Annotated in this window: 44 protein-coding genes, 1 tRNA gene and 1 riboswitch (2 of these 46 only partly in view); of the genes, 26 read left to right on the forward strand and 19 right to left on the reverse strand. The window is 48.1% G+C overall.

The features are described 5' to 3' along the window. The 4 genes from BUB37_RS03665 to BUB37_RS03680 all read left to right on the forward strand — a co-directional run. On the forward strand, positions 1-981 hold the 3' portion of the coding sequence (locus BUB37_RS03665) for a sugar ABC transporter ATP-binding protein (RefSeq protein WP_212635250.1). 537 nt of this gene lie to the left of the window's left edge; only the last 981 of its 1,518 coding nucleotides appear in the window; its start codon lies off the left edge, out of view; the stop codon is at positions 979-981. A 38-nt stretch (positions 982-1,019) separates the two neighbouring features. Further along, positions 1,020-1,988: an ABC transporter permease gene (locus BUB37_RS03670; protein ID WP_072988649.1), complete on the forward strand. Its 969-nt coding sequence runs from the start codon at positions 1,020-1,022 to the stop codon at positions 1,986-1,988. 33 nt (positions 1,989-2,021) lie between these two features. Beyond that, positions 2,022-3,530, forward strand: coding sequence for an FGGY family carbohydrate kinase (locus tag BUB37_RS03675; protein ID WP_094766511.1), 1,509 nt, complete (start codon positions 2,022-2,024; stop codon positions 3,528-3,530). A 502-nt stretch (positions 3,531-4,032) separates the two neighbouring features. Beyond that, a complete protein-coding gene (locus BUB37_RS03680) occupies positions 4,033-4,536 on the forward strand; it encodes a cupin domain-containing protein (protein WP_072988652.1) in 504 nt (167 codons plus the stop codon). 41 nt (positions 4,537-4,577) lie between these two features. Here the strand turns inward: BUB37_RS03680 and BUB37_RS03685 are convergent, their stop codons facing one another. After that, complete coding sequence (locus tag BUB37_RS03685; protein ID WP_072988655.1) at positions 4,578-5,990, reverse strand: glycoside hydrolase family 28 protein; 1,413 nt, start codon at positions 5,988-5,990, stop codon at positions 4,578-4,580. Positions 5,991-6,054: 64 nt separating this feature from the next. On the opposite strand from BUB37_RS03685, the gene BUB37_RS21575 reads away from it, so the two are divergent. Next, positions 6,055-6,231 carry a hypothetical protein gene (locus tag BUB37_RS21575; RefSeq protein ID WP_170863108.1) on the forward strand — a complete coding sequence of 59 codons (177 nt, stop codon included), beginning with the start codon at positions 6,055-6,057 and terminating at the stop codon, positions 6,229-6,231. A gap of 10 nt (positions 6,232-6,241) precedes the next feature. Then, on the forward strand, positions 6,242-7,012 hold the full coding sequence (locus BUB37_RS03690; protein WP_170863109.1) for a cupin domain-containing protein: 771 nt from the start codon (positions 6,242-6,244) through the stop codon (positions 7,010-7,012). A gap of 5 nt (positions 7,013-7,017) precedes the next feature. On the opposite strand, the gene BUB37_RS03695 is transcribed toward BUB37_RS03690, so the two are convergent. Beyond that, complete coding sequence (locus BUB37_RS03695; RefSeq protein WP_244526719.1) at positions 7,018-8,877, reverse strand: sialate O-acetylesterase; 1,860 nt, start codon at positions 8,875-8,877, stop codon at positions 7,018-7,020. Between the two features lie 178 nt (positions 8,878-9,055). Further along, the gene (locus BUB37_RS03700) at positions 9,056-11,230 is read right to left on the reverse strand and encodes an alpha-glucuronidase family glycosyl hydrolase (protein WP_072988661.1); all 2,175 of its coding nucleotides are present in this window, start codon (positions 11,228-11,230) and stop codon (positions 9,056-9,058) included. Positions 11,231-11,632: 402 nt separating this feature from the next. Between BUB37_RS03700 and BUB37_RS03705 the strand changes: the two genes are divergently transcribed. The 4 genes from BUB37_RS03705 to BUB37_RS03720 all read left to right on the forward strand — a co-directional run bounded on the left by BUB37_RS03705 (position 11,633) and on the right by BUB37_RS03720 (position 19,678). Next, positions 11,633-15,784, forward strand: a complete 4,152-nt coding sequence (locus tag BUB37_RS03705; RefSeq protein ID WP_072988664.1) for a two-component regulator propeller domain-containing protein — start codon at positions 11,633-11,635, stop codon at positions 15,782-15,784. Positions 15,785-16,088: 304 nt separating this feature from the next. Then, on the forward strand, positions 16,089-17,132 hold the full coding sequence (locus tag BUB37_RS03710; protein ID WP_244526720.1) for an endo-1,4-beta-xylanase: 1,044 nt from the start codon (positions 16,089-16,091) through the stop codon (positions 17,130-17,132). A 30-nt stretch (positions 17,133-17,162) separates the two neighbouring features. Further along, positions 17,163-18,608 carry an MFS transporter gene (locus BUB37_RS03715; RefSeq protein ID WP_072988668.1) on the forward strand — a complete coding sequence of 482 codons (1,446 nt, stop codon included), beginning with the start codon at positions 17,163-17,165 and terminating at the stop codon, positions 18,606-18,608. A gap of 29 nt (positions 18,609-18,637) precedes the next feature. After that, positions 18,638-19,678, forward strand: a complete 1,041-nt coding sequence (locus tag BUB37_RS03720; protein WP_072988671.1) for a glycoside hydrolase family 43 protein — start codon at positions 18,638-18,640, stop codon at positions 19,676-19,678. A gap of 3 nt (positions 19,679-19,681) precedes the next feature. Here the strand turns inward: BUB37_RS03720 and BUB37_RS03725 are convergent, their stop codons facing one another. From BUB37_RS03725 to BUB37_RS03735, 3 genes are all read right to left on the reverse strand, one after another. Then, entirely contained in the window at positions 19,682-23,047 is a 3,366-nt protein-coding gene (locus BUB37_RS03725) for a VCBS repeat-containing protein (RefSeq protein ID WP_072988674.1), read from the reverse strand. An 82-nt stretch (positions 23,048-23,129) separates the two neighbouring features. Further along, positions 23,130-24,659 (reverse strand): RagB/SusD family nutrient uptake outer membrane protein, encoded by a 1,530-nt coding sequence (locus BUB37_RS03730; protein WP_072988677.1) that lies wholly within the window; start codon positions 24,657-24,659, stop codon positions 23,130-23,132. A 23-nt stretch (positions 24,660-24,682) separates the two neighbouring features. Next, complete coding sequence (locus BUB37_RS03735; RefSeq protein WP_072988680.1) at positions 24,683-27,769, reverse strand: SusC/RagA family TonB-linked outer membrane protein; 3,087 nt, start codon at positions 27,767-27,769, stop codon at positions 24,683-24,685. Positions 27,770-28,249: 480 nt separating this feature from the next. Here BUB37_RS03735 and BUB37_RS03740 point away from each other — a divergent pair, with 480 nt between their 5' ends. From BUB37_RS03740 to BUB37_RS03755, 4 genes are all read left to right on the forward strand, one after another. After that, positions 28,250-29,017 carry a 3-hydroxyacyl-CoA dehydrogenase gene (locus BUB37_RS03740; protein ID WP_072988684.1) on the forward strand — a complete coding sequence of 256 codons (768 nt, stop codon included), beginning with the start codon at positions 28,250-28,252 and terminating at the stop codon, positions 29,015-29,017. Between the two features lie 11 nt (positions 29,018-29,028). Further along, positions 29,029-30,879 carry a feruloyl-CoA synthase gene (locus BUB37_RS03745; RefSeq protein WP_094766513.1) on the forward strand — a complete coding sequence of 617 codons (1,851 nt, stop codon included), beginning with the start codon at positions 29,029-29,031 and terminating at the stop codon, positions 30,877-30,879. A gap of 220 nt (positions 30,880-31,099) precedes the next feature. Next, positions 31,100-31,750 (forward strand): carbohydrate-binding family 9-like protein, encoded by a 651-nt coding sequence (locus BUB37_RS03750; protein ID WP_072989776.1) that lies wholly within the window; start codon positions 31,100-31,102, stop codon positions 31,748-31,750. A gap of 473 nt (positions 31,751-32,223) precedes the next feature. Beyond that, the gene (locus tag BUB37_RS03755) at positions 32,224-32,799 is read left to right on the forward strand and encodes a RidA family protein (protein ID WP_072988687.1); all 576 of its coding nucleotides are present in this window, start codon (positions 32,224-32,226) and stop codon (positions 32,797-32,799) included. A 203-nt stretch (positions 32,800-33,002) separates the two neighbouring features. Here the strand turns inward: BUB37_RS03755 and BUB37_RS03760 are convergent, their stop codons facing one another. Next, positions 33,003-33,188 carry a CsbD family protein gene (locus tag BUB37_RS03760; RefSeq protein WP_072988690.1) on the reverse strand — a complete coding sequence of 62 codons (186 nt, stop codon included), beginning with the start codon at positions 33,186-33,188 and terminating at the stop codon, positions 33,003-33,005. A gap of 781 nt (positions 33,189-33,969) precedes the next feature. Here BUB37_RS03760 and BUB37_RS03765 point away from each other — a divergent pair. Then, positions 33,970-35,307, forward strand: a complete 1,338-nt coding sequence (locus BUB37_RS03765; protein WP_072988693.1) for a Gfo/Idh/MocA family protein — start codon at positions 33,970-33,972, stop codon at positions 35,305-35,307. A 123-nt stretch (positions 35,308-35,430) separates the two neighbouring features. On the opposite strand, the gene BUB37_RS03770 is transcribed toward BUB37_RS03765, so the two are convergent. Together BUB37_RS03770 and BUB37_RS03775 are read right to left on the reverse strand one after the other, a co-directional pair. Then, the gene (locus BUB37_RS03770) at positions 35,431-36,399 is read right to left on the reverse strand and encodes a Gfo/Idh/MocA family protein (protein WP_072988696.1); all 969 of its coding nucleotides are present in this window, start codon (positions 36,397-36,399) and stop codon (positions 35,431-35,433) included. A gap of 30 nt (positions 36,400-36,429) precedes the next feature. Then, on the reverse strand, positions 36,430-37,767 hold the full coding sequence (locus BUB37_RS03775; RefSeq protein WP_072988700.1) for a Gfo/Idh/MocA family protein: 1,338 nt from the start codon (positions 37,765-37,767) through the stop codon (positions 36,430-36,432). Positions 37,768-37,877: 110 nt separating this feature from the next. Between BUB37_RS03775 and BUB37_RS03780 the strand changes: the two genes are divergently transcribed. The 3 genes from BUB37_RS03780 (at position 37,878) to BUB37_RS03790 (ending at position 40,664) form a co-directional block, all read left to right on the forward strand. Beyond that, positions 37,878-37,949 (forward strand) — tRNA-Arg (locus tag BUB37_RS03780). A 135-nt stretch (positions 37,950-38,084) separates the two neighbouring features. Beyond that, the gene (locus BUB37_RS03785) at positions 38,085-38,411 is read left to right on the forward strand and encodes a DUF6660 family protein (RefSeq protein ID WP_072988704.1); all 327 of its coding nucleotides are present in this window, start codon (positions 38,085-38,087) and stop codon (positions 38,409-38,411) included. Between the two features lie 75 nt (positions 38,412-38,486). Next, on the forward strand, positions 38,487-40,664 hold the full coding sequence (locus tag BUB37_RS03790) for a TonB-dependent receptor (protein ID WP_072988708.1): 2,178 nt from the start codon (positions 38,487-38,489) through the stop codon (positions 40,662-40,664). A gap of 147 nt (positions 40,665-40,811) precedes the next feature. On the opposite strand, the gene BUB37_RS21580 is transcribed toward BUB37_RS03790, so the two are convergent. From BUB37_RS21580 to BUB37_RS21945, 5 genes are all read right to left on the reverse strand, one after another. Further along, the gene (locus BUB37_RS21580; RefSeq protein WP_170863110.1) at positions 40,812-40,952 is read right to left on the reverse strand and encodes a hypothetical protein; all 141 of its coding nucleotides are present in this window, start codon (positions 40,950-40,952) and stop codon (positions 40,812-40,814) included. Positions 40,953-40,978: 26 nt separating this feature from the next. Further along, the gene (locus tag BUB37_RS03795; protein WP_072989779.1) at positions 40,979-41,362 is read right to left on the reverse strand and encodes an acyl-CoA thioesterase; all 384 of its coding nucleotides are present in this window, start codon (positions 41,360-41,362) and stop codon (positions 40,979-40,981) included. 133 nt (positions 41,363-41,495) lie between these two features. Next, positions 41,496-43,817 carry a 5-methyltetrahydropteroyltriglutamate--homocysteine S-methyltransferase gene (metE, locus tag BUB37_RS03800; protein ID WP_072988711.1) on the reverse strand — a complete coding sequence of 774 codons (2,322 nt, stop codon included), beginning with the start codon at positions 43,815-43,817 and terminating at the stop codon, positions 41,496-41,498. Between the two features lie 160 nt (positions 43,818-43,977). Further along, positions 43,978-44,184: riboswitch (cobalamin riboswitch) on the reverse strand. Between the two features lie 104 nt (positions 44,185-44,288). After that, positions 44,289-45,008 (reverse strand): hypothetical protein, encoded by a 720-nt coding sequence (locus tag BUB37_RS03805; RefSeq protein WP_072988715.1) that lies wholly within the window; start codon positions 45,006-45,008, stop codon positions 44,289-44,291. Positions 45,009-45,038: 30 nt separating this feature from the next. Beyond that, complete coding sequence (locus BUB37_RS21945) at positions 45,039-45,164, reverse strand: hypothetical protein (RefSeq protein WP_262987423.1); 126 nt, start codon at positions 45,162-45,164, stop codon at positions 45,039-45,041. Between the two features lie 137 nt (positions 45,165-45,301). Here BUB37_RS21945 and BUB37_RS03810 point away from each other — a divergent pair, with 137 nt between their 5' ends. The 7 genes from BUB37_RS03810 (at position 45,302) to BUB37_RS03840 (ending at position 53,097) form a co-directional block, all read left to right on the forward strand. Further along, positions 45,302-46,762 carry a type III PLP-dependent enzyme domain-containing protein gene (locus tag BUB37_RS03810; protein WP_072988719.1) on the forward strand — a complete coding sequence of 487 codons (1,461 nt, stop codon included), beginning with the start codon at positions 45,302-45,304 and terminating at the stop codon, positions 46,760-46,762. 58 nt (positions 46,763-46,820) lie between these two features. Continuing rightward, positions 46,821-47,762, forward strand: a complete 942-nt coding sequence (speB, locus tag BUB37_RS03815) for an agmatinase (RefSeq protein ID WP_072988723.1) — start codon at positions 46,821-46,823, stop codon at positions 47,760-47,762. Further along, positions 47,752-48,726, forward strand: coding sequence for a deoxyhypusine synthase family protein (locus tag BUB37_RS03820; protein WP_072988726.1), 975 nt, complete (start codon positions 47,752-47,754; stop codon positions 48,724-48,726). The genes speB and BUB37_RS03820 overlap by 11 nt, the downstream gene beginning before the upstream one ends. Next, entirely contained in the window at positions 48,723-49,055 is a 333-nt protein-coding gene (locus tag BUB37_RS03825; protein WP_072988729.1) for a hypothetical protein, read from the forward strand. Before BUB37_RS03820 ends, BUB37_RS03825 begins: the two co-directional genes overlap by 4 nt. Before the next feature lie 69 nt (positions 49,056-49,124). Further along, positions 49,125-50,654, forward strand: coding sequence for a carbon-nitrogen hydrolase family protein (locus BUB37_RS03830; RefSeq protein WP_170863111.1), 1,530 nt, complete (start codon positions 49,125-49,127; stop codon positions 50,652-50,654). Beyond that, entirely contained in the window at positions 50,655-52,025 is a 1,371-nt protein-coding gene (gene rimK / locus BUB37_RS03835; RefSeq protein ID WP_072988733.1) for a 30S ribosomal protein S6--L-glutamate ligase, read from the forward strand. Positions 52,026-52,230: 205 nt separating this feature from the next. Next, entirely contained in the window at positions 52,231-53,097 is an 867-nt protein-coding gene (locus BUB37_RS03840; RefSeq protein ID WP_170863112.1) for an SdiA-regulated domain-containing protein, read from the forward strand. Between the two features lie 19 nt (positions 53,098-53,116). Here BUB37_RS03840 and BUB37_RS03845 read toward each other — a convergent pair whose 3' ends face one another. Next, on the reverse strand, positions 53,117-54,067 hold the full coding sequence (locus BUB37_RS03845; protein ID WP_072988736.1) for an NAD-dependent epimerase/dehydratase family protein: 951 nt from the start codon (positions 54,065-54,067) through the stop codon (positions 53,117-53,119). 65 nt (positions 54,068-54,132) lie between these two features. On the opposite strand from BUB37_RS03845, the gene BUB37_RS03850 reads away from it, so the two are divergent. After that, positions 54,133-54,627: a hypothetical protein gene (locus BUB37_RS03850; RefSeq protein ID WP_139278063.1), complete on the forward strand. Its 495-nt coding sequence runs from the start codon at positions 54,133-54,135 to the stop codon at positions 54,625-54,627. 112 nt (positions 54,628-54,739) lie between these two features. Here the strand turns inward: BUB37_RS03850 and BUB37_RS03855 are convergent, their stop codons facing one another. The 4 genes from BUB37_RS03855 to BUB37_RS03870 form a co-directional block, all read right to left on the reverse strand. Next, complete coding sequence (locus BUB37_RS03855; protein ID WP_072988743.1) at positions 54,740-55,444, reverse strand: tetratricopeptide repeat protein; 705 nt, start codon at positions 55,442-55,444, stop codon at positions 54,740-54,742. A 158-nt stretch (positions 55,445-55,602) separates the two neighbouring features. Further along, positions 55,603-55,974 carry a hypothetical protein gene (locus tag BUB37_RS03860; RefSeq protein WP_072988746.1) on the reverse strand — a complete coding sequence of 124 codons (372 nt, stop codon included), beginning with the start codon at positions 55,972-55,974 and terminating at the stop codon, positions 55,603-55,605. A 117-nt stretch (positions 55,975-56,091) separates the two neighbouring features. Further along, positions 56,092-56,895, reverse strand: coding sequence for an SDR family oxidoreductase (locus BUB37_RS03865; RefSeq protein ID WP_072988748.1), 804 nt, complete (start codon positions 56,893-56,895; stop codon positions 56,092-56,094). Further along, positions 56,888-57,671: the final stretch of a M20/M25/M40 family metallo-hydrolase gene (locus BUB37_RS03870; RefSeq protein ID WP_072988751.1), read on the reverse strand. Its footprint extends 1,499 nt past the window's final position; only the last 784 of its 2,283 coding nucleotides appear in the window; the start codon falls outside the window, past its right edge — the gene reads right to left on this strand; it ends in the stop codon at positions 56,888-56,890. Before BUB37_RS03870 ends, BUB37_RS03865 begins: the two co-directional genes overlap by 8 nt.

Genomic DNA, 57,671 nt, shown 5'->3' on the forward strand with positions numbered 1-57,671 from the left:
GTGGAGAACTTATTCAAGGTCATTGCCACGCTTAAAAAACAGGGGGTTTCCATTTTGTACATATCACATAAGCTCGACGAACTCTTTAAAATCGCCGATCGCTTTATCGGTTTGAGGGACGGTAAAATGGTAGGGACGATTGAAGATGCGGACCGGGCGACAAAAGACGATCTTATCAGGCTGATGGTCGGTAGGGACCTTAAAAACCTATATGTAAAGGAAGAGTCGCCTATCGGTGAGGAAGTACTAAGGGTCGAGGGCATATCATTGCCAAAGGACCGGACCAAATCGGGGTTTTTGGTGAAAGATGTAAGTTTCTCCGTTCGAAAGGGAGAGGTGCTGGGTATTTTCGGCTTGATGGGAGCCGGGCGCACGGAACTTTTGGAAACCCTGTTCGGTTTGCACCCAAAACTGATGACGGGAAAAATTTATATTGATGGCGAAGAGGTGAAGATAAAATCGGTTATGGATGCCGTTAATCTGGGTATGGGGCTAGTGCCTGAAGACCGAAAGGAAGATGGCCTGGTGCTGCAAATGCAGGTCAGTAAGAACATCAGTATGGCCAGTATCGATCAGACCGTTAAAAATGGGTTCTTGAACGATCGGTTGGAAAGCAAGTTGGCCAAGAGTTACATGGCCGACCTTAAAATAAAGGCATCTTCCGAAAAACAGCGATCAGGGAACCTAAGTGGGGGCAACCAGCAAAAAGTAGTGCTCTCGAAATGGCTCGCTACAACCCCCAGGATACTGTTCTTGGACGAACCTACCCGCGGTATCGATGTGAACGCAAAAAATGAAATTTACCATTTGATCAACGATTTGGCGAAAAAGGGCCTCGGTGTGTTGGTGGTCTCTTCCGAATTGCCTGAGATCATGGCCATATCGGATAGGATCTTGGTGATGGGGGAATCTAGGATCACCGGTGTATTTAATCAAAAAGAGGCCAGTGAAGATGCAATAATGAATGCTGCCATCTCGTAGCTAACCAAATAATCAAGGCAAGACCATATAAACCAAAGATGTCGATAAAGAATACATTGTTGAAATTTCAGTCCATAATAGCCTTGCTTGTCATGTGCATTGTGTTGACGATCATGTCGGATAAGTTTTTGACCCCTGAAAACGGGTGGAACATCATGCGCCAAATATCGGTCAATGTCTGTATTTCCGTGGGGATGACCTTGGTAATACTGACCCGAGGAATAGACCTGTCGGTGGGTTCCATATTGGCATTTAGCGGTGCCGTGGCGGCTGGACTGCTGAAGTACGGCGTAGCGATGCCCTCGCTGAATATCTACGTGGGCTTTACGGTTCTTGGCGCCCTTCTCGCCGGGCTGGCGGTAGGCGGGGGGTTGGGACTGTTCAATGGATGGATGATTACCCGTTTTAAGGTACCGCCCTTTGTGGCTACCCTTGCCATGTTGACCATTGCCCGTGGAGCCACCATGCTATGGACCGGGGGCTTCCCCATTACGGGACTGGGGGAAGATTTTGCCTTTATCGGTACGGGGTGGTTTTTGGGTATTCCCATGCCCGTTTGGATTACGGCGATCGTCGTTGCCATAGCCGTTGTGGTAACCAAAAAGACCAAGTTCGGGCGGTATGTCTATGCCATCGGGGGCAACGAAAGTGCCGCTCGATTGTCGGGCCTGAACATCTCGAAAATAAAGGTTTGGGTCTATGCATTGGCGGGTATTCTTGCGGCCGTAGGCGGTATAATCCTTACCTCCCGTCTCGATTCTGCCCAACCCAATGCCGGCTTTAGTTATGAGCTCGATTCCATTGCCGCGGTGGTCATCGGCGGAACGTCTTTGTCCGGTGGGCGGGGTTCCATTATGGGAACGGTTCAAGGCGCATTGATAATAGGGGTCTTGAACAGTGGCTTGGTGCTGCTGAACGTGTCGCCCTTCTGGCAGCAGATCATTAAAGGTTTTGTAATTCTGGTCGCGGTAATCATGGATCGGGTCAATCACCCCAACGAAGACTAAAACGACAAAGGTTTCAAAAAACGGTAAGTACCAATGGCAAAGATAACGTCCAACTCCTATATTTTATCCATAGATCAGGGTACCAGCGGTACCAAGGCCATTTTGTTCCATACTTCAGGACGGCTGGTTGCCAAGGCAACGGAACCGTTGAAATCGTATTATCCGAAACCGGGTTTTGTAGAGCAAGACCCGGATGAAATCTATAATTCGGTCATTGGGGCCGTAAAAAAATGTTGCGATGTTTTTAAGGGCAAAAACCAGGGAGAGATGCCGAATATTGTTTCCTGCGGCATTTCGAACCAAAGGGAAACCTTTGTAATCTGGGATAAAAACGGCAATCCACTGCGCAATGCCGTCGTTTGGCAATGCAAGCGTTCCGTGGCCATCTGTGAAGAATTGGATCGTGAAGGCCTAGAGGAAAGCATTAACAAAAAGACGGGCCTTACAATAGATCCGTATTTCTCGGCTACCAAAGTAATATGGCTGTACAGAAACGAGGATCGGATCAAGAGGGCCATAGACCGTGGCGAAGCCTTTTTCGGAACGATCGATTCGTGGCTCTTGTTCAAATTAACCAAGGGCGAAAAATATCTAACGGACCATACCAATGCCTCGAGAACCTTACTCTACAATATCTTTGACTTGAAATGGGATGCCGGTTTAATCGGGGACTTTGGGGTAAGTGGACTTAGGCTGCCCGAAGTGTTGCCTTCCGCATCACATTACGGGGAGTCCGATTTTGATGGGGTTTTTGAACGAGCCGTTCCGATTACGGGAATGATCGGAGATTCCCATGCCGCTTTCTTTGGGGAAGGATGTTTCGAAACGGGTATGGCCAAGGCTACCCTGGGTACGGGTTCTTCCATTTTATGGAATGCCGAACAGGTCGGGGCAGAAAATAAAAGTGGAGTGCTGACCACGGTAGCTTATAGTTTGGACGCAAAGGTTAATTATGCCTTTGAAGGGGTTATCGTCAGTTGTGGATCTACTTTGGAATGGCTGAGGAGTCAACTTGGTGTTTTTTCCTCCAATGAGGAAATTGAGACGATGGCGACGTCGCTCACCGATAACGAAGGGGTATACCTTGTTCCGGCTTTTAGCGGTATGGGGGCGCCCTATTGGGAAAAAGGCTGGAAGGGCTCGATACATGGCTTGACTTTCGGGACGACCAAAAACCACTTGGTAAGGGCTGCCTTGGAGTCGATCGCTTTTCAAATTAAGGACGTGATCCAGGCCATAGAGCTTGAAACGGGACACCATTTGAAGGAATTGAATGTAGATGGCGGAATCACCGCCAATCGTTTCCTCATGCAGTTTATGGCCGATCTGCTACAAAAACCCGTAATCAATATTGGTATCTCGGACGTATCTGCCTTGGGTGCCGCATTTGTATCCGGAATGGGGGCGGGTATATGGAAGAAAACCGACGAGCTCCCCAGATTTGAAGAAGGTACCAACCTGCATTATTTTCCCCAAGAAAATCGATCTGCCCATCGGGCTTATGCCTATTGGCAGTTTCTATTGCAGTCGAAAAACTGCTAGTTTCACCTAAATGTGAGCGGCTAGGGCCTAGGGTGGTTCCCATATGGGGTATTTGTTGAACTCCTAAGCTAATGGCCCTTGGTTTTTCAATAGGACGAAATAGTACATTTTTGGGCCCTTGCCATTCGCATTGCTAATTTTCCTGTATTTTTATATAAGCAGATCAGGGATTTTGCCAAGGTTTGTGAAGTACATTTTACGTTTGACCCTCTGGACAATATAGGCGTCGGGAGGTATTTAAAAGAAGGTTTCATAAGGGAAGGATCTTGGCACAGGTATACTGGGTTTAAGATACGGGGGTTGTAGGTATGTACCCCGATAATGATCAAAATCTAGCGGCCGGTATCGACTCGATCTCGCCGTAGATCGTGTAAGCGTCATAACGCTATAAAGTAAGAAAACAAACAAAGAACCGAATTGGACCATCGTGAATCGCAGGACATTTTTAACGGCTTCGGGTTTGGTCGGACTCGCATTTTCATTTCCCAATTCTATTTTCGCAATGACCAAGGAACCACAAAAGCTCTTTTTTAAAGACGACGGTAAAATACCCAATAACAAATTACCCCTGATCCTTTATAAAAATGCCTTTTCCGAACGCGGAAGCAGTGGGGCCTCATGGTTGGAAGATCGTTTCTTGCGGAATAATTGGAGCAACTCATGGCGTAACGGTATCTATTCGTTTCACCATTACCACAGTACTTCACACGAAGTGCTGGGGGTTTATTCGGGCAAGGCGCTGGTACACCTCGGTGGCGAAAGCGGGGAAAAGGTCGAGATAGAAGCAGGTGATATCGTTATCATCCCTGCCGGCGTCGGCCACAAAAACTTGGGGAGTGAGAACCTTGGGGTAGTCGGGGCCTACCCCGACGGACGGTCTTGGGACCTGAACAAAGGCCTTCCCGGGGAAAGGCCCAAGGCCGATACGAATATTGCCGCTTTGCCCATTCCGGATGCGGACCCCTTGCTCGGCGCCGACGATGGGCTCAGAACGATTTGGATGTAAGCAGCCGGCCACCGAAATAAAGACACTCTATCGGTGGCAATTTAATACTTGTTACCGTTGATCGTGGTGTCTTCGAAGTTGATGGGTTCTGAATTTTCGACCAACATCGGGGTAGCCGCCCCTTTGATGTGTACGTTTTTAAGGGTAACGTTTTTTACCGGATTTTCTTCCCTTCCTTGTATCAAGATACCATATTTTCCACCGTTTTCGACTTCGATGTCTTCCAGGTATATGTTTTTAATGGAGGGTATGTGTTCGCCTTCCTGATTGTCATAGATACCGTAATAGGTGTTGATTTTGAGTACGGCTTCCTTAACTTGGCCGACCTGTATGTTCTTTACGTACACATTTTCAACAAAGCCGCCTCTTAGGGTGTTGGTCTTGATCCGTATGGCCCGATCCAGCTCCGGACTGTCCATTCTGCAATTTCGGACAAAAACATTGCGCACCCCGGCCGAAATCTCACTGCCCATGACCACGCCGCCATGCCCGTCTTTCATTTCACAATCTTCTACAACGATATTCTCACTGGGTATGTTGACCCTTCGGCCTTCATCGTTTCTTCCCGATTTTATGGCAATGCAATCATCACCTGTATCAAAAACACAATTCTTAATGTGTACGTTTTTGGAGTATTCGGGGTCGCAACCGTCATTATTGGGCCCATGGCTGCTCACGGTAACGCCGTCTACGGTTACATTGGTTGATTTAATGGGATGCATTACCCAAAAAGGGGCATTGGTAAAGGTTACGCCCTGGGCCAGCACATTTTCGCAGCCAAAAGGCTGGAAGAAGGCCGGACGTAACTGATGGCCCGCACCAAAAATACGTTCGGTATAGGGTACGGCATTTTCATTCATCTTGCGAAGGCGGGGCAGGTTGTGGTCATCGCGTTGCTGGGGCTCCCCTTCGATATGGCCGTATCTTTCAGCTCCGCACCAAGGCCACCAATTGGTTTTGTCGGCCTGTCCGTTAAAGGTGCCTTTACCCGTAATGGCAATGTTTTTTTGCTTGTAGGCATAGATCAAAGGCGAATAGTTCATGAGTTCCACCCCCTCGTATGAAGTATGTACCACGGGCAGGTAGTCGGCCTTGTTTTTGGAAAACAAGACCTCCGCTCCCTCTTCGAGGTGAAGGTTAACGTTGCTTTTTAGATGTATGGGCCCCGTAAGAAACTTACCCGCGGGAATTAAAACCGTTCCGCCACCGGCTTGGTGACAGCTTTCAATGGCCCTTTTAATGGCTTCGGAATTGTTGGTCTCACCGTCGCTTATCGCCCCGTATTCGATGATGTCGAATACCTTATCGGGAAAGGTGGGCACAACAATGGAATTTATTATGGCGTCTGCCTCATCAAAAACGGAAACTGTTTTTTCCTTACACGAGTTCAATAGGATGCCAAAAAGGGACAGGATCAAAAATAAACGGGTAAAAGAGGTGTTTTTGTAAGTCATTTTATTGAGTTGAGTAATCGATTGCACTAATGTAAGAAAGTTTAGGTTTACCTCATAATCCTAGATGAAAAATTTGGGAGAGGGGACATCGGTCAATGACAAGGCCGATTTTTTTGGTTGCCTTGGGTTCAACATAGGGCAAATACAGGTGCAACCCGTTCTTTTTCCTTATATTGGTATGATGGATTGGGCGAAAAACGGGTTTTTGACCTCGGCGCTACCTCTATCGAACATCCTTTAAAACCCTTATGATGAAAACAACTATTTCCAGCTTTATTGTCCTGTTTGCCATTTGTTCCAACGCCCAGCTCGATCCGATTAGGGAGGGGATTTATAAGTGGAACGATTTTCCGGTAAAAAAGAGTGAACTAAAGGAAGGCCGGAGTATCCTGGAAGGAACATCCCCCCATTTTGAGTATATCGAAATGCACGCCACTACACAAAAACCGGGCGCCACACCAGGGCCGGCCCATGCCAATAAGGATATTGAGGAGTGCCTCATAGTCAGAGAGGGCACCATGAAGGTGACCATTGAAGGGGAAAGTAGGATCCTTGGACCCGAAGGGGTTATTTTGCTCATGCCGCAACAAATGCACTCCGTTGAAAATGTGGGGGATACCGACCTTACCTATTATGTGTTGCGGTATAGGGCCCGAAAGGCCATGGATATTGAACGAGGTAGGAATGCCGGAGGTTCGTTGATGATCAATGCCGACTCGCTTACCTTTAAGCCTAGTGCCAGGGGCGGGGGAGTGCCTTATTTCGACCGGCCGACGGCGATGTGCGAACGTTTTGAAATGCACATTACCCAGCTGGACAAAAAAGGACCGAGCCATAAACCCCATAAGCACATTGAAACCGAGATCATCTTGATGCTTGCAGGTAAGACCAAGATGACTATTGACGGCAAGGTATATCAAGCCGGTCCGGGCGATTTTTATTTGGCCAAGTCGGGATCAATGCACGGCATTGAAAATGCGGGCGACGAACCTTGCCGGTATTTCGCCTTTAAGTGGAACTGAGACAACTACTCTTTTCTTAGTTCAAAGGGGGATGCGGGAAGCCCTTCCTTAGAGAACAGATTGGCCTTTGCCGGATTATCGGACCAGGCGTACCGAACGGCAACGGGTTTTTTTAGCTTATCGTTTTCTACCCTTATATTTTTTCCCCTTATTTCCGCACGGGCCCTATAGAAGGTCTTGCCGTCGGACGAAAGCTCAAAGGTCTTCAAATAATCGCCATGGTTGATCTTTAATCCCGAACCTACATGGTCAAAGGCTATGCTTACATGGTCGGTACGGAATTTGGCTTTTTTTGGAATGGGGCTCAACCGGGCATCGGTCTCGTTGTAGGCCAGACGGTAGGCCAGTTGTGCCAATCTTTTGCCTACATCCGCTTTGTTTAGCGGGTGGATATCGTTCCACTCCCCAAGGTCGGTTATAACCGCCATACCCGTATTGCGAACTTTTAGGGTGTTTAGTTGGGCCTGCCTGAGTTGGGCCCATGCACTTTCTACAGGTACATTCGTTTCTTCCATAAAGTTGGCCAATTGTACGTAGAGAAACGGAAAATCGCCGATATTCCATTGGCTCCGCCAATTTTGGATCAATGCGGGAAAGGTTTGAAAATAGCGTTCGGGTTGGTTCGTGTTCGACTCGCCTTGGTACCAGATTACGCCCTTGATCTTATAATTGAGTAGGGGCGATATCATTCGATTGTATAGCCCTCCAGGTTTCCAACGGATAAAAGTGGGACCCTCTAAGGGAGGCATAGCCGCACCTAATTTGTATTTCCATGGGCCTTTTAGGTCAATCGTGTCGGTGCCTACCGAAATAAAATAGGGTTTGTCGAGAATAAAGCCACCTTTGCCCTGTTGGTTGATGAGGCGGATGGTAATGGTATTATCGCCTTTTTTTAAGAGGCTGTCGTTTACGGTGTATTTTCGGGGAGGATATTGATATCCGGTAGTGCCCACAAAGGTGCCATTGACGTATACGTGGTCTTGGTCGACCATTCTCCCGAGCCAAAGTTTGGCCTCTTTGCCCACCCAAGCTTCAGGAACGACAAAATGTTTTCTGAACCAAACCACTCCGTTTACATTGCCCAGTGGGCTATCGGCCCAAAAACGGGGTATGTTCATTGCATCCCAGGTTGAATCATCCAAGTCCATGGAGAACCATTTGCTTTTTGGGGTCAGCCCTTCGTCTTCTTCCTCTAATTTTTTAAACCATTCTTGTTGGCGTTTTTGGTCTTTCTTTTCGATTTCGGCAACAAATCCCTCGTCCTTAAAACGTTGGAGCTCTTCGTAGGCTTCCGGAAAATTTTTAAGTCCTTCTTCGCTCATCCAGGCCTCTACGGGAGAACCGCCCAAGGCGGCGTTGATCAGGCCCACGGGCACTTGGTACCTTTCGAAAATGTCTTTGGCGAAAAAATAGGCGACCCCTGAAAAGTCCAATAGGTTCCTTGGGTTGGCTTCCATCCAACTGCCCGAATCCAAATCGGTATGGGCGGTATTAAAGTCGTACTTGTCAGGCACCAAAAACTGCCTGATTTTTGAATTTTCCGAACTTTTGATGATGTCGGGATAGACATCGCGAAGCCGGCTCATGGTCAGTTCCATATTCGATTGTCCCGAACATAGCCATACCTCACCAAAAAGGATGTTGTCGACGGTAATGCGGTTCGTACCCTTGAAATCCATTTTAAAGGGGCCGCCTGCCGGTTGTGGCGGGAGAAGGAGTCGCCAATTGCCTTGGTTGTCTGCAGTGGTTGTGTACGCCTTGCCCTTAAACCGGAGTTCGACCGATTCGTTTGGCGAGGCCCATCCCCAGAGGGTTAATTCGGTATTGCGTTGTAGAACGGCCCCGTTGCCGATGAGTTTGGGCAATCGAATTTGGGCAAGGCACGGATACGTTGAAACAAAGATGAAAAGTAATGCGATATAAGGAACGGGGTTAATCTTTTTGAATGCTATCATGGTGTGAAAATGATGGTGATTATGCTTTGTTTAACGGTACGGCCGACTTTCAGGTAAATTGGCCAAGCTCTTCCCTTTTTAACCTTGGTCAGTTCCACTGGGGCCGTATGCCCGGTGCGAAGGGGAATTTTAACGATTTAAAATGTTCAAGGGTTCGGGTGGGCTTCCCGACGCCTTCGGGAAGGTCTTTTTTGGAGAAGGTCTGAAAGTAGAGCAAGCAGGCATCGCGCCACCACTTGGCTTCCTTGAGCTGTATTTGTAGTAGCATTTGCACCTCTTTGTGTCGGACTTGGTCGACATAGGGTTGCATTTGCTTCCAGGTGGCGATCATTTCCTCTACCTGGTCCACTCCCTCCTGATATTTCAGGGCCATGCCTTGCCAGAGGGTTTTACCGTTTTTGAGCCGGTAATCCCACGACAGGTGATGGAACCATAGCAAATACCTTTCAGGACAGGTGTCGGGGTCGTTCAATCGGCTGCGCAAAGGTTCTGCATATTGCTCGGTGGCATTGCTGCCGCTGGGCGTGCGGTCGAAACCTATGCCCTTGGCATCGGCATTGTGGTAATAGGTCGGGTTCCATTCGGGGCGGCTCAATTCGCTGACCCATGGCCCGGGACCGTAATGGTGCCCTGTGTCAAAAATATGATGGAGGCCCAAGGGGTTCATATAGTTGACAACGGCCTCCCTTGATTTGATCAGCATTTCCTTCATGGGGCCGATGAAGGCCTCTTGGTTGGAGAAGGTCATGCGCAACCATTCTTCGGCAATGGTTTCTGAACTGAGGTAGGGGTCCCACGCCAGGCGACCGAATCCGTACCAATTGGCCTGTGCCATGGGATGCCCGGTCCAATTCATATCGTTTCCGACATTGGAGACCCCGGCCATACCGCTGATTTTTTGGTTTTGCAATGTGCCGTCTATAATTCGGGCGACGGTAGAGCCTTCTCCTTGTTGATAAGTATCTGCATCGAGAACTTCTTCATAGAGTTTTGGAAGAAAAACGAGATGGGTGCTAAAACCCAGATATTCTTGGGTAATCTGGAATTCCATCATCAATGGGGTTTTCGGCATTGCGCCGAACATAGGGTGAAACGGCTCGCGCGGCTGAAAATCTATGGGGCCGTTTTTGGTCTGTACAAGAACATTGTCCATAAACTTACCGTCATAGGGTACAAATTCGGTATAGGCCTGTTTGGCCCTGTCGTCGGCATCGTGTTCTGAATAAACAAAGGCCCTCCAGATGACATTTCCGCCATGGGGTCGTAAAGATTCGGCAAGCATATTGGCACCATCTACATGGTTTCGACCGTAGTTTTGGGGTCCGGGCTGCCCTTCGGAGTTCGCCTTGACCAAAAAGCCTCCAAAATCCGGGATAAGGGAGTAGATTTGGTCGGCCTTGTCCGCCCACCATTGTTTTACATTCGGATCTAGGGGGTCGGCCGTTTTCAAAGTGCCGATTTCAATGGGTGCCGAAAAACGTGCGGTAAGGTATACCTTTATGCCATAGGGGCGAAAAACATCGGCCAGGGCCTTCACCTTTTCAAGGTACATGGGGGTCAGTATCAAGGCGTTGGCGTTTACGTTGGTCAAGGAAACGGCATTGATGCCTATCGAGGCATTGGCCCGGGCATAGTCGATATAACGTTGATCGATGAATTCGGGAAGTTTTTGCCAGTTCCACAGCGAAAATCCGGCATAGCCCCTTTCAATGGTCCGGTCCAGGTTGTCCCAATGATTGAGCATTCTCAGGTCTATCTTGGGGTAATCGACCAATGAGATCTTTACAAAACTTTGGTGTTGTTGCATAAGGTTTAGGAACCTGAACACTCCATAGAGAATACCAATATCGCCGTTGGCGCTTATCAACAGTATTTTCTTCTTCCTGTGCTTCACTGATTTTATGACGAATCCCTCGTCTCCTGCCCGACTTAGGTCATCGTTCACCATTTTTTGTAGCTCAGGGGGTAAAAGGTCTTTTGTGCCGATCAGTAGGGTAGGGTCGGCCCTTAATGAGGTAGCGACGGACGGAGGGGCGCCTAACATTTTTTTTAATGCCCTGTTGAGTTCCGTTCGGGCTATTTGCAATGTTTGTGAGGCTCCGGGAAGGGAAATGGTTTTTGTAATATCGGTGTATTCCTTTAAAACTGGCGATTCGCTAATCTTGGAATAGGGCAACCAAAGATTATAACCCGATGGTTCTTGCGCAAAAAGCGGAAAAAAACAGGGTAAACAAAGAATGAGTACGATTATGTGTCTTGCCATAACTGGGCTGTATTTTGGGTAGGTGGAATCAAAAGCCACTTTTAAATATATGAAATAGCCCTTAAAGCGCTTTGCAAAAGTTGCGATACGGGCTATCACCGCATGGCCAGATCGATTCGGTTTGTTCAAATATCATTCAAACCGGACGTAAGCAATAAAAAAAATGTTGCCCATACTATCACTTTTGAAGCATTGTGGAATTTGAGGGTCTTCTACATAAGGCTGGCTTTGTGGTAATTCTTATTTTCGAAAAAAAAGATGCTTTTTGTTGGAAAGATTGCGTTAAACAATAACATCGTTGATACATGGTTAAAGGTAATTGCCTATATTTAATTAGCACAAAGACAGGGCGAACCTTGTAAATATCCCGCCTAGTCCGTTTCCCCGATTGGTTAATTTCATATGAAAAGTATAGACAACCATAAGATATTGCTTGTTTTATTGCTTGGCATGGTTCAGCATACCTGGGCACAGGCACAGGCACAGGGTGGGGTCTATTCGTTTGTCGATATGGAGCACCGCATTACGCAACGGGCCATTTCGGCCATTGTTCAAGACCAACAGGGGTTGGTATGGATCGGGGCTTATGGATCGGGGCTCTATAAATACTACGGTGTTGACCTGGTATCGTACAAGCAGGAATTCAACAACCCCAAATCGTTGAACAGTTCTCTGGTTCAAACGGCATTTGTAGACAGCTCAAATCGATTGTGGGTGGGAACCGAAGTAGGGCTGAATTTATACGATCGAGACCTCGACCGATTTGATCGGATTGTCTTTTACGATGGGACGAAGCCTTTGGATAAATTGGTTGTCCGGGCCATTGACGAAACGAAGTCGGGCAAAATCCTGGTCGGAACCAATGCGAACGGACTCTTCGAAGTCGATCCCGAAACTTTGGTCGGAAGGCCCGTGGCCATGATTCCAGGTCCGTATGGCAATATGTTGGTAGGAAGCTTCGCCAAAGGAAAAGACGGCAAGATCTGGATCGGATCAAGTTGTGGCCTGTTCGAATACGATGGTGATCGGGCAAAGGCGGTCCCCCTTTACGATAAGTCGGGGTCTGGTAAGATTCCCAACCTGAACATTGAGTCGATGTTGATCGACGATTCCGGTTCCCTTTGGATGGGCACCTTCTCGAGCGGTTTGGTCAAAATCGAAGATGTATCGATTACCCCCAAAACGGTGCACAACTACACCATCAGCGACGAGCGGATCTTAACCATGGTCCAGGCACCCGATGGCCGAATTCTTTGCGGTACCGAGAACGACGGACTTTACGTAATCGAGAGGAACGGGGAAGTGGTCAAAAATTGTCGATACGATAAATTTGATGAGAACAGTCTAAAGTCCAATTCGATATGGAGCTTGTTTGTAGACAGGCGGGATAGAATATGGATCGGCTATTACAATAAGGGCATCGGCGTATACGACCGGTATTACGACAAGTTCAAGGATATCGAAAGCTTGCCCAACGTTAACAACTCCTTGCAATCGTCTTCGGTTACCACCATTGTTAAGGACGGCCACAATAGGTTGTGGATAGGGATGGACGGAGGAGGTATCGATGTTTACAATTTGGAGGATAAGAGCATCGTGCATTTAATCGATCCCGACAACCCCATAGCATCAGGACTGACCGCCGTTGATGTGCAGACCTTGTTTATCGATAGCAGGGAAACCCTTTGGGTAGGCACGTGGAACTCGGGTATCTTTTACCTTCCCAAGAACGCTAAGGCCTTCGGGCAATTTCCGATCGAGAACGTCGACGGTCGATTAAGGGCCAATCGGGTAATGAGCTTTTCAGAAGACGACGAGGGGGTGTTGTGGATCGGAACCTATTCCAACGGCCTACACTTTTACGATTCACGAGAAAATAAATTTGGCTTTATCGAAGATGAAGCCCTAACGGGATTGCCGCAAAGTCAAGCCGAGATTCGAAAAGTGCTTGTCGATAGCAAAAATACGATCTGGGTGGGTACCACCCGGGGGGTGTTCAAACGCGACCGTACATCGGCCCATAGTTTCTCCAAATTGGATTTGGCACCCTCTGCAGAACGTATTCAGGCAGAAAAGACCATGATGGATATGATCGTTTCGCTCTATGAGGATAGCCAAGGGAATATGTGGATCGGTACCGATGGTGCAGGGCTCTGGAAGTACGATAGGGATACGCAGAAGATAGACTGGTACAATGCCAGTTCGACCGGTTTGGCGCAAGAGACCATCGCGACCATTATCGAAAGCGACTCGGGTCAACTATGGGTGGCCGGTAACAAGGGGTTGTCATATATGGACCGAACGGACAACAGTTTTACCAACTTCGATAGCAACGACGGCCTGCTGTCGAACGATTTTAACTTTAACGCGGCTTTTAAGGATGAAAGCGGAACCCTGTATTTTGGGAACTATAAAGGCGTAAACATCGTTGAGCCCGATCAGATACCTATGAACGAGGGGCGTCCCGAGCTGTTTTTTACCGATTTTAAGATCTACAACCAGTCCGTTAAACCAAACGAAGAAAAGTCGCCTTTGAAAAAGGCGATATCGCAAACCGACCATATTACCTTAAACCACAAACAATCGGTTTTTACGATCGAATTTGTTGGGGTCAATTATACCCGGCCGGGCAAAAACCAATACGCCTATTATTTGGAAGGGCTCGAAGAATCGTGGAATTTCGTCGGGAACACCAGAAGCGCCACCTATACCAACCTTTCCCCGGGCGATTACGTTTTTATGCTGAAGGCCGCCAATAACGACGGGGTCTGGAGCGAAAGTACCAAGACCTTGACCTTGACCGTGCTTCCGCCCTGGTGGAAAACCAATTTGGCCATCACTTGTTATATTGTATTATTGGGCTTGGCCCTCATATTTGCATTCCGATTGACCAGGGAAAGAATACGCGAAAAACGAATGGTGCAGGTAGAACGTGCCAAGCGAATGCAGGTAGAAGAACTGAACAATAGAAAAATACAGTTCTTTACCAATATCTCCCATGAGTTTAGAACACCCCTGACCCTGATAATAAATCCCTTGGAGTCGATATTGCGCAACAATGCCAAGGATATCTCGCAAGGGGTATTGGAAAAACTGGACATTATCCACAAAAGCACCAACAGGTTGAAGCGCTTGATAGATGAGCTGATGGATTTTAGAAAATTACAGCTCAACAAGTTTTCGATAAAGGTCTCGGAAATTGAGCTGGTGGCCTTTAGTCGCGAAATAGTGGCTTATTTTAACGAGGAAGCGGCCCTGAAGAATATCGCCCTGCTTTTTGAATCGGATAAGGAAGAGCTCAAACTTTGGAGCGATCCGGGAATGCTCGAAAAAGTGCTTTTTAACATTCTTTCCAACGCATTTAAGATTACCCCCGATAACGGAACCATTACGATCGGCGTGCACAAAAAGGTAGAGGCCATGGTATTTCCCTTACTAGACGACAAGGCGAAATTGCCTGCCGTTGAAATATATATCGAAGATACGGGAAGCGGTATAAGCCAAGAGGAGGTGCGAAATATTTTTGACCGGTTCTATCAGGTCAAGAACATGAACAGCCAGTACTACGGGGGTACGGGGATTGGTCTTGAGGTGGTAAAAAGTTTTGTCGATCTGCTCAAGGGGCATATTACGGTCGAAAGCGAAGAGGCCGTAGGTACCAAGTTCAGGGTGTTCCTGCCCTTGGGGAAAGAGCATTTCCAGGACGGAGAGCTGTTCTTGACCACGGAGGCTGAAAAGGAAGGCCTCGTTAAGGTCGGTTACGACATACCCGTCGCCCCGAAAGGGGAAACTCCGGAAGGTCAAAAAAAGACCCTTCTTATCGTAGAAGACAATACCGAACTAAGAACCTACCTTACAAATGAGCTACGGTGCGATTATTCAGTGCTTGAAGCGGCCAATGGGGCGCAGGGAGTGCAGATTGCCCTGGAGCACATACCCGATTTGATCATTACCGATGTGGTCATGCCCGAAATGGACGGATTCAAATTCTGTGAGGCCATAAAGGAAGACCTTAAAACGAGCCACATTCCCATACTGATGCTCACGGCCAAGACCATGAACGAAGATTGGGTCAAGGGAATCGATTCCGGTGCCGATATTTATCTCAGCAAGCCTTTTGATATGAACGTGCTTAGGGCCCAATTGAAACGTATTTTAAAGAGCCGGCAAATTTTATTCGAAAAATTCGCCAATGCCACCGCTGTTGTAAAAATACCGGAAAACACCTCGTTGATGGACAAGAGGTTTATTGACAAGGTGATGGAATATATTGTGGAGAACATTGCGGATGAAAAACTGAATGTCGAACACTTGGCCAACGAACTCAACCTGAGCCGCAGTCAACTCTATCGCAAGATAAAGGCCTTAACCGGACTTACGGCCAATGAATTTCTAAGAAAACTACGCCTAGAAAAAGCCAAGGAAATAATTGAGAATGGCGATGCTTCAATAAGTGAGGTGTGTTTTAAGGTCGGCTTCTCTTCACCTTCATACTTCACCAAATGTTTTAAGGCCTACTTCGGGGTGTTGCCTACCGAGTTGAAACAAGAGTAATCCCTTTTTAAATCCCTGGCAGTTACAGAACCTATGCCACATTTTTGACAATCCTTGCTTCATAATTGGTAGCCGACAATAGGTATAAAACCGAATTTTGTAATGTTGTTAATTTCTAGGTGTTTTTTTGTGTAATTGCATATTTAAGTGGTTAAAAACTAAGCATTTAATAATTAAACGGGCCAATTATTGGTCGAAACTATAAAGCATTATGAACCTTTTCTCCCATTTTCGGCCGATTGGCCTTTTTTGCATTTTGATTCTTTTTATGGCCTGTAAGGATAAACCTAACGGGAAACCGGGCATGGAAGAAAGCTTGGTGCCCAGTCTGAAAAATACCTTCTCGTACGATTTCTTTATCGGGGCCGCGATCAACGGAGGTGCCATCAATGGCTCCGATACCTTGGCCCTAGATCTGATAAGGAGGGAGTTTAACAGCATTACTCCTGAGAACATCATGAAGTGGGAGCACATACACCCCTTCCCCGACAAGTTCAATTTTGAAATGCCCGACAAATATGTCCGCTTGGGGCAAAAGAACAATATGCATATTGTTGGACATACCTTGGTTTGGCACAGCCAACTCGCCGAATGGGTGGCCCAAGTTAACGATAGTGCGTCCATGGCCGGGTTGTTAACGGAACATATCACCAAAATAGTCGGCAGGTACAAGGGCAAAATAGATTCGTGGGACGTGGTAAACGAGGCCCTTAATGAAGACGGCAGCCTAAGGGAATCGATTTTCAAAGAGGTTTTGGGCGATCACTATTTGGAGCTGGCCTTTCGGACTGCGGCCAAGGCCGACCCCGAGGCCCAACTGGTATACAACGATTATAACCTTACCCATCCGGAAAAAAGGGAAGGAGCCATTCGATTGGTGAAAAACTTACAGGAAAATGGGGTTAAAATCGATGCCATAGGTATGCAGGGCCACTGGAACCTCGAGAGACCGACGCTTGAGGAAATCGAAACAAGTATACTGGCCTATCACAAGGCCGGGGTAAAGGTACTGATTACCGAGCTTGATATTACCGTACTTCCCAATCCTTGGGAATTGGAAGGGGCCGAAGTCAGCCAGAACTTCGAAGGCAATAAGTTTATGAACCCCTATCCCGAAAGTCTCCCCGATTCCGTCCAGAATCAACTGGCCGAACGTTATGCCGATATTTTTTCATTGTTTGCTAAACACCGGGACAAGATCGACAGGGTAACCTTTTGGGGTATCAACGATGGGGCTTCGTGGTTGAACGGTTGGCCGATCAAGGGCAGAACCAATTACCCATTGCTTTTTGATAGGAATTATCGCCCCAAAAAGGCCTATGAAAGTATCATGAAACTCAAAAAATAGGCCTTAAACAAATAAACAATCGATTCGACAATGTCTACAAATTCTGAAAAACTCTCCGTCGGGGAAAAAATAGGGTATAGTTTGGGCGATTTGGCCGCCAATTTGGTCTTTCAAACCTTAATTACCTATCTCGCATTTTTCTATACGGATATATACGGGCTGTCGCCAAAGGATTCTTCGGTAATTATGCTGGTGGTCGGCTTGATAGCGGCATTTGTCTTTAACCCTGTTGTTGGTGCCCTGGCAGACAGGACCCATACCAGGTGGGGCAAATTCCGGCCCTGGGTGTTGTGGACGGCCATTCCTTTGGGAGTGGTGGCGCTATTCGCCTTTACGACACCCGATTTCTCCTATAAGGGCAAGGTAATTTACGCTATCGTTACCTATACTTTACTGCTACTGCTCTATGCCGCCAATAACCTGCCCTATTCCGCCCTTAGTGGCGTTATTACCGGCGATATGGGCGAGAGAAACAGCCTGTCTTCCTATCGGTTCGTAGCCGTCATGTTCGCCCAGTTCTTTGTACAGGTCTTTATGCTGGGCATTATAAAGAGCGCCGGTAATGGCGACATGGCCGTGGGTATTGAAAAGGTAATGACCGTTCTGGCCATCGTAGGCACCTTCATGCTCTTGATAACTTTCTTTACCACACGCGAGCGGATCGTTCCGAAACCCGAACAGAAGTCGAGCCTAAAGGAAGATTTGGGCGATTTGGTGAAAAACAGGCCTTGGGTTATTATGCTTACCCTGACCACATTGGTGTTCATTACCCTGGCGATGAAGGGCGGGGCCTATGTCTATTACTTCGAAAATTATGTGGATCGTCCGAAATTGGCAGTGTTCATACAACCCATACTCGATTTTTTGTCGAATATAGGCTTGAACCAATTTGGTGAAGACCCCATTTCGGCAGGTTTCGGCCTTTTTAATGCGGGGGGGATTGTATTTATGATCGTGGGGATTACCTTGTCGAAAAGATTGGCCGACAAATACGGTAAGCGCGATGTATTCGGCACTTTTCTATTTATTTCGGCCCTATTTGTCGTCTTCTTTTATTTTTTTCCGCCAGAGGCGGTAAGCTTGATGTTCATTTCACAGGTTTTTCATGGTTTCTTCTATGGTATAACCATTCCCATTTTGTGGGCCATGATTGCCGATGTGGCCGATTTTTCGGACTGGAGGAACAACCGCAGGGCGACCGCCATTATCTTTTCTGCCATGATGGTTGGCCTAAAGGCCGGACTCAGTATTGGTGGGGCCATAACGACATGGGTACTCGGTATTTTCGAATATATGCCCAACACCGAGGTGCAGGCCGAAAGTGCCATAATGGGTATCAGGCTACTGGTTAGCGTTTTTCCGGCAATCCCCTTTGTCGTGGGGGCCGGCCTATTGTTTTTCTATGAGATTGACAAAAAAATGGAAGTGCAGATCGAGTCCGATTTAAGCAAAAGAAGATCCACACCGATAGAATAGAAACCAAGAATACCATCAATAAATTGACCATGCCAGAAAAAGCAATTGATCATATCGATTTTGAAGAATTGAATAAAAGGGCCCTTTCAAGGCCTTTGGTCGACCATATCTATACGGCCGATCCCTCGGCCCACGTTTTCAACGGTAAAATATATATCTATCCATCACATGATATCGATGCTGGCGAGGCTTTCGACGATCTGGGCAGTCACTTCGCCATGGAAGACTACCATGTTCTCTCTATGGACACCATTGATAGCAAGGCCGTAGACCATGGGGTGGCCTTGCACGTGCGCGATGTACCTTGGGCGGAGCGGCAAATGTGGGCACCCGATGCGGCCCATAAAAACGGTAAATATTACTTGTATTTCCCGGCCAAGGACTACGATGGGATCTTTAGGATAGGTGTTGCCGTAAGCGATCGTCCCGAGGGCCCTTTTGAGCCTCGACCGGAAGCCATAAAGGGCAGTTTTAGCATCGACCCGGCCGTTTTCGAAGACGAAGACGGTAATTATTATATGTATTTCGGGGGATTGTGGGGCGGACAGCTACAGCGCTGGAGAACCGGAAAGTTCAATTCGGAACACCCAGGGAGCCCCACGGCACATATTCCCGACGACAATGAACCTGCCCTGCTTCCCTTTGTTGCAAAAATGACGGATGATATGTTGGAGTTCGCCGAAAAACCAAGGGAAATCAAAATTTTGGACGACCAAGGCAGCTTGTTGCTGGCGGGCGATAACGAGCGAAGGTTTTTTGAGGCCTCATGGATGCACAAGTACAAGGGTAAATACTATTTCTCCTATTCTACGGGCGACACCCATTTTATCTGCTACGCCATCGGCGATAGTCCCTATGGACCCTTTACCTATACGGGAAGAATTTTGAACCCGGTCGTCGGGTGGACCTCCCATCACTCCATATGCGAAATAGAAGGCAAGTGGTACCTGTTTTATCACGACTCGAGCCTATCCAAGGGCGTAACCCATCTCAGGTCGGTCAAGGTAGCCGAGATCAGCTACAGGCCCGACGGCACCATCGAAACCTTGGACCCGTATAAAAAACCGTAATCTTTAAGGAAGTATGGGGCCCATTTCCTTTCGGGGCGTTTTTCGAAAGGTCTTGAGGCTGTCGTTCTGAAGGCCTACGATCCATAGTTTTCCATGGTCCGCGGTATTCAGGTCGATAAGCGTACGGGCTTCCTCGGGTACCGAAAACCCGCTTTCTTGCGTGCCCAACACCTTAAATGTGCCGTTTCCGGGGTTGATCAACGAAATTCCGTTGCCCGCATCGTAGTGCCCGGTTAAAACTTCGGTATCGGTATAGTTGCCCACCCCGAGAATATCGGGTAGGCCATCGGCGTTCAGATCGGTAATTGACAGATCCATTAAGGGCGCCCGTTGGGCTTCTATAGGCAAGGGGGTATATGCAAAAGAGCCGTTGCCCAGGTTTTCTACATAGACAGATGCCAATTCGTAGGTTCTGAAGATAGACTTGGGGTCTATGTTTTTCGTGTCGAAGAGCTCAGGGAAGGATTTTTTGCCATAATCTTCATAGTTTTTCGTCAGTTTCCGCAACAGGGGAAGCTGTTTCACAAGTGTGCCCCTTGAGTGCACAATATATTCCCGACCTTCGATATACTGGGTAAAGATCGGTTCAACGGTACCGTTATTGTCAAAGTCTTTGGCATAAATGCTTAAGGGCTCTTGAACGCTGGCATCAAAGGGATTGTTAAGTCCCCAATTGCCTACGACGAAATCCAGGTCGCCATCCTTGTCGAAATCGGCCATTTCGATACAGTTCCACCATCCGTGGCTTTGCTCCAACCCTTGGTTTTCCGATACATCGAATTCCATGCGGCCGTTGCGGTTCTTGAGCACGGTGATGGGCATCCAATCGCCTACGATTACCAAATCGACCCAGCTGTCGTTGTCGATATCCCCGGCCCGTGCATCGGAGACCATGCCAAGCCTGTCTAGGTGGGGGGCCAGTTCGTTGGTGGCATCGGTAAATACACCCCCGTCATTCTCTAAAATATAAGACTTCGGGGAGAAGGGATAGTTGTTCGGGTCTAGCCGTCCGCCTACAAAAAGGTCGAGATCGCCATCCTGGTCCATATCGAAAGGGACGACCGTATTGGTGGGGTATTCGATTTTGGGCAGCCCGTCCTCCTTGAGGCTAAAGTTGCCTTCACCGTCGTTCAGGTATAGAAGGTCTTGATAAAACCTCATATTTGAGTAATTTTCCGAGCTGCCGTGGGCGATGTACAGGTCGAGGTCGCCGTCGTTATCGGCATCGAATAGCGAGGCTCCCGAACATTCGGCAGGAAGCACATCGGAAGGCCTTGCCAAGCTATGTTCGCGAAAACCGCCCGTCGGGTCTTGCAGGTACAGAAAATTGTCGTTATTGGCGGTTCCACCTATAAACAGATCGTCCAAGGCGTCACCGTTGATGTCCCCTGAAACGATTATGGGCCCAGGCTTGCTATACCCCCGGAAGATCAGGGGCCATTTTTTAAAGTCGTCGAAGAGGTTTTCGCTATGAAGATAAGTGGGTTTATTCGGTCCCTTGACTTCGGTAAAAACGGGGTCTTTTCCTTTTGAATGGGTGGGTATGGTTGTTTTTTTACCTTGCTTTTCGGGTTTCAACAGTAGGTTGGCCCGTAGGTTTTCGTAGCGGGATGTTCTTCCATCGGGCCATTGTATATACAGGGAGTCGACCTGGGTGTCGGAACCTAATCCGAAATGCAGTGCGGGCTCGAAAGTGGACAAATACCCTTTGTGGGGGTAGAATTCCGCATATTTTAGACCTGAGCGGGAATATACCCATGCCTTGGCCCCGATATTCTCGGCATTGGGTTCAAAGGCGATCCTAAGGTAATTGGAATTGGGGTGTTGGGTATCGGCAAGCCGGTTTTCAAAAATCAGGGCCTCGTCGTTGATGTTGTTCGCCACCAGGTCGAGGTCGCCGTCTAGGTCTAGGTCGGCATAGGCGGCACCGTTGCTGTAAGAGGGGAGAAACAATCCTGCATTCTTGGTTTCATCGGAAAAGGTGTTCGATCCCGAGTTTCTAAAGAAAAAATTCGATTTTTTGATGCCTTCCATCGATTTCAACTGTTCCCTTAACCGCGATTCTTTTTCTTCTGCCGGGCCGGCAACGTTCATCGAGTTGTAAAAATCGACAAAATCCATATCGGTAATATCTTTCCGGTAGCCGTTCGTAATGTAAATGTCGCGTAGGCCGTCGTTGTCGAAATCGGCGATCAGCGGTGACCAGCTCCAATCGGTTTCGGCCACCCCGGCCAAATACCCGATATCGCTGAAGGGCGAGGGGCCGTTGTTGATTTGGAGCACGTTCCTGACAAACTGGGGTTGATAGCCCATTCGGATCGAGGTAGTGAAGCGATCAAACGGAATTTCGGGGAACATGGTTTTTTTTCTGAGGTTGTCTTCGGGCAGCATATCCAATACCAGAACGTCTTGTAGGCTATCGTTGTTAATATCGGCAATGTCGATACCCATACTGTTATGGCTTTGGTGTTTGAAGTATTGGGTGATGCGATTGGAAAAGGTGCCGTCTCCATTGTTGACGTAAAGAATATCGTTGGATAGGAAATCGTTGGCGACATATATGTCGGAAAGTCCGTCGTGGTTGATATCGAGAACCGCTACCCCTAGGGTCCAGCCTTCAATTGTTATGCCTGCCTCGTCGGATACGTCTGTGAATACGGGAACACCGTCACCCTTGCTTCCCTCATTTCGAAAAAGGCGATCGGTACTTTTGCCACTGCCGTCCTTTTTTTGGCCGAAGGGATTGTTTTTGGGGTATTCTTCCTTTGAATTATTGGCCAAGAACATATCGAGGTCCCCGTCTTGGTCATAATCCAGCCAAACGGCTTGAATCGAATAGGAGGTATGGGCGAGATTCATCTCTTCGGCCTTGTTTTCGAACTTAACCTGGCCGTCATTTCCTGTTCTGTTGATAAAAAAGTAGTTTTCGGTATGCCCTAGATCTAGGTCGTGCGAGGTAGCGATGTGTATATCGGGTTTTCCGTCGTTGTTGATGTCTACCACCGATACTCCTGAACACCACTTGTCCGTTATAAGACCCGCTTCCGCGGTAATATCCTTAAACTGCAGGTTGCCTTGGTTGAGGTATATGCGGCTGCTTACCATGTTGCCGGTAAAACAGATATCGGGCAAGCCGTCCGAGTTGAAATCGCCAATACCTACCCCGCCGCCGTTATAAATATACTCGTAGTCCAATATATTGAGAACCTCGTTCTCCGTAATCAGGTTGTTGAATTTGATATGGGTGTGGTCGCTCGAAAGTCTTTTGAACGGTGTTTTCTTTTCTTTTTCTGTATTGCACGAAATAAGAACCACGCAAAGAACGATGGCCGCAAGTTTGCCATGGATAGAATTTAGAGAGGTGTACATAGGTCTTAAAAAAAAGTGCCATGACAAGGGCCATGGCACTAAAATTACTAAACTAACTTAAAGAAACTACCTTAATGCTGTCTTAGTACCCTGGATTTTGATCGGCGGTCGTAAGTGCACCGTTATTGTCGATCTCTTCTTGGGGTATGGGTAAAAGTTCAAACTTGTTCTGTGTAAAATGGGGGATAGGCTCATAGGTCAGTTTACCTTCCCTTCGCCACCTTAAAATATCCCTGTTTCTAATTTGCTCAGAGCTCAGTTCTACCCTTTTTTCATGTATTATGGCCCTCATGACCTCGGCATCGGAGTCTACCGGGTAATTGGCGGTCGGGTATTCGGGCATGTCTACACTTGCCCTTGTCCTGACCTGGTTGAGGTATTCAATGGCCTTTTCGTTGGTTCCGACCTCATATTCACATTCGGCCAAGTTCAACAGTACCTCGGCATAACGGATAATCCTCATATTGATACCGCCCATAAAGAAGCCGCCGGGATTAAGTTTGTACATCAGGGAGTATTTTCTCCAGCTGATCTTTTGTTCTTCCCCTTCAAAAGTGACCGTGTTGCCCTGAACGGCATCGGCTTCTAGGGTGTCTTGCCCGTTGTTAAAGGTGTCGCCTATCGAGTAAAAGCTTTTTGCAAATCGGGGATCGTCTTTGGCATCTCCTTTATTGGCCCGTTCAAATTCGTTCAGAAGGGACAGGGAAGGAATCAGGTTTCTCCATCCAATGGCCGAATATTCCTGTGTACGGACACTTTGTTCGTTTTTTCCGTTGGAATCGGAGTTCCAGTTGAAGCTTCCGATATCGGCATACCCGATTTCCAACAGCGATTCTTTGTTGTATTCCGTTTCTTCCTGAAAATTGTGGTCGTATTCGTCGACCAAGGCGTATTCGTTCGAATCTACGATCGCCTCGAACATTTTTTTCGCGTTTTCGTAGTCTCCGTTCCACATGTAAACGCGTCCGGCCATGGCCTGGGCCGCACCTTTGGTGGGCTTTCCGGCATCGGCGGCCGATGCCACGGGAAGGTTTTCTATGGCAAATTGCAGGTCTTGCAGCGATTGGGCCAATACCTCTTGCTGGCTCGACCTTGGCAAGTTGTCTTCCAAGGTCAGGGCAGGTTGAAGGGGCATGGGAACACCTCCCCAGAGACTGGCGAGTTCAAAAAAGGCCCAGCCTCTTGCGAAATAGGCCTCGGCCAGTAATCGGTTCTTGTCACTGGTAGGGATATCGGCATCCTGTCCAAAACTTATGGTCGCATTTGCCCTGTGTATGGTGGTATACCAACCTTCCCAGTTTTGATCGGCCACACTGTTCGATGGACCGTTGGTGCCAATGAGCAATTGGTTTCTCGGGGCCTCCAATTGACCGCCCCCCGACTGGTTGTCGTCGCTTCTAAGGTCGTGCAAGAACCAATATTCACGACCTATCAGGTTACTGCCCTGTATGGCGGCGAAAATTCCCGAAATACTGGTTTCCAACTGTTCTGCGTCACTATAAAAGTCCGAGGTCTGGGTTATATTAGGGTTCGAGGTATTCAAGTCTTCCGTATTACACGACTGCGAGACGAAAATGAGCCCTACTATGAGTAAGCTATATAATCTTTTCATGTCAATATTGTTATTGTGTTTTGTTAAAATCCTAATTGAATACCAGCAAGTATAGTTCTTGGCCTGGGGTATTGACCGTAATCTACGCCCAAGGTCAAGGTGTTGTTGTTTCTGGTCCCGATTTCCGGGTCATAACCATCGTATTTGGTAAAGGTCAACAGGTTGGTGGCCGAAAAATAAATTTGGGCCTTTTTGACCGTATTCTTACCAAATAGGTCGAGGTTGTCCACTGGAATGTTATACCCGATCTTTAGGTTCTGAAGCCTGAGGTAAGACCCGTCTTCAATAAATCGATCGGAAGTCCGGGTGTTTTTGTTGGGATCTCCGTTGACCATTCTAGGTATATCGGTGTCGGTATTGGTGGGGGTCCAGGCATCCAAAACGGCCACGTCGGAATTAAAGAGCCGCAAGCCCCCCTGTCGGGTTACTTGTAGGGCGTTGTATATATCGTTGCCCTGTACACCGCTCCAGAACATCGAGCCGAAAAAGTTTTTGTACTCCGCCTCGAAATTCAGGCCATAGGTAAAGTCGGGAATAAAGCTACCGATAACCTCACGGTCGTTGTCGGTAATCTCGAAGTCGCCGTCGAGGTCCTTAAAAATCAGGTCGCCCGGCGCGGCATTCGATTGGTAGCTGGTGCTGGGGTCGCCGTCGAGCGCATCGTATTGGGCAATTTCTGCCTCGCTTTGAAAGATACCGTCGACCCGCCACCCGTAAAAGGATTGAATGGGATCGCCAACGGCCGTTCTGGTGATATCGGTACCTCCGAAATCTTGGTTGGCCCCGGCAAAGATAGTGGCCCCGGGCGTCGAAAGCGCCGAAATATTGTTGCGGTACATACTAATGTTGGCCGCAATGTTCCATTGAAATTCACGGTCAGGATTGTTATAGTACACTCCTTGGAACTCGAGCCCCCAGTTTTCCATGGCCCCGAGATTGGCCACCGTAGATTGGGTGAAGCCCAAGGAAGGGATATTGGGAGCCTGTAGAATTAGGTTGTCCGTGCTCCTTTCGTACCATTCGGCCGAAAACTGTAATCTGTTGTTGTACAGTCCGACATCGAGCCCAACATTGGTCATTTCGGTAATTTCCCATTCCAAAAGCGGGTTGGCCAATTGGTCGTAGTAGGTACCCGTGGCCTCGGTATTGCCCCAGATGTAGGTGGTATTCGACTGAATACCGGCCTGACTGGCGTACGAACTCACCCCTTCGAAACCTACTTGGCCCCAACTTGCCCTTATTTTTAATTCGGAAAGCTTGGTCAAGCCCGACATAAAGGGTTCTTCGGCAATGTTCCAACCCGCCGATACCCCTGGGAAGGTACCCCATTTATAACCATCGGCAAATTTAGAGGAACCATCCCGCCTGATGGAGGCGCTCAATAGATAACGGCCGGCATAGTCGTAGTTTACCCTTGTCAGAAAAGAGTAGAGGGTGTCTTCGTTAAGACTGCCGGAGGTAATGGTCGCATTGTCGGCCCCTCCCAAGACAACGATGTCGTTTGACGATCGTTCGCCCTGCACTCCTAAGGCGGTAATTTTGTTGTCTTGCCGTTCGGCGACGGCAACGGCATCCAAATTGTGGTCGCCGAAAGATTTGTTGAAGTTCAATTGGTTGGAGAAGTAGTTGCCGCTAAAGGTCGTGTTCGTTTCACTTATGTCGGCAGTGGTATTGCCCGCGAAACCATCAAAATAGATGGGAAAGATCTGTTTTGCCGTGTCTTGTCTCCAGTCGACTCCCGCCGTAAACCTATAGCTAAGCGATTCGGAAAAGTTCAATTGGGCGTAGGCCGTACCGAAAATCCGTACGCCCCGGTTGGTGCTTTGGTCCAAGAGGGCCTGTTTTAAGGGGTTTACGGGGTCGGTACCGTCCGAACCATCGGGAGCCCTGTACCCACCGGGAAGGGTCGGGTCGTAAATAGGAATGTAGGGGATGCTTCGAATAAGGTTTTGGATGGGAGTCCTTCCTCCGGGATCTTGCTCGTTTTTTCTATAGGCCGTAGATACCGTTAAGGTCTGCCCCAGTTCGAGTCCCCGCCCGATCTGATGGTCGGAGTTCAGGCGAAGATTGTATCTGTCGTACTGCGTGCCGACCACAATACCCTCTTGTTTGAAGTACCCGAACGAACCGTAGATCTGTGATTTCTCAGAACCGCCCCTTACGCTGAGGTGATGCTGGTTGGTGATGCCGGTCTTAAAAAAGGCATCTTGGTAGTCGACGTCGGTTTGTGCATACGTTTGGCTGGCACCTGCATAAACGGGCTCGTTCATGTTCGACCAACGGGAAGGGAAGGCCGCATCGCCATTGGTCAACAGCATTCTACCGAATTCGAGGTATTCTTCCCTATTTAATAGGTCTAAGCGTTTGGTATCTTGTGCGAACCCGGAATAACCGTGGTAATTGACTTCCAAATCTCCTGTTGCCCGACCTTTTTTGGTGGTAACTATTACTACACCGTTTGCGGCACGTGAACCATAAATGGCCGCTGCACTTGCATCCTTTAAAACTGAAATGGACAGGATGTCGTTGTTGTCGAAATCCGAAAGGCTTCCCACCGGGTAGCCGTCTACCACATATAATGGGTTCGGTGAAAAAGTGATGGACCCGATACCCCTGATCCGTACAATGGGGTCGCTTCCGGGCGAACCGTTATTGGTGATCTGTACCCCGGGCATTCGGCCTTGAATGGCCTCGGTGAACCCTGCCACGGGCAGTGCGGTTATTTCTTCGGTCGTTACGGTCGAAACGGCCCCCGTAACGGCTTCCTTCTTTTGTGCACCATAACCGACTACCACAACTTCATCGAGCTGTGCTGTATCTTCCAATAAGGTTACATTAATGGTGCTCCTGCCATTTACGGCCACCTGTTGGGTAACATAGCCGATATAGCTAAATGTTAAGGTCGCTCCCGACGCTACGTCCGATATGGTGTAGTTTCCATCAAAATCGGTTTGGGTACCGTTGGTCGTCCCGGCGACCACTACCGCGGTTCCTGGTAATGGAACGCCCGATTCATCTGACACCACACCGCTCACGGTTAAACTTTGGGAATAGGACAAGTGTCCCAGCATTGCGAGTAGCGCAACGCACATTAATCTAAGTTTGTTCATGTTGTTGAGTTTAAGTTTTAAGTTTGAATTGCTAATAAAAAGTTAAATCACAATTCTTTAACAAATATATTTTCGGACTCGCCTTTTGAATAAAACATCTGAAGCGTAAGCTGATACATTTGTTGCATGACTGGATATAATAGTATATTTATGTTGTGTATTTTGGGAATATGGCAAAGGTTTGCCGTATAAGATGGCAGATTGACAACGTTGGTCGGGGCTTTGTTGGATCGAAGCCGTTTGTACTTAAAAGACGGGTTGGGTTGACTGTAGAAGTAATGGGTTAGGGCTTAAATGATCGTATTTTTTTATCGGTTGGTTAGGCGGCCAACAGGATGGTTTCCCCAAAAAGTCCATTACAAGGTATCGGGCAGTCTGTATTTTACCGACTTTTTTCTTTTGATGCTTATTTTTGAAATGGCTTTTCTACGGGGCGATATGTTTATCTTCGTAGAATCGATGCTATAAACACATTTAGGTATGAACATTGACAACAAGACCTTCCTCGTTACGGGAGGGGCCTCCGGTCTGGGCTTGGCCACGGCCAAAACCATTTTGGAGCATGGGGGCAAGGCCATACTCGCCGATATTAATGAAGAAATAGGGGCCAATGTCGAAAAGGAACTGGGTAAAAATGCCCTTTTTTTAAAGACCGATGTTACCGACGAGGGCGATGTAAAACGGAGTATCGCCGAGGGGGTATCGCGATTCGGGGCGCTTCACGGTGCCGTCAACTGTGCCGGTATTAGCCCTGGGGAACGTATTTTGGGTAAAAATGGGGTACATAGGCTATCTACCTTTACCAAGGTGGTTCAAATTAATCTGATAGGCACCTTTAATGTTATGCGCTTGGCTGCGGAGGCCATACAGAACAACGAACCGGGAGAAAGCGGGGAAAGGGGCATTATTATCAATACGGCCTCGGTAGCCGCCTACGAGGGGCAAATTGGGCAGGCGGCCTATTCCGCTTCAAAAGGGGGTATTATCTCGATGATGTTGCCCGCGGCCCGGGAGTTGGCCCGATTTGGTATTCGGGTAATGACCATTGCCCCCGGTACTTTTGAGACTCCGCTCCTAATGGGTTTTTCCGAAGAGGTAAAGGCTTCCTTGGGCGAACAGGTTCCCTTTCCATCCCGCCTTGGAAGACCCGAAGAGTTTGCAGGTTTGGTAAGGCATATAATAGAAAACCAAATGTTGAACGGTGAAGTAATTCGCTTGGATGGGGCCATACGGATGGCCGCGAAATAAATTGACCATTAGTGATTAGGCAAGACACTCCCTATTTAGAGGTTCCCACGATACCCATTAAAATCAAGAAAGAGGTTCGGGAAGACGGCAATATTCTTATTTGGTCCGACATCGACCTGGAAGAATACCCCGAAAAGGCTACGGACCGACTGAAATACTGGGCCGGGGCCGAACCGCAACGCACCTTTATCGCACAGCGCGATCACAACGGTGCATGGCGTAGTTTTGGTTATGGGGAGGTCTATAAAAAAATACAGCATATTGGGCAGTACCTTCTTGATAATGCGGCCTACCACGACGGTCCTGTGGTCGTACTTTCGGGCAATAGCTGGCAACATGCGCTTTTGGCCTTGGCCGCCATGCATGTCGGTGTTCCCTATAGTGCCATTAGTCCGGCTTATTCCCTTAAATCGAAGGATTTTAAACGGTTGGTGCATTGTATCGGCCTTCTGAACCCCGGATTGGTTTTCGTTCAAGACGGCAGGTTGTATGAAAAGGCTCTTGGGGCATTGCCTGTTCCGGCTCCGGTGGTAGTGGCTGAAAACCCTTTGAATGGCGCAATCTCCTTTGACGAACTTATGGAGGCGGAACCTACCGATGCGGTGTCCGGGGCCCATGCCCGTATACACCGAGATACGGTCGCCAAAATTCTATTTACCTCGGGTTCTACCGGTTGGCCCAAAGGGGTAATCAATACCCACGGCAATTTGATGTGCAACCTGCAGCAAATAACACAAACCTATCCCTTTGTGGCCAATGGCGGATTGACATTGGTCGATTGGCTTCCGTGGAGCCACACCTTTGGGGGAAACCATAATTTCGGGCTCACCTATTACAATGGCGGCACCTTCTACATCGATGAGGGCAATCCTACGGTCGAAGGTTTTGCAACCACCGTAGAAAATTTAAAGGATATTGCGCCGACCGTTTACTTTAATGTACCCAAGGGGTTTGAAGAGCTGGTCGTCCATTTAAAGAACGATGAGGCTTTGTGCCGTACCTTTTTCAGTAGGTTGAAAATGCTTTTTTTCGGAGGGGCCAGTCTGTCACAGCACGTGCGCGACGATTTGGACCGACTTGCCCTCCGAACGGTGGGATATCGCATTTTGATATCTTCCGGCTACGGAATGACCGAGGCCTGCCCCTCGACCATGTTCAATACCCGCTATGATCAACGTTCGGGCAACCTTGGGGTACCGGTACCGGGGATCGTGTCAAAACTGGTCGCTTTCGGCGACGACTCCTATGAGGTGAGGTTCAAGGGACCCAACCTCACCCCCGGTTATTGGAAGGATGACGAGCAAACCGCCAATGCCTTTGACGACCAAGGCTTTTTTAAGAGCGGGGATGCGCTCAAGTTCGCCGATGAAAACGACCCCGGGGCAGGAATGGTCTATGACGGCCGTATTACCGAAAATTTTAAGCTGAACTCGGGTACGTGGGTCAATGTGGGAATCTTAAAAAGCAAACTGATCGCCGCTGGAAACGGACTTATCAAAGATGCCGTTCTTACAGGTCATGATAGGGACTTTGTGGGGGCCATCCTTTTTCTTGAACTTTCCAATTGTGCCTCCTTTGCCAAAATGCCGGGCGCTGACTTTAAAACGATCATAAGATCTGAAAAAATCATAAGGGCCATTGAGAACATAGTACAAGATCTAAGCGAGACCGGTACAGGGGCCTCTACCGTTATAAGACGGGCGACCATTGCCGATTTTAATCCCAGTGTAAAAAAGGGGGAACTAACCGACAAGGGCTCGATCAACCAAAGAGCCGTACTTACCTATAGGAAGAAGGTGGTGGAAAGCTTGTACAAAGTAGATAAACCTCCTACGGTTATAGAGATAAGCATCGGGCGTTAAACAAAGGGGTGTCGTTTTGATTCCCGGTTTTTTTCCAATCGATGCTTACGATAGGGCTTTGCAGAGGTATTTGTTCGGTTCAAAAAAGGATGGGGCCGGTTAAATAATGTATCTTGAATGCATGTTCGACGATTTTGGAGGAGATACGGTAAGGTTATTCCTGTTGTTAGGGATGTTTTTGTACCTATCTACAAACGCACAAACCGATAAATTGGATGATATGCGATTACGGGTATCTGAAATTAAATCAGCTGAAGAGGTAGATGTTGCGGGAGCCTCCCGCTTGTTGGACCAATATGCCGAACTACACCGTATTTCGACCTTAAACTGGGATGCCTTTTCCTATTTGCCTACGGTACAGTTCAAGATGGCCCGCCACAATAATGACATCTGGCTCAAATTTTATGTGAGCGAAGAAAATATACGCGCGCGGTATACGGAGCCCAATTCATCGACCCATAAGGATAGCTGCGTTGAGTTTTTCATCGATCCGCTACAGAATGGCAATTACTACAATTTTGAGTTCAATTGTATCGGTACGGTGCATTTGGCCTATGGCCCCGATAGGCATTCCAGAAAATTTGTCGATCCGGAAATCATTACGGAGGGGATCAAGGTAAAATCAACCTTGGGCGACCAGCCGTTTGATGAAAGGGGAGGGGGGCATTCATGGCAACTGACCGTTATCGTTCCTGCGGATGTATTTGTGTTTTCCGAACCGGTCGAACTTCAGAACTTGACCTGTAAGGCCAATTTTTACAAGTGTGGCGACGATACGTCCAAAAAACATTTCGTGAGTTGGAGTCCGATAGCTACCGAACATCCCGATTTCCACCGTCCCGAGTATTTCGGTACGCTAGTCTTTGATTAAGAACGTTTTAGGTTTTTAAATGGAATTACCCCTTAATTTAATATTACTTTTCGTACAGGAAGGATAAAATTTGTGTGCTCGAGCACATTTTTTGTCGATTTGCTTGTTCATAAAAAAAAAGTGTACTACTTTAAGAGTGTTGTTTCGAAAGGGACAGCATACCATCGACCAAACTAACCTTAATTTTTAGTATTTGAATTCTCCCCCAAGAATTCCTTTTTAGCCTTTGGGACCGTTGCCCGCTCGATGCAATTGGCCCCAAGGCATAAAAGGGATTTTCTTTTGTCGGGTTGGGATGTGTAGGGCAAAAACCGAAAAAATCGAAGAGGGCCTAGGGACGATTCCCTTTTTTTGTTGGGCTACCTCGAAAACCCTAAAGGGCTTTATGGCATAACGACCCGTCCCTGTCACCAACGGATGCGCAAGAGGCTTTGAACATGCTTAATTTTTGGACGGAATTTCTAAAACGACTTATGAGACATACCTTTAGCTTGCTAATACTATTTGTTTTGGTCGCGTGCCATACTTCGGCTGACCAAAAGGAAGTTGAACCGGAGAGCGCTTCGGAAAATAGGACGGACGAAGATTACGACCCGGAGGCCAAATTGCGGGAACTGGGCATAACATTGAACGCTCCGTCAACGCCCATGGCCAATTACGTAAATGCGGTACGCACGGGAAATCTTCTCTATTTGTCGGGCAAGGGGCCTGCAAAGGCCGATGGAACGAACATTACCGGAAAGGTAGGTATCGACCTGACCATCGAAGAGGGGTATGAGGCTGCGCGGATAACGGCTATCAACCAACTTTCGGTACTAAAGGCCGAATTGGGCAACTTGAACAAGGTGGGGCGGATCGTCAAGGTAAAGGGTATGGTCAACTGTCCCCCCGATTTTACTGATCAGCCCAAGGTTGTAAACGGGTATTCCGATTTGATGGTTGCGGTTTTCGGCGAAAGGGGTAAACATGCAAGGGCGGCCGTGGGCATGGGTTCCTTGCCCGGTAACATCGCGATCGAGGTCGATATGGTGGTAGAAGTGGCCGATTAGGCGATCCTCGCACGGGTCGAAGGTGTTCGGGCTTGTTTTATGGGGCCAAGAACCTGTCAACGGGTTTTTGCAGGTAGAAGGTAGCCCATCTTTTAGGTGTGTTCCCTTTTCGGTCTATTCTTTCTTGTACCCCGACCCGATGGGGGACAAATAAAAAAGCCCCGAATAGCATCGGGGCCGGTCTTGATCAAAAAGACAGGTAACTACCAATTCCTGATTTCCTCTTTTAGCTGTTGCTTTGACTTTCCTGTACGTTCTTGCAGTCTGCCGAGCATCTCGTCAAACTTTCCTTCGGCGTAAGTGGTGTCGTCATCGGTTAGGGAACCGTATTTTTGTTTGAAATTGCCTTTTACTTGCTTCCACTTGCCTTCCAGTTCATCCTTATTCATAATCGTTGCTTTTTTAGGGTTAGATATGCGATCCTTCCGATCTCTGCTTCAAAGGTAGTCCGGTCCCCTGGTTTTGATTGCCCCATGAAAGATGAATGAGAGCCCATTTGCAGTTAAATCAAAATGAATCGGCAGGGTTTAAGGAGGGGGGAATCAAGGAAAAGTACCGTTGGTCGATCGATAAAAGGTCAATTGTTCGCCCATCTTTCCTCTTGTAATTGTTGAAAATTCTGAAAACCGAAGATTTGTCGGGTTTCATCGAATAGTAGTAGGTGGTAATGGATCTGAATGTTTTTTTTGAGTAATTTTGAGGAAAACACCTACTTATGGATAACTATATCGTCCTTTTTTGCTTTTTTGCCATCTGTTTTGTTATTGCCTGTCTGTTTATTGTCTATTCAACAGGCGAACATTAATTGATAGACCCGGTTTGATTTTTGCGCTTCGGTCGCCCCAATAGGCGAGGTGTGTCTGGGCAACTTATCCGAATAGGGTTTCTACCATGCTTATATCCTACAATAGGCCAACAGGTGTTGTTAAACTTATGCTTATTTAAGGATTATATTGTCGATTTTATATTTTTGGGCTAATATTCTTTAATAAATCGATAATTTTTTACAGATTTCTGCTTCAAAAATTGCTAACTTACCTAGGTATTGCAATAGGTTGGGTTCCCGTATGTTCAGCGCTAAGTTATTTGGTGTATCTCATTGTTTGTCAGTGTGATATGGGAGTTGTGCCTGCATTTCAGAAAACTTAATTTAAACCAAATACATTTAGAATGAAATCATCAAGAAGATCTTTTATCAAGAAAACGGCAGTGGCGGGAACCGGGGTTATTGCGGCTCCTACCATTGTTTCCGCAAACGTTTTCGGGGCCAATGACCGTATAAATGCCGCGGTATTGGGAGTGAACGGTCGAGGTAAATCACACATTAAGAGCTTAATGGTCCAAGATAATGTCCGCGTAACCACTTTGTGTGATCCGGATATGAACATCTTAAGGGAGCGACAAAAATCGTTCAAGGAAACCTATGGTAAAAAAGTTGCCCTTGAACAGGATATGCGAAGGGTATTTGACGATAAGGATATTGACGTAGTAAGCATTGCCACGCCGAACCATTGGCATGCCCTTTCCGTTATTTGGGCCTGTCAGGCCGGTAAGGATGTGTATGTGGAGAAACCCGGGTCGCACAATATATGGGAAGGCCGAAAGATGGTCGAAGCGGCCCATAAATACGACCGTATCGTTCAGCACGGGGTACAGCTGAGGAGTTCGCCCGCCATCAATGAGGCTATCGACTTGATGCGAAACGGATATATTGGTAGGGTCTATATGTCACGGGGGCTTGTGTTCAGATGGAGGCCCGATATAGGTGATAAGGGCTTGTCCCCCGTTCCAGAGGGGTTGGATTACGACTTGTGGACCGGACCGGCACAAAAACAACCGTTTTCCGAGAATTTGGTGCACTACAATTGGCATTGGCACTGGGATTATGGAAATGGGGATGTAGGCAATCAGGGAATACACGAGACCGACCTTTGTATGTGGGGCTTGGATGTAGGGCTTCCCACGCAGATTACGGCCATGGGCGGTAAGTTTTTGTGGAACGACAGTAAGGAAACCCCCGAAGTGCTTACCTCGGTATATAACTATCCCGAAGAGAATAAAATCATCCAGTTCGAAGTACGGCCTTGGTGTACCAATACCGAAGGAGGGGCTACCGTAGGCAATATTTTTTATGGCGATAAGGGTATCCTGGTAGTTGATGGCTATGACAAATACACAACCTATTTGGGTAAAGATAGAACCCCGGGCAAATCGGGTCAGGACGGCGGTCCTTCAGGAACCGAGATGGATCGTGGGGCCGGGGGAACCGATGGCCACTTTGCCAACTTTATAGAAGCCGTACGCAAACATGATAAATCGATACTCAACGGACCCGTTGAAACGGCGCACCTTTCCTCGGGCTTGGCCCATTTGGGCAATATTGCCTATAGGACAGGGCGTGTGCTTAACTTTGACCCCAAGACGGAACGGTTCGTAAACGATCCCGAAGCCGATACCTATTTAACGCGCGATTACCGCAAAGGCTTTGAGGTACCTGAAAACGTATAGGTACTAAATCGCGGTTTTGCAATAAAGCAAGAGGCAGCGAACCAAGGTTCGCTGCCTTTTTATGTCAATGGGTCGGGGTGCGATTGCCCTCGTTGCGATTAAAGACAGGAAATTTGAACCCGCTTAAATGTCGTCATAGGGTGTTACGCTTTCCCACGGGCCGTTATCGGCCGATTTTTCAAGGGCTTCCAGCACCGCAACACATTCGATAATGTTTTTATGGCTTCTGGGTTCTTGGCCGGTCTTGAACATCTGTACCATATCCTCGTAATTCTTGCCGGGCCTGTCCCCATCGATTTCGGTTTTGAGCTCGACGATTCCCGCTTCGGTCTCTACATAGGTGTGCCAACCGTATTTTTTGGTCGTAAAGATCAAGGTGGCCAACATTCCATTCTTAAAAACCAGGCTGGCACTGCTGTTCTGCCCGTTTCGGTGTACCTGAACTTTTTCTACGGGGCCATCGAAAAGATACAAGAGGGGCTGTACCGTATGGGGCCCATAGAAGAAGACCCCGCCGTATTTCGAATCGAGGTCTACCGGGCCATAGCGCACCACTTGATTGATCGGCCCCATGTTTTTTAGCTGTTCTTTCAAGGCAAAGGTCTCATGACTGTGTGCGATGGAGCTGAACGAGGTTACCGGCGTGCCGTACTTTTTGGCCAAGGCCAAAAAATCCTTTCCTGCCGAGGCCCTATAGCAAAACGGTTTGTCGATAAAGGTGGGGATGCCGGCCTTGATGAAAGGGAGGGCGGCATCGAGGTGGTATTTCCCATGTCGATGGTCGACGATTAGGGCATCGATTTTACCCAACATTTTCTCGGGATCGTCTACCCTATTGGGAATACGGCCCTCCTTCATTGCCTTTTTTGCAAAGGCTTCCGTTTCGCCCCAAACGTGGGTCACTTTCATGCCCGGAAAGGTATTGTCTATGTTGAAGAGTTTTCCGAAGCCGGCGGTATGGGAGTTTTCCGCCCCTATAATGCCTATCTTAAACTCTTTCACGTTCTTTTTGCCGCTATTTTTGGATAGGGCCACGCCGGGTACGGCACCGGCTACCATTGAAAACACCGCACCTTTTCCCGCTTTTTTCATAAATTGTCGTCTAGATTTCATATCAGGTGCTTATAGCTTCATTTCCCAACCTTCTTCATAAGATCGGCTCCATAATTTTTCAGCCTCGGAATGGTTGACGATATGCCCGTTTGTGGGGTCGATGTCCAAGGAGCTGCCCACGCGTTGGGAAATATTGCCCAGTTGCACCAACAAGGTACTTTTGTGGCCCGAGTAAATATCCGAATGCAGGGGACCCCCCTCTTTGATGGCCTTGAACATGTTTTGGATATGAAGGGCGTCGAGCTGCTCGGCCGGGTTGCTTTTGTTCCTGGCATCGATTTGCACGGCGTTTTTGACCTCTTTTACGACTTTACCGTCCAGGTCGAATTGGGTGTAACTGTTGCCCGAAGGAATGAGCAAGCTCCCGTTTTCCCCGTAGAATATCACCCCGACCGAACTGCCCTCGATATCTTTTCCGTTGCAGCTGCGGCCCTCCCAGCTCATGGTTTGGCCCGATTCGAAATCGAGGTTGATGATTTGGGTGTCAGGGGTTTCCCAGTCGTCGTTGTAGCGATAGCGCCCCCCATTTGAACTAACTTTTGATGGGTAGTCTACGCCCATGCCCCACCGCAGGAGGTCGACCATATGCGTGCCGTTGTTGAGGGCCTCGCCCGTGCCCCAATGCCATAGCCAATGCCAATTGTAGTGAACGATATTGTCCTTGTAATCCCTCCGTGGCGCCGGGCCTTGCCAAAGGTTCCAGTCGAGCCAATCGGGGACGGCCGTTTTTTTACCTACGCCTATGGGCCCCCTATTGTTGGTATACCAACCCTTGCCGTAGTACACCCGGCCAATGGCCCCCGCCTTGAGGGCCTGTATGCCCTCCACCACGTTGGGCCAGGAGCGCCTTTGGTTGCCCATTTGGACCACCTTTCCATATTTTTCGGCGGCCCGCATCAAAATTTCGCCCTCGTTCGGATTGTGGCTACAGGGTTTTTCGACGTAAACGTGTTTGTCGGCCTGCATGGCGAGCAAGGAGGCAGGTGCGTGCCAATGGTCGGGTGCCGCAATAACCAGGGCGTCGACATCCTTGCTTTCCAAAGATTTGCGAAAATCGACAAAGGTTTTGACCCTGTGGTCCTGTCTTTCGGAGACGGCCGTAAGGCATTTATCTATAGCCCGCTTGTCTACATCGCAAAGGTGGACGACATTACAGTTTTCCTGACCGGCAAAATTTTGTGCCAGGGCCTTGCCCCTGCTGTTGACGCCCATTACCGAGACGTTTATCCTTTCGTTGGCCCCGATGATGTTGGCATAGCTTTTGGCACTGAACTGGGGCAGGACACTTCCGGCAACAAAGGCCATCGAACTTTTTTTAATGAATTTTCTTCGTGAGTTTTTGGTCATTGGGTCGGTATTTGGTGCGATAATTTGTCTTTTGTCTTAAATATAGCAAATAAGTGCCACCGAATTTTCAGGAATATTGAAAAAACTTTATTTTTGCGCTCTTTCTATTTGGCCCCGTAGTTCAATGGATAGAATAGAAGTTTCCTAAACTTTAGATGCAAGTTCGATTCTTGCCGGGGCTACTTTTTCTTTCTCGATCGATTTGTTTCACGGCAGTTGCTTGGATGTCAACTACATGGCAAGGCCGATAGGCTTTTTACCTCGTCCCCGGAAAAGGGAAACACTTTTGAAATGGCGGTATTGTGTATCTTTAACCCATGAAATTCATGGCCCTCCTATTGTCCGTGCTAACCATTTTCCTGTCATCGTACCCATGCTGCCAGGAAACTTCCCCATGTTCGGAAATTTCCTGTGCCGATAACATTGGCAATGACGGTTCGGAAGATGTGCCCCATGGCAAGGACCATCCCTGTTCCCCTTTTACCACCTGTGGGCGATGCGCAGGGTTTACCCTTAGTTTTACGCAGTTTACCTTTGATCTCGTCGAACCGGAAATAAAAATACCTCCAGTGCCCTACTTGGCACCGCTTCCCAAGGAAGTGTATTTCCATGAATTGAAACCGCCCCGTATTTTTGAAGTATAGATTCCCAATAAGTCAAAATGATCTTGGTCGCTATAATTAGGGCCAATAGGCAATACTACTTCAAAACCCATTTAAATGAAAATACGATTATTTATGGTGCTGTCCCTGTTGGGGATGGCATCCGTTCTTGCGCAGAACACACTTGATATTACGGTAAGGGATTCCCTCGACAAGGAACCTTTAATGGGGGTTACCGCCGTTTTGGAGGGCCTCGGCAAGGGAGCCATCTCCAATGAAAAGGGAGAGATCCACATAGAAAACATACCTGATGGCACATATGAACTTCGGTTGAGCTATGTCGGATATGCCACCGTAAAACGCACCTTGCGTTTTCCCATTGATGGTACAGGGGAAGAACGCACCTTTTACCTACTTCCCCAAGTGGAGGAAATGGAAGAGGTTACCTTGGTGTCTACCAGGAGTACAAGGACCATAGCCGACATCCCTACGCGGGTCGAGGTCATAGCCGGGGAAGAACTCTCGGAAAAAGGAAACATGAAACCCGGCGATATCCGTATGCTGCTCAACGAGAGCACGGGCATCAGGACACAGCAGACCTCGGCCACGAGCTACAATTCAAGTATTAGGATCCAGGGCTTGGACGGCAAGTACACCCAGTTGCTCCGAGATGGGTTTCCCCTGTACTCGGGCTTTGCGAGCGGACTCAGTTTGATGCAGATCGCACCCTTGGACCTAAAACAGGTAGAAGTGGTCAAGGGATCGAGTTCGACCCTTTACGGGGGCGGGGCCATTGCCGGATTGGTCAACCTGATCTCAAAGACCCCGGAAGATGAGCCCGAGCTGAGCTTTATGGCCAATGGAACCTCGGCCCTGGGGCTAGACCTGAGCGGTTTCTATTCGCAAAAGTTCAATAAGGTCGGGACGACCGTTTTTGCCTCATATAACCTGGGTACGCCCTACGATCCCGCCGATATCGGCTTGACGGCCATTCCCGAGTTCGACCGCTTTACCCTGAACCCCAAGCTGTACGTGTACCTGGGCGAAGAGACCGAATTAATGGTGGGTGTCAACGCCATTTGGGAAGACCGCCTAGGTGGGAATATGGACTATGTGAAGGGCGAGGTTGCCGACAACGCTTATTTCGAGTCGAACGAAACCGAGCGGGTCTCCACCCAACTGGGGTTCAAACATGCCTTTGATGGTCAAAACCGCTTGGAGTTCAAGAACAGTTTCAGCTATTACGACCGAAATATCGAAATTCCCGATTTTACCTTTTCGGGATACCAGCATTCCTCCTTTAGTGAACTGAACTATTCGAACCATGTGGAAGAGGGACTTGAATGGGTCTTTGGGGCCAACCTATGGACGGAGGACTTTGACGGAACCCAGGGGGATAATGTCGGGGCACTGGACCATTCGTACCAGATTTTCGGACTTTTTGCCCAGAACCTATGGCCCATAGACGAAAGGATAACGCTTGAAACCGGTTTTCGCACCGACTTTCATTCCGATTACGGGGCCGTGGCCCTGCCCCGACTGTCCGTACTCTACGAGCCCAGCCAGGCACTGACCTTTCGTTTGGGCGGGGGTATGGGGTATAAGACCCCCACTGTATTTACCGAGGATGCCGAACGCCTGCAGTTTAGGAACGTGTTGCCCATAGACACGGATGAGGCCGACCTCGAACGCTCCGTGGGCGGTAATTTTGACATCAACTACAAATGGGTCCCCCTGCCCGGGGTGACCCTGTCGATCAATACCCTCCTTTTTTACACCAAGATCAACGACCCCATGCTACTGGAACCCGATGGGAACGGATTCTATAGTTTCCTACAACCCAAAGGCTATGTCGATACCCAAGGGGCCGAGGTAAACCTTAAGGTCAAGTATGGCGATCTTAAGTTGTTTACCGGCTATACCCATGCCAAGGTCCAACAACATCAGAACGGAACGGTCTCCGATTTTCCCTTGGTGGCCAAACACCGATTGAACAATGTGCTGATGTACGAAAAGGAGGAGAACTTTTGGGTGGGCCTCGAGGCGTATTATTACAGTCCGCAAAAACTGAGTACCGGGGAAACCGGACAATCGTACTGGATCATGGGGCTTATGAGCGAAAAGAGGCTGGGGGAGCATTTTTCGGTGTTCTTGAATTTTGAGAATTTTCTGGATACCCGACAAACCCGCTTCGACACCATTTATACCGGAAACATTGCTGACCCACAGTTTCTTGATATCTATGCACCGGTCGATGGTTTTGTGGTCAACGGTGGCTTTAAGATCAAAATATAGGGGAAGTAGAAACAATCAAGACGGGTATGGGCACCGATTTCTTCGAAATGGGTGCCCTTTTTTTTGGCCCCTACTGGGGGGCTTTGTATAATTGGGGCATGCCAAAATCGTTCGGGGTAGGGTATTCTCATTAAGGAAGCATGTGCTCTATTGCAGGCCTTTCCTTGTTCCGCCTACCTCTCGGGCGTCTTTTTGGTTTTCGAGGGCCGTGAGTAGTTTATGGTAGTGCTCGAAGTATATATCGAAACTGAGCAAGGGCACAGCGTTGATTTTTTCTCCTTCTCTCATAACCGTTGAAGGTGCTATACGTTGGATTATAAGACAGGCACCGGATTTTTATGCTCGTCCAGGGCAACAAAGGTGAACGCGCCGCAGATGGCCTTTTCCCTATGGTCGGAATACATGTCCTCTACAAAAATATCTACCTGCACCTTTACACTTTTATTCCCCACTTTGACTATGCTACCTACCAACTCTATGATTTTTCCGGCGGGGATGGGGTGGTTGAAATCAATGCTGTCGGTACTTACGGTAACCATTCGTTTTCGGCTGAACCGTGTGGCCGTTATAAAGGCCACTTCGTCCATCAGGCTAAGGGCGGTACCACCGAATAAAGTGTCGTAATGATTGACCGTATTTGGGAATACGGCCTTGAATATTCTGGTTTTGGATTGTTCTATGCGTTCCGATATATCCATGGTCATTAAATGATAAATTCCTAAAAATTTCTTGGGTCGTGTTTTTCGGGTAAAGTTAATTGTCAAAGGAGCCCTTTTTTCGTTCCGTGACGAATGGTAAAGGGGCCAACGATATACATTGGCCCCTTAAGTTTTAATGGGAAGGTTGCTCGATGGCCTCCCTCATTTGTTGGGCGGCCGCGACCATTACCTTCAAGGCTTCCTTGGTCTCTTTCCAGCCCCTGGTCTTCAATCCGCAATCCGGGTTTACCCAAAGTTTGGATGAAGGTAGTACTTTTTCGGCTTTTCGCAAGAGCTCCAAAATCTCGTCGGAAGAGGGAACCCGCGGCGAGTGGATGTCGTATACCCCTGGGCCGATGTCGTTCGGATAATCGAATTCGTAAAATGCATCCAACAGCTCCATCTGCGACCGGGAACATTCTATGGTAATCACGTCGGCATCCATATCGGCGATATTCTTGATGATATCGTTGAACTCCGAATAGCACATGTGGGTATGGATCTGCGTGGTGTCTTTAACCCCGCTTGATGACAGTTTAAAGGCTTTGATGGCCCAGTCCAAATAAGCGGCCCAATCCCCTTTGCGCAGGGGTAGGCCTTCGCGGATGGCCGGTTCGTCTACCTGTATGATCTTGATGCCCGCCTTTTCGAGGTCGGCTACCTCGTCGCGAATGGCAAGGGCAATCTGGTTACAGGTTTCGAAACGGGCTTGGTCATCACGCACAAAGGACCACTGCAAAATGGTAACCGGGCCTGTCAGCATTCCCTTCACGGGCCTTTCCGTTAACGATTGGGCAAAGGAGGTCCAGAATACCGTCATGGGCTTGGGCCGGGAGACATCCCCATAAATGATCGGGGGCTTTACACATCGCGATCCGTAGCTTTGCACCCATCCGTTCTGGGTAAAGGCGAAGCCTTCCAGCTGTTCCCCAAAGTATTCGACCATGTCGTTGCGTTCAAATTCCCCGTGTACGGGCACATCGATGTTTATCCCATCCTGAAAGGAGATGACCTTTGCGGTTTCCTTTTTTAGGAATTCGATGTAGTCGTGCTCGTTGAGGCTTCCTTTTTTGAACATTGCCCGGGCCTGTCTTACCTCCTTGGTCTGGGGAAAGGAACCTATGGTCGTCGTGGGGTAGAGGGGCAGTTTTAAGCTTTGCCCCTGAAGGATTTTCCTTTTTTCAAAAGGCGATTGGCGATGATAGTCTTTTTTGCCTAGCTGTTCCATGCGTTGTTTTACCTTGGGCTTGTGGATCAGGGCAGACTTCCTTCTTCGCTGCATAGAGGCCAAGTTGTCCAAATAAAGGGGGGCTTGCCTGAAGTCCGGTGTACCCGCGAGCCGTTTTAGGCCTTCCAGCTCTTCCAGTTTTTGCTTGGCAAAGGCCATCCAATCCTTGACTTCCTTTGGGAGTACCTGTTCGTTTGTTTCGAGATCCAGGTCGTTCGGAACGTGCAACAGGGAACACGAAGGGGAAATAATGACGCGCTCTTCGTCCAATCGCGATGCGGCCTTCTGAATGTGCCTTAGCGAGTTTTCAAAATCGTTCTTCCATACATTGCGCCCATCGACCACGCCTAATGACAAGGATGTCTTTTTGTTAAGTTTGCCGCTGGTCAGGATCCCGTCTAACTGGTGGGGTGCCCGTTTCAGGTCGAGGTGCAGGGCACAAACGGGTAGCGAGAGTACGGTGTCGAGGTTGTTCCCATAATCGCCAAAATAGCTGGCCAGTAAAATCTTGAGGGAGGGAAAGTGTTCCGCGATTTCCTCGTATGTGCGTTCGATTGCCGCCCGTTCTTCGTTCGTCAGGTCGATGGAAAGGATGGGCTCGTCAAATTGCACCCAAGTGGCACCCGCCTCTTCCAGCTTATTTAAGAGGGTGTGATAGACGGGAAGGAGTTTGGGCAGCAGGCTGATCCGATGGAAGCCCTCTTCCTTTTCCTTTCCCAGCAACAAGTAGGTGACGGGGCCCAAAAGCACCGGTTTGGTGTGTATGCCCAAGGCCTTGGCCTCGATGAACCCATCGATGGGTTTAGTGGAAAGCAGATGGAAGTCCTGCTCCTTGTCGAACTCCGGTACAATGTAGTGGTAGTTGGTGTCGAACCACTTGGTCATTTCCATGGCGGTGACATCTAAGCCCTCTTTCTGCAGGCCCCTTGCCATGGCGAAATAAAGATCTAGGGGATGCCCTCCGGCTTCTTGTACACTCTTGTACCGGTCAGGAATCGCACCGACCATCAAGGTGGTGTCCAGAACGTGGTCGTAGAATGAAAAATCGTTGGAAGGAATCAGGTCGATTCCCTTTTGTTGTTGGAGCGTCCAGTTTTCCTTTCGGATGCGCTTTCCGGTCTGTAGTAGGTCTTCCAGGGAAATCTTCCCCGACCAATACTTTTCGCAAGCCCTTTTCAGCTCGCGGTGGGCACCGATTCTCGGGTAGCCCAAATTGCTTGTTTTCATTGCTAAAGCTTTTATAAAATTAGATAATTAGATAAAAGCTCCTTAGCTCAACTTCGCAATGCCTTGAACAAATGCAACGCAGGGAAAAGAAACCGGCATAACCGGAAAAAGTTCAAACGTTCAACTTGCCCTATACGCGAAGGCATCGTCAAAATCCTACAAAGTAGGGACGATATGGGCAGGTATCCTGGCTTGTTCGATCTTTGCCGGCCTTCTCATTCTTTTTTAATAGAACAATGGCGCGTAGGGCAAAAACGTACTATTCCAAAAACGGAATCGAACTTACAGTTGCGCGTCAGCTCGTGATTTACACACGATTCCCTTTTAATCCCGACACGTGTCGGAAACCCTTATCGTTTTGATAAGAAATTAAGTAAAGAACTTATTTGGTGTAAATGTAGGCAATAATCCGTTCATTTGCTATAGGCTTATGGAAAGCGCCTTTGCCCCCTGTTTCTTAGACGATCTGGCCTAGCGTCTCGACCATATTTCGTACATGGGTTCGCCTTTGCTGTTTTTTCCTTTATGGTGCCAATCGTCCTCCTTTATCTCATAATCGAATTCAAGGGTCGCCCCGACCCTGGTATTGTCCCGTGAAAAAAATTCGATGTTTTCGGTGTATTTTCCATCGGTTGAGGTATACGATCCGCCGCCCGTTCCATGGAACTTATAGGTGTCGGTGTTGTAGGCAATCCACTGAAAGCGACCGTCGATCAAAAATTTCAGGGTTTTTCGGGGGTTGGTGTCGTCCCGGCGTTCCTGTCCCTCGTCCGGTCCCCTGGTGGCAAAAAGCCATGTGCCGTCAAGTTCTTGGCGGGTGGGCTCGGCCTTGGTGAATGTCAATGAAGGCCCTGAGCCGAGGGTCAACTTGGAGCCATCGACGACAATGGCCCGGGACCATTCCGATACCTGGTCCGATTCGTAGTTGGAGTTGAATTCGAGCTTTGTGCTCAATTGGCCGTTTTCGATGCTGTAAAAGCCCCCCTCGGTTTTGATAAACTGGGCGGGCGAGGTCTCATATACCGTAAGCGTCAGGTAATCGCCCTTTACTTTTAGCTCGTGCCGTTGGCCGTTCTGGTCACTGAAATACACCCCGTCAGCAATCTGGGCGAGGCATTCCGTTGCACTCGAAATGCTTAGGCAGAAAATTAACAGAAGGGTAAAACCAAAAGAAAGCTTGCTTCGTTTCATCGATAGGGGTTTTATAATTATTGTTAAAAGTTAATCAATTGTCAATGAGTTTGTTGTAGTTAAAAATACTATAAAATTTGAATCGGAAAATCTATTTTTGGCTTTTTGTCGTAATTTCCCTCCAAGCCCTTGTTTTTTGAGATATTTTGTTTTCATTTGTTCCCATGTTTTAAGTACATGACACTAGCTCAAAATTTATAGAATTAGGTATTGTATTAATTGTTTTATTTATCGTGTTGTTTATTTCTTGGTGACCCCTATATATTCCATTGACCAATGCAACTTTTATTTAGATGAATACCAAATACATCGATCTGATCGATCAGACCTATTACTTCCCTCAAGAAGAGTTTACCCTTCAGGAAGAGTTTCTCCGTTTTCATGGCATCCCATTGAATGAACTGGTAGAAAAATACGGAAGTCCGTTAAAGTTCACGTACCTTCCTAAAATATCACAGAATATCAACCTCGCAAAACAGTGGTTCGCAAACGCCATTGAAAAGCACGGCTATAAAGGCAGGTACCATTACTGCTACTGTACCAAAAGCTCGCATTTTCAACATGTACTGCACGAGGTATTGAACAACGAAGTGCATATCGAGACCTCGTCGGCCTTTGATATCGACATAGTCGAGCGGCTCAAGGCGGCGGGAAGGCTTAAGGACGATACTTACATTATCTGCAACGGGTTCAAACGGGAACGGTATATCGAAAATATCGGCCGATTGATCAACGAAGGGCATCAGAACTGTTTGCCGATTATAGACAATTATGAAGAATTGGACCTGCTTTGCGATGAGATCAAGGACGATTTTCAGGTGGGGATCCGTATTGCTTCGGAAGAAGAGCCCAAATTCGAATTTTATACCTCGCGGTTGGGTATCGGATACAAGAATATCGTGCCTTTTTATGAAAACCAGATAAAGGATAACGACAAGGTAGAGCTTAAAATGCTACATTTCTTTATCAATACCGGTATTCGTGACAATTCGTACTATTGGAACGAATTGTTAAAATGCCTAAAGGTCTACATAAAGCTCAAAAAAATATGCCCGAGCCTCGACAGTTTGAATATCGGGGGAGGCTTCCCCACAAAGAACTCCCTGGCCTTTGAGTACGATTATCAATATATGATCGACGAGATCATCAATCAGATCAATATAGCCTGTAAGGAGGCCAATGTCGCCGTACCCCATATTTTTACGGAGTTCGGTAGCTTTACCGTGGGCGAGAGCGGTGGGGCCATTTACGAGATCCTTTACCAAAAACAGCAGAACGATAGGGAAAAATGGAATATGATCGACTCGTCCTTCATTACCACCCTGCCCGATACCTGGGCCATCAACAAACGCTTTATCCTTTTGCCGATCAACCGGTGGAACGACGAGTATGAACGCGTGCTGTTGGGCGGCCTTACCTGCGACAGTGACGACTATTACAACAGTGAGCAGAACATGAACGCCATTTACCTGCCGAAATTCAAGCGCGACAAACCGCTTTACATCGGTTTTTTCAATACGGGGGCCTACCAAGAAACGATCGGGGGCTTTGGGGGCTTGCAGCACTGCCTGATACCGCAGCCCAAACATATTTTGATCGATAAGGATGCCAACGGCGAGTTTACCTATGAGGTTTTCAGCCAACAGCAGCGTGCCGAAGACCTGCTTTCCATTTTGGGGTACAACGATGCCCCCGAAAAAGAGGGGGAGAAGACCGGCGTACTTGACGAAAGGGTAGGCGCGACACCGCACTGATAACAAGTGCTTTTTTTGTTTGACAATTAGTATATAACAACGGATTTAATTTAAAGAGATGAGTACAAAAAAGAATTACGCCGGTATCCCCGACGAATTCGCACAACTTGAAACGGCAAAGGTAATATTGATCCCTGTGCCCTACGACGGAACAAGTACCTGGGGCAAAGGTTCCGACAAAGGGCCCCAAGCGTTTTTGGAAGCTTCCGAGAATATGGAACTTTATGACATCGAGACCGATACCGAAGTATATGAACAGGGCATTTACCTGGCCGATCCCATTACCGACAACAGTTCTCCGGAAGCCATGGTGAATGCGGTGCACAAGACCGCCAAGGAGTACATTAAACGAAACAAGTTCGTAACCTTGGTAGGGGGCGAACATTCGATATCGATAGGAACGATAAGGGCCTTTAACGAATGCTTCGATAACTTGACGGTTTTGCATATCGACGCCCATGCCGATTTAAGGGAGTCTTATCAGGGTAGCCGATACAACCATGCCTGCGCGGTTCACGAAGCCGGCCAGACCACAAATTTGGTACAGGTGGGAATCCGTTCCATGGATGCCATAGAAAAAACCTTTATGGACGAGGAAAAGGTGTTCTTTGCCCACGATATGGTCAATGACGAGTATTGGATGGACAAGGTGGTCGAAGCCCTGACCGATAACGTACTCATCACTTTCGATCTCGATGCCTTGGATCCTTCCATAATGCCCTCTACCGGAACACCGGAGCCTGGGGGACTTTTTTGGTACGAAACCCTCGATTTTTTAAGGCAGGTATTCAAGGAAAAGAACGTCGTAGGTTTTGACATGGTCGAACTTTGCCCCAACGAGCACGACAAAAGTGCCGATTTCTTGGCCGCCAAATTGTACTACAAAATGTTGAGCTATAAGTTTATGGGCGAAGCCGTCGACGACGATTTCGACAATACCTACGATATGGAGTATAAAGCAGGAAATTCAAATTTAAAGTTCGATGACGATGAAGACTAAGGGAGCGATTTCCAAGTTTATGGAGAAGTACTACCTTCATTTTAATGCGGCCACTTTGGTCGATGCGGCCAAGGGATACGAAGAACAGTTGAACAATGGGGCCAAAATGTTGGTGTCCTTGGCAGGTGCCATGAGTACGGCCGAGCTGGGCAAAATATTCGCCGAGATGATCCGCCAGGACAAAGTGCACATTATTTCGTGTACCGGGGCCAATTTGGAAGAGGATATCATGAACCTGGTTGCACATTCCCATTACAAAAGGGTGCCCGAATACCGCGATTTGACGCCCCAAGACGAATGGGACCTATTGGAAAAGGGCCTTAACCGGGTGACCGATACCTGTATACCCGAAGAAGAGGCCTTCCGCAGGTTGCAAAAGCATATTTTCAAGATCTGGAAAGAGGCCGATGATAAGGGGGAGCGTTACCTGCCCCATGAATACATGTACAAGATGCTGCTGTCCGGGGTCTTGGAAGCGTATTACGAAATCGATCTAAAAGATTCTTGGATGTACGCCGCCGCCGAGAAAAACCTTCCTATCGTCTGTCCCGGTTGGGAAGACAGTACCATGGGCAATATCTTCGCTTCCTACGTCATGAAGGGCGATCTAAAGGCAGGCACCATGAAGTCGGGTATCGAGTACATGACCTTTTTGGCCGATTGGTATACCGATAATTCCAAAGACGGCATAGGCTTCTTTCAGATAGGGGGAGGTATAGCCGGTGATTTCCCGATATGTGTAGTGCCGATGCTCTACCAAGATATGGAGCGTACCGATACCCCATTTTGGAGCTATTTCTGTCAAATAAGCGACTCGACTACCAGTTACGGGTCGTATTCGGGGGCTGTGCCGAACGAAAAGATTACCTGGGGGAAATTGGATATTGATACCCCAAAATTTATAATCGAGAGCGATGCGACTATTGTCGCTCCATTAATTTTTGCCTATCTTCTAGACCTATGAGCAGTAAAAGAGACCATTCTAACCTAAAACGCGTTATCGTAGACTTCAAGAAGTTGACCCCGGAGGTATTGAAACTTCTGGTAGAGAGGTACCCCGACGGGTACGACGACCGTAACATTATATCGTTTAAGAACGCCCAAGGCGAGCGTATCGAGGCGGTCGAAGTCTTGACCGAAGACACCAAATACCTGGTGAAGATCAGTGCCAAACTGGAGTATACCATGGAGAATTACGATGAAGACGATTACGAAGATTTTGACGATGACGACCCGAAAGCTGTCGTAGAGCCGGATCCTGAGGCATTGGGCGATGTTGAAGACGACGATTAGGCGCTTGATGGCAGACATCCGCCGGCCCGTACCCGATTTCGTATTACCTTCAAGCCCTTATGCCCTGTTATGATTTCAAAGGATATTGAAAATGTCGAGCTGAAGTATTTAGACCTGGAGGACTACCAGGAGCTGAAAACGGCCATGAAGGAGGTGTACAAAAGTATACCCAACTCCTACTGGGAAGAAAGGCAGATCAAGGCGCTTATCAAACTCTTTCCGGAAGGCCAAGTGGTCATTAAGGTAAACGGCCAATTGGCCGGCTGTTCGCTCTCGATAATCGTAAACTACGACGATTTCGAAGACAACCACACCTTTCAGGAAATCACCGGACAGGAAACCTTTAGTACCCATGCCGAAGACGGCGACATGCTTTATGGAATAGACATTTTTATAAAACCCGAGTTCCGTGGCCTGCGGTTGGGGCGCCGCCTGTACGACTATCGCAAGGAGTTGTGTGAAAAGTTGAACTTAAAGGGAATCGCCTTCGGGGGCAGAATACCCAACTACCACAAGTACGCCGCTACCTTAAGTCCGAAACAGTATATCGAGAAGGTCAAACTCAAAGAGATCCACGATCCCGTACTGAGCTTTCAGATCAACAACGATTTTCATCCTTCAAAAATATTGAAGGGCTACCTGCAGGGCGACAAGGCTTCCAAGGAGTTTGCGGTCTTGATGGAGTGGGACAACATATATTACGAAAAGCCCAATAAAAAGGCGGCGACGAAAAAACGGGTGGTGCGCCTGGGGTTGATCCAATGGCAAATGCGACCCTATAAGGCGCTCGACGAATTGTTGCAACAGGCGGAATTTTTTATTGATTCCGTATCCGGATATCGTTCCGACTTTGCCCTTTTTCCCGAGTTTTTTAATGCCCCCTTAATGGCCGAAAACAATCATCTTTCAGAATCGGGGGCCATCAGGGAGCTCGCGCGCCATACCGAAGCCATTGTGCAGAAATTCTCCGAATTTTCCATTTCGTACAACATCAACATCATTACGGGAAGCATGCCCGAAATAAAGGATGACGGACTGTACAACGTGGGTTATCTCTGCAAGCGCGACGGTTCGGTGGAACGCTATGAAAAACTGCACGTTACCCCCGACGAGTCCAAGGTCTGGGGCATGCAGGGCGGAAGCCAACTAAAGACATTCGATACCGATTGCGGAAAAATCGGCATACTGATCTGCTACGACGTGCAGTTTCCCGAACTGGCCAGGTTGCTGGCCGATGAGGGCATGGATATGCTCTTCGTACCCTTCTTGACCGATACCCAGAACGGTTTCTCACGAGTGCGCAATTGTGCCCAGGCCAGGGCGATCGAAAACGAATGTTACGTGGCCATTGCCGGAAGTGTCGGCAATTTGCCCAAAGTGCACAATATGGACATCCAGTTTGCCCAAAGCATGGTGTTCACGCCTTGCGATTTTCCGTTTCCGACCAATGGCATCAAGGCCGAGGCCACACCCAATGCCGAAATGATCCTGATTGCCGATGTAGACCTTGGTCTGCTCCGCGAGTTGAACCAATTCGGTGCCGTTCGCAACTTAAAGGACAGAAGAAAAGATATATATCAACTTATAAAAGGAAAGTAATTGACCGATTTAAAGATTATAGGAAGTGAAGAATGGTGCATTTTTGGGGAACTGGGTATACCGGCCATAAAGGCCCGTGTAGATTCGGGAGCCAAAACATCCTCCATCCAGGCCACCAATACCAAGGTGTTTACCAAAGGGATACAGGAATGGGTAAAGTTCGAGGTGAACCCCCTACAGGAAAACCGGAGTATTAGCATCCAGTGCGAGGCAAGGCTGGTCGACCGAAGAATGGTCAAGAGCTCATCGGGCATTTCCGAAGAACGCTTGGTCGTAAAGACGCCGGTGACCATGGGAGGGGATACCTTCGATATCGAACTTACCTTGGCCAATCGCGATACCATGGAGTTCCGAATGCTTTTGGGAAGGGAGGCCCTCAACGGCAGGTTTATGGTCAACCCTGCGCTCAACTATCAGGTGCAGGATTTTGACGAAGCCGAGATCAATAAAAAATACGCCCCCTATTTCAAGAAAAAAACCGGACTGAAAATCGCCCTATTGGCGAGTAACCCCAATCTGTACAGCAACAAACGGATTATAGAAGCGGCGGAGGCCAGGGGCCATGAGATTGTTTTTTTAAACGTCGAGCTGGCCTATATGAAATTGGATGCCCATTCACCGGAGATCCGGTACCGCGGGGGCAATATCCTCAACGAATTCGATGCCGTCATACCACGGATCAAACCCTCGGTTACCTTCTATGGCTGTGCCTTGATCCGCCAGTTCGACAATCTGGGGGTGTATTGCCAGAATTCTGCCGAGGCCATTTCGCAATCGCGCGATAAGCTGTTCGCCTCGCAGTTGTTTTCGAAGAACGACATTCACATACCGATCACGGGCTTTGCCAAATCGCCAATGGATACCAAAGACCTTATAAAAATGGTCAATGGGGCGCCCTTGATCATTAAATTGCTCGAAAGCACCCAAGGCAAGGGCGTGGTGCTGGCAGAGACCAATAAGGCGGCCGAAAGTGTAATCAACGCCTTTAAAAGTGTGAATACCAATATCTTGGTACAAGAGTTCATCAAAGAGGCCAATGGCCAGGATATTCGCTGCTTTGTCGTGAACAACAAGGTGGTGGCCAGTATCCAAAGACAGGCCGAAAAGGGCGAATTTAGGGCCAATATACACCAAGGGGGTAAGGCCTCGATCGTAAAGATCACCTCCGAGGAGCGCAAACTGGCCCAAAAGGCGGCCAAGGTCTTGAACTTGGCCGTGGCAGGGGTCGATATTATCCGGTCGAACAAGGGCCCCTTGTTGTTGGAAGTAAACTCCTCTCCGGGCCTCGAAGGTATTGAGAACGCCACGGGTAAGGATATCGCCAATACCATGATCATGGCCATTGAGCGTAAATTGCGGTTCAACCCGTAACGGGGCCGAGGCATTTTTGGTTCCTACCAAGGCCTTGGTAGGATGGTGTTGCCGCCCGTTTCTTCCCAAAACCCTGTCGGGTGGTATGGAAGAGTCCTTAAGGGTTGCGGGGTGCACGTGGGATCTTATGCGCCTTGGTATGCCCTGCCATTCCAATTTCTTTCCAGATTTCGGGCCTACCTTGGGTGAAAAATCGATTTTACCCATGGAAATTGTGAAAATTAAGATATTGACCGTTTTCGGACTCCTGTTTGGCTTCGGTTTGATTTTTTTGGGCTTTGGGGAACTGGGGCAAAAAACCGCCTCCGACGACTTTGGGTACCGCGTTGTAAAAAGTTGGCAGTTGCCCGATGCGCTTCGCGAGGTTTCGGGAATCGCATGGCTCGATGACGGCCGCATAGCAGCCGTACAAGATGAGGAGGGCTCCATTTTTATCTTTGACCCAAAGACCGGTAAAATTGCTCGGGAAATCGATTTTGCGGGAGCGGGCGATTACGAAGGAATAGCCGTTAAAGGAGATGATGCCTATGTACTGCGAAGCGATGGGGCGATTTTTGAAATCGTCGATTTTAGGGATGATAAGCGAAAAATTTCGGTCCATACTACTCCTTTCTCAAGGAAGAACGACATGGAATCGCTCGAATGGGACCCTGGTAACGGCCGTTTGTTGATCGCCCCTAAATACAACGACCCCAACAGCGCACGGTTTAAAGGTATCTATTCTTTTTCCAGCGTTTCCAAAAAAGTGGAAGAGGCGCCGGTGTTCCAAATCGATATGGGCGACGAAATTTTGAACCGGTATAGAAAAAAGGACATTGGCAAAACTTTTCGCCCCTCCGATTTGGCCATTCATCCCAAAACAAAGGACATCTATATTTTGGACGGGGCCAAGCCTAAATTGCTGATCCTGACGGCCGATGGTGAGGCCAAACAGGTCTACGCCTTTGACGAAAACGATTTTCCCCAACCTGAGGCAATCACCTTTTGTCCCGACGGAACGCTATATATTGCCTCGGAGGCCAAAAAGGAAAATCCTGCGATGCTCTACCTATTCAAAATGGGCGATAGGTAACAAGGGGCGACCGATTATTTTAAGGTCGTCCGGATTTGATATTCCCCAACATTTCCTTGGTGGTTTCTTCGAGGTCGAACCTGGGTTTCCAGCCCCAGTCCCTTCGGGCTTGGGTATCGTCGATACTGCTGGGCCAGGTGTCGGCTATGGCCTGTCTGAAATCGGGTTGGTAGCTTATTTCAAATTCGGGGATATGGCCCTTGATGCTTGCGGCGACCTGGGCCGGTGTGAAGCTCATCGCCGAAAGGTTGTACGAAGACCTAACGGTGATGTTCTTTGGGTCGGCTTCCATGAGTTCGAGAGTGGCGCGTATGGCATCGTCCATAAACATCATCGGCAGTTCGGTATCCGCACTTAAAAAACAGGTATATTTTTTGTCCGAAAGCGCCTTGTGGTAGATTTCCACGGCATAATCGGTGGTTCCACCGCCGGGCATGGTTTTCCAACTGATCAGTCCGGGATACCGGATGCTTCTAACATCCACCCCGAATTTGTTGTGATAGTAGTTGCACCAACGTTCACCCGATTGCTTGCTGATGCCGTATACCGTGGTAGGTTCCATAACGGTGCTCTGCGGGGTTAGTGTCTCGGGGGTGTTGGGGCCAAAAACGGCAATGCTCGACGGCCAGAAAACGGTGTCGATCTTCTTGTCCCTGGCCAGGTTCAGCACGTTGAACAAGGTTTTCATGTTCAGGTTCCAAGCGCGCATCGGGAATTTTTCGGCCGTTGCGCTCAACATGGCAGCCATTAGGTACACCTCGTTTATTTCGTAATAGGCCACCACTTCTTCCAAAGCGTCGTAGTCGGTAGCGTCGAGAATTTCAAAGGGACCGGAATCCATAAGGGTCTCATTGCCTTCGCGGATATCGCCGGCGATTACATTTTCATTACCGTACCTGTTGCGAAGGGTAAGGGTGAGCTCGGTCCCAATTTGTCCACAGGCGCCAATGATCAATATGGATTTCTGCATTAAATCGAAGTTAAAATGAATATGGGTGCAAAGATAACTCTTTGCAAAATTTGTACATTCGCTGCATGAAGAGAATGTACTTTATTAGTTTGCTGGTACTATTTCTTGTGTCGTGTAGGGAAGGGAACAACCCAGAGGTGGAGGCCGGTACCTCAATCTATGCGGTAGACACCGAAAAATGGCCTAAAAAGACAGGCATTGCCGCCAGTGCGCAGGCCATCTTGAATGACTGGCCGGAGTTCATGGCCTTTGAGACCACCTTCGACGCCCTGTATAACGTGGAGAACAAAGACGATTTGGCATTGGCCATAGACGACCTGATAGAAAGACAAAAGGAGCTTGAGGCCTCTACTTACCCCCCAAAGTTCGATATCCCCCAAATCAAGAGCAGACAAAAGGTCTTCAAGACCTATATATTGAAGATAAAGGGCGATCTATACTACAGGTTAGACCCCGAAGAATCTATTTTACAGATGTTCGAGGCCTACAATGCGTTTCGCAACCAGTTTAACGTAGTGATCCATAATACCTTGGACACCAATTTGATATTGGAGGAATAAAAAACGGTTTACGTATGCCTTCGTAAACCGTTTTTGTCTTTTTCAGGTAGGTCCGCGCTCGATACGGCCCTTTTATGTGGAGGCCCGGCAACCACGGGCTTCGTTTCCTCCTTTACTCCTTCTTCTCCTCGGCCGCCGGAGGATTTTTTCTGGCCTCCAAGGCCTGCTTGCTCAAGCTGGCCAGGTTAAAATTGGGGTCGAGTTGCAAAGCCTCGTCGATCAGGGCAATGGCGGCATCGATATTGTTTTTGTCCTTGTTGTATACGGTTAGGGCCTTGAGGTGAAGGAAGGCGGCTTTCAGGGATACCTCATACGGTTGTTGCCTTTCGTAAAAAGCATACTTCATATCGTCTTTGGCATTGACTATACCGTATTCTATATTGACGGCCGCTCCGGCATTGTCCCCGGTTTGAATTTTTAAGTCGGCCAGCTCATAGGCCAAATACGGATTTTCATTTCGTTTGAACAGTTCCTCAAACTGTTCCAAAGCCCTTTTGGGTTGGTTCAGGGCCTTTAAGGAAATGGCCTTCACCTGAACCGCCATGTCAGAATCGTTCGGGTCTTTTTCTATTCCTATGGTATTCAAGGCCTGTAGGTGTTGGCTGTTGTTTGCGTAGACATAGGCCAGGGTGTCTTTGCGCTCTTTTGAGGGCGAGAGCACATTGAGGTGGGTCAGGGCATTGATAACACCGTTTACGTCTCCCTGCAGTCTCATTTCTTGATAAAACTCTTCGTAATGTTTTTGCAACTCGCTTTTTGTTTGTGCTTTTGCCGCAAAGCTGAGGGTCAATAGCAATAAAAAGATCGTTTTTTTCATGAAATTCTGTTTAGTGGTTCTAATTCTATCGGTTTCGGTGCGCAAAAGTAATGATATTATTGCTATTGGGCTGTTAATAAGAAGATAATAGAAAAAGGGCTAATTGAAAAAGGGATGCCCTAGGGCATCCCTTTTTTGGTTTCACGATGTCTTTTGACCTAAGAAACGAGACTTTTTTCGTTTTTTCTAAATGTCTTGAGAAGGCTCGCATAGAACATGATACTTTTCGGGTCACTGTCTATGCATGAAGTTAAAAAATCACGTAAATTTCTAAACCATAGGTTGGTATGTAGTGTGGGAACACCAAGATTCACCTTTTTTGGGTCGTAATCGTCGTCGTCCATCACAATGGCCATTTCTACCCGGCGCCTGTGATAATCGATGGAAACATGTGCTGCGTTATAGTGCTTCTTTAAGAGTGCTACATGCAGGTTTTTTAAATTTTGGGGAACTTTTTGCTTGGGAACTTCGCGGGCGATGACATGGTCGATTTCCATTAAAATTCGCCCGCTAAGAGATGAATTTTCCATGGCAATAAGTTTAAAATTATATACCAAAGTTAGGCTTTAATCGATGAAATGCGGGCCGACTTAACAACAATTAAGGTACTTTGTTGTGAACCATGGCCTACCTGTTGTGAAAATTGGCTATAACGTTGTCGTGAAGGTAAAGCCTTTAACATTTATCAGGGTTTCGGAGCGGATTATCTTGCCTTTTCTTGAATTATCGCCCTTGTAAACAGGAAGTGGTATCCCTCTTTTTTTAGCTTCATCAATGTAGTATTCTTCCTTCGTTGGATGTTCGGGGTGTACGGCATTCAGTATTTCGTCCCACCAGTCTTCGGCAATTATTTTGTATAAAATTCTTACACAGTCGTTCAGGTGGATAAGGTTGACGGGATGGTGGCCGTTCGTAAGGGAAGATTTTTTGGATAGCATGGTTACCGGGTGCCGTTTCGGACCGATTAGTCCCCCAAAGCGGACTACGGTCGTTTGAAACTTGTGGTTTTTTCCAAAAAGTTTTTCGGAGACCAGCAACTGCCTGCCCGATTCCGTTACGGGCTTGGGCCGGGTTTTTTCGGTCACCTCGCCTTCCGCAGCGCCATAGACCGAAGTGCTACTGACAAAAATTACGTTTTTTACGGTCGATGCATCGATGGCCTGAAGCAATAACCGCATTTTTTTGACATAGTTTTGCCCCTTGCCGTTTCGCAGCCTTGGGGGCACATTGATCACAAGGATATCGACATCCGTCAAAAATGCACGAATATCGCCCTTGATCTCGGTTTCGAAGAGTTGGATCAGGTAAGAAGGTATGCCCGATCTCTCCAATAGGGGCAGTTTTTCCTCCGACGTGGTACTTCCTTTGACCCGAAAGCCCTGTTTTAGAAAATGCTGGGCCAATGGCAAGCCGAGCCAGCCACATCCCAGAACGGCAATCGATTTAGTCATAGCGCATGCGTTGAACGGTTAATATGGCATCGTTGACCACAAAGGGCATGGGCATCGTTTGTTCGGGTCTTTTGGGAATATCGAAAAGGGGGTGTTCGAGTAGATCGTTGGAGGCTTCGTACAGGGTGAGCTCCAAGGGGGTCCCGCCGGGGAGGGTCAATTTAATTTCGGTATAGGTCTCATCGCTGATGTATTGGGTGAGCAATCGGCCTTCTTTCCGTTCTTTCAGGTAATGTTCGGATAGTGGGATTCCATTCACCGAGGCCTTAAGAATGGCGATTTCGTTGGTATAGATATCAAGCCGGTTGATCGGCCTGTTCGGGGTAATGCATAGTTCAAGAAAGCGTTCCCTGCCTATAAGGGTATCCTTTGTCTTTTCTATGGTAGGAGGGGCAATCGCTTCGAAGGGGGCGGGTGCGACCCGGCTGAACTGTGAACCGTACTTGCTACTGATGGTCTTTGGGGCCAATAGGGGGCTAGGTTCGACATCTTCGAAAAAGGGCTTGTTCCAATTGGTCAAAACGCGGTCGTAGGTTGCCCATTGGGCGGTATTGTTGTCGGTGTCCAAAACGTATACAAGGCTGTTGGGGCGTTTGTTCTCTTCATTGAAACCCGAATTTAGGTGGGCGTACAGCATACACCCGATGCCCAGGGCCAAGCTTACCTTTGCCCAGGTTTTCTTGTAGGCGAAGACACCGAAAACGGGCAGGGCGAGAAGAAAGGTCAAGGTGAGCATTAGGGTAGAGGCCGCCATCATTTTCAAGCCAAGGCCCACG

Origin of the sequence: Pseudozobellia thermophila (assembly GCF_900141855.1) — a bacterium.
In the GTDB taxonomy this organism is placed as follows: Bacteria; Bacteroidota; Bacteroidia; order Flavobacteriales; family Flavobacteriaceae; genus Pseudozobellia; species Pseudozobellia thermophila.

What these genes read in the sequence shown, in the direction of transcription:
- BUB37_RS03670 (WP_072988649.1), top strand. Translation starts at nt 1,020, where the DNA reads ATGTCGATAAAGAATACATTGTTGAAATTTCAGTCCATAATAGCCTTG.
- BUB37_RS03675 (WP_094766511.1), top strand. Translation starts at nt 2,022, where the DNA reads ATGGCAAAGATAACGTCCAACTCCTATATTTTATCCATAGATCAGGGT.
- BUB37_RS03680 (WP_072988652.1), top strand. Translation starts at nt 4,033, where the DNA reads ATGACCAAGGAACCACAAAAGCTCTTTTTTAAAGACGACGGTAAAATA.
- BUB37_RS03685 (WP_072988655.1), bottom strand. Translation starts at nt 5,990, where the DNA reads ATGACTTACAAAAACACCTCTTTTACCCGTTTATTTTTGATCCTGTCC.
- BUB37_RS21575 (WP_170863108.1), top strand. Translation starts at nt 6,055, where the DNA reads ATGAAAAATTTGGGAGAGGGGACATCGGTCAATGACAAGGCCGATTTT.
- BUB37_RS03690 (WP_170863109.1), top strand. Translation starts at nt 6,242, where the DNA reads ATGAAAACAACTATTTCCAGCTTTATTGTCCTGTTTGCCATTTGTTCC.
- BUB37_RS03700 (WP_072988661.1), bottom strand. Translation starts at nt 11,230, where the DNA reads ATGGCAAGACACATAATCGTACTCATTCTTTGTTTACCCTGTTTTTTT.
- BUB37_RS03705 (WP_072988664.1), top strand. Translation starts at nt 11,633, where the DNA reads ATGAAAAGTATAGACAACCATAAGATATTGCTTGTTTTATTGCTTGGC.
- BUB37_RS03710 (WP_244526720.1), top strand. Translation starts at nt 16,089, where the DNA reads ATGGAAGAAAGCTTGGTGCCCAGTCTGAAAAATACCTTCTCGTACGAT.
- BUB37_RS03715 (WP_072988668.1), top strand. Translation starts at nt 17,163, where the DNA reads ATGTCTACAAATTCTGAAAAACTCTCCGTCGGGGAAAAAATAGGGTAT.
- BUB37_RS03720 (WP_072988671.1), top strand. Translation starts at nt 18,638, where the DNA reads ATGCCAGAAAAAGCAATTGATCATATCGATTTTGAAGAATTGAATAAA.
- BUB37_RS03725 (WP_072988674.1), bottom strand. Translation starts at nt 23,047, where the DNA reads ATGTACACCTCTCTAAATTCTATCCATGGCAAACTTGCGGCCATCGTT.
- BUB37_RS03730 (WP_072988677.1), bottom strand. Translation starts at nt 24,659, where the DNA reads ATGAAAAGATTATATAGCTTACTCATAGTAGGGCTCATTTTCGTCTCG.
- BUB37_RS03735 (WP_072988680.1), bottom strand. Translation starts at nt 27,769, where the DNA reads ATGAACAAACTTAGATTAATGTGCGTTGCGCTACTCGCAATGCTGGGA.
- BUB37_RS03740 (WP_072988684.1), top strand. Translation starts at nt 28,250, where the DNA reads ATGAACATTGACAACAAGACCTTCCTCGTTACGGGAGGGGCCTCCGGT.
- BUB37_RS03750 (WP_072989776.1), top strand. Translation starts at nt 31,100, where the DNA reads ATGCGATTACGGGTATCTGAAATTAAATCAGCTGAAGAGGTAGATGTT.
- BUB37_RS03755 (WP_072988687.1), top strand. Translation starts at nt 32,224, where the DNA reads ATGAGACATACCTTTAGCTTGCTAATACTATTTGTTTTGGTCGCGTGC.
- BUB37_RS03760 (WP_072988690.1), bottom strand. Translation starts at nt 33,188, where the DNA reads ATGAATAAGGATGAACTGGAAGGCAAGTGGAAGCAAGTAAAAGGCAAT.
- BUB37_RS03765 (WP_072988693.1), top strand. Translation starts at nt 33,970, where the DNA reads ATGAAATCATCAAGAAGATCTTTTATCAAGAAAACGGCAGTGGCGGGA.
- BUB37_RS03770 (WP_072988696.1), bottom strand. Translation starts at nt 36,399, where the DNA reads ATGAAAAAAGCGGGAAAAGGTGCGGTGTTTTCAATGGTAGCCGGTGCC.
- BUB37_RS03775 (WP_072988700.1), bottom strand. Translation starts at nt 37,767, where the DNA reads ATGACCAAAAACTCACGAAGAAAATTCATTAAAAAAAGTTCGATGGCC.
- BUB37_RS03785 (WP_072988704.1), top strand. Translation starts at nt 38,085, where the DNA reads ATGAAATTCATGGCCCTCCTATTGTCCGTGCTAACCATTTTCCTGTCA.
- BUB37_RS03790 (WP_072988708.1), top strand. Translation starts at nt 38,487, where the DNA reads ATGAAAATACGATTATTTATGGTGCTGTCCCTGTTGGGGATGGCATCC.
- BUB37_RS21580 (WP_170863110.1), bottom strand. Translation starts at nt 40,952, where the DNA reads ATGAGAGAAGGAGAAAAAATCAACGCTGTGCCCTTGCTCAGTTTCGAT.
- BUB37_RS03795 (WP_072989779.1), bottom strand. Translation starts at nt 41,362, where the DNA reads ATGGATATATCGGAACGCATAGAACAATCCAAAACCAGAATATTCAAG.
- metE (WP_072988711.1), bottom strand. Translation starts at nt 43,817, where the DNA reads ATGAAAACAAGCAATTTGGGCTACCCGAGAATCGGTGCCCACCGCGAG.
- BUB37_RS03805 (WP_072988715.1), bottom strand. Translation starts at nt 45,008, where the DNA reads ATGAAACGAAGCAAGCTTTCTTTTGGTTTTACCCTTCTGTTAATTTTC.
- BUB37_RS21945 (WP_262987423.1), bottom strand. Translation starts at nt 45,164, where the DNA reads ATGAAAACAAAATATCTCAAAAAACAAGGGCTTGGAGGGAAATTACGA.
- BUB37_RS03810 (WP_072988719.1), top strand. Translation starts at nt 45,302, where the DNA reads ATGAATACCAAATACATCGATCTGATCGATCAGACCTATTACTTCCCT.
- speB (WP_072988723.1), top strand. Translation starts at nt 46,821, where the DNA reads ATGAGTACAAAAAAGAATTACGCCGGTATCCCCGACGAATTCGCACAA.
- BUB37_RS03820 (WP_072988726.1), top strand. Translation starts at nt 47,752, where the DNA reads ATGAAGACTAAGGGAGCGATTTCCAAGTTTATGGAGAAGTACTACCTT.
- BUB37_RS03825 (WP_072988729.1), top strand. Translation starts at nt 48,723, where the DNA reads ATGAGCAGTAAAAGAGACCATTCTAACCTAAAACGCGTTATCGTAGAC.
- BUB37_RS03830 (WP_170863111.1), top strand. Translation starts at nt 49,125, where the DNA reads ATGATTTCAAAGGATATTGAAAATGTCGAGCTGAAGTATTTAGACCTG.
- BUB37_RS03840 (WP_170863112.1), top strand. Translation starts at nt 52,231, where the DNA reads ATGGAAATTGTGAAAATTAAGATATTGACCGTTTTCGGACTCCTGTTT.
- BUB37_RS03845 (WP_072988736.1), bottom strand. Translation starts at nt 54,067, where the DNA reads ATGCAGAAATCCATATTGATCATTGGCGCCTGTGGACAAATTGGGACC.
- BUB37_RS03850 (WP_139278063.1), top strand. Translation starts at nt 54,133, where the DNA reads ATGAAGAGAATGTACTTTATTAGTTTGCTGGTACTATTTCTTGTGTCG.
- BUB37_RS03855 (WP_072988743.1), bottom strand. Translation starts at nt 55,444, where the DNA reads ATGAAAAAAACGATCTTTTTATTGCTATTGACCCTCAGCTTTGCGGCA.
- BUB37_RS03860 (WP_072988746.1), bottom strand. Translation starts at nt 55,974, where the DNA reads ATGGAAAATTCATCTCTTAGCGGGCGAATTTTAATGGAAATCGACCAT.
- BUB37_RS03865 (WP_072988748.1), bottom strand. Translation starts at nt 56,895, where the DNA reads ATGACTAAATCGATTGCCGTTCTGGGATGTGGCTGGCTCGGCTTGCCA.